This is a genomic window from Marisediminitalea alba, from assembly GCF_002993365.1.
GTDB classification, from domain to species: domain Bacteria; phylum Pseudomonadota; class Gammaproteobacteria; order Enterobacterales; family Alteromonadaceae; genus Alteromonas; species Alteromonas alba.
Window position 1 is genome coordinate 57,125 of the sequence record NZ_PVNP01000051.1, and the last position, 57,671, is coordinate 114,795.

Here is a 57,671-nt window from a genome sequence, read left to right on the forward strand (position 1 = left end):
TCATCAAAATTTCATCGGTAACGGTTTTGCCTAAATCCGCCCACTCCTTCAGCAACATGAGAGCTTCAGCTCCATTGTGACATTCAAGAATGTGCAATCCGAGTTGTTCAAGGGTATCGCGAATTTGTTTGCGGGCTGTTGATGAATCATCGACGATGAGCACTTTTCGTCCTTTCAGGTGATCGACAACCTCATGATCAAGGATTTCTTCGGAGATTGAGACATCATATTCAATGATTTCGGCCAGCACTTTTTCCACATCGATAATCTCGACTAACTCTCGTTTACCCTGAATATCAATCTGAGTGATGGCGGTAAGAAAGTTTGTCTTACCGATGGATTTAGGCGGAGGCTGAATATCCTCCCAGGATGTATTAACAATACTGACCACATCACCAATCATAAACCCCTGCACAGAACGGTTATATTCGGTAATAATAACATTACGGTCGGTATTGCCATTCTCGGTGCTCACCGGGCGCATTCTAATGGCCTGCCGTAAGTCAATCACGGGGATTGTCAGCCCGCGGTAAATCGTTACACCCCGCAGATTACCATGGGTTCCGGGCATCATATTCATCTTCGGCACCGTGATGACTTCCTTAACCTTAAACACGTTGATAGCGTAGGTATGACGGGTTCCTAACCTGAACAACAATAACTCGAGGCGGTTTTCACCTACCAGCTTAGTTCGCTGATCAACTGACGAAAGTATTTCACTCATGATAAATGGCCTAACGAATATCCTTTCTTAATGATAGATTTTTTTTAATCACTTTGCGCGGAAAATCCTTAGTAATCACACTGTTCAGAATTCAAACACCAAACATTCACACAGATTATTACGATAATGAGGATTATATATTTCTGTTATTGGGCTCGCCGCTCTAGGATGAAATGGAAGTCGATGACAACCCAAGGGTGTTATCAGCAAAAGATTCATTCTATTTTCGGGAAGGAGAGACAGTCATGTCAGAATACCAAAATGCAATCGATCAGGTTGCCACGCTTAAGAGTCAATACAACGGTACTTGGGATGCCATCAGTCCAGATTTTGCTGCACGTATGGTTGTTCAAAACCGCTTCAAAACCGGTTTAGACGTTGCTAAATATACGGCAAAAATTATGCGTCAGGACATGGCCGAGTACGATGCAGACTGTACTCAATACACGCAATCTTTAGGTTGCTGGCACGGGTTTGTTGGTCAGCAGAAAATGCTGTCTGTGAAGAAACATCAGGGCACTACCAGTAAGAGCTATCTTTATCTGTCTGGCTGGATGGTTGCCGCACTGCGTTCTGAGTTCGGCCCACTGCCGGATCAGTCAATGCACGAGAAAACCTCAGTTGCCTCATTAATCGAAGAACTGTACACCTTCCTGCGTCAGGCTGACGCTCGTGAACTGGGTGATCTGTTCAAGCAGTTAGATGCGGCTAAAGCAAACGGTGGTGATGTAGCCGCTATCCAGGCCCAAATTGACAACTACGAAACACACGTTGTGCCAATCATTGCCGACATCGACGCCGGTTTCGGTAACGAAGAAGCCACCTATCTGTTAGCGAAGAAAATGATCGAAGCGGGTGCGTGCTGTATCCAAATCGAAAACCAGGTATCTGATGCCAAGCAGTGTGGTCACCAGGACGGTAAAGTAACCGTTCCTCACGAAGACTTCCTGGCGAAAATCAACGCGGTTCGTTATGCCTTCTTAGAGCTGGGTGTAGACGACGGTGTAATTGTTGCCCGTACTGACTCATTAGGTGCTGGCCTGACGCAGAAGATCCCGGTATCTACCAGCGAAGGCGACCTGGCTTCTCAGTACAACGCGTTCCTGCAAACTACACCGGTTACTTCAGTAGACGAGCTGAACGAAGGTGACCTGGTACTGAAGCAAAACGGCGAACTGGTTAAGCCTGAGCGTCTGCCTAACGGCCTGTTCCGCTTCAAGCCTGACACTGGTGTAGCGCGTTGTGTACTCGACTGTATCACCAGTCTGCAAAACGGTGCTGACCTGCTGTGGATTGAAACTGAAAAACCACACGTACGTCAGATTGGCGACATGGTTGACCAAATCCGTGAGGTTATCCCGAATGCGAAGCTGGTTTACAACAACTCGCCGTCATTCAACTGGACACTGAGCTTCCGTCAACAGGTATTTGATGCCTGGACTGAAGCAGGTAAAGACGTATCAGCGTACGACCGCGCTAACCTGATGTCTGCAGAGTACGATGAAAGTGAATTAGCCGCCGAAGCGGATGCGAAGATCCAGAGCTTCCAGGCTGACGGTGCTCGTGAAGCAGGTATCTTCCACCACCTGATCACACTGCCTACTTACCACACTGCTGCGCTGTCTACTGACAACCTGGCGAAAGGTTACTTCGGTGAAGAAGGCATGCTGGCTTACGTGAAAGGCGTACAGCGTCAGGAAATCCGTCAGGGTCTGGCGTGCGTTAAGCACCAGGCGATGGCCGGCTCTGACTTAGGTGATACTCACAAAGAGTACTTCTCTGGTGAGCAGGCGCTTAAAGCAAGTGGTAAAGACAACACCATGAACCAGTTCGACTAATTCGACTCATTCCCAACTGAAACAAGTCGATTCATGTTAAGCCTCCTTCGGGAGGCTTTTTTTATCACCAAGCGAGCTTAAATATTGGTCGTTTTATCGGTTTTATTCACCATAATTATTTATTTTAAATCATTCACAAAACACATCCGCATTTCAAAAAATCAACATTAAGTATAAACATCAGTAACTTAACCTTAAACCGGCAATAAAGCACTACGACCAAAGGCCTATCTGACATCCACTCAGACTATGAGTATAATAGCGGCGTTTAATAAAACTAATACAGGCTATTACAGTTATGAATATTGCAAAGGTTGATTTGAATTTATTGGTGTATCTGGATGTCCTTTTGCGAGAAGGCAGTGTAACCCGCGCCGCAAATCAGCTTAGCATTACCCAGCCGGCAATGAGTAATGGCCTTAAACGCCTGCGTGATTTATTTAAAGATCCGCTGTTGGTGCGCACCAGTGATGGTATGACACCTACCAAGCGCGCACTTGAACTGCAACCGGTCATTCGCGATGTACTCAGTAAGCTGGAAAGCTCTATTCAGCCGGAAACCGACTTCAACCCGGCCACCAGTGCCCGCACATTTCGTATAATGACCAGTGACTATGCTGAATCTACTCTGCTACTGGAACTTCTTGGCAGGCTGGCCGACTGTGCACCCAATATCACGCTGGATTTAATTACCCCGAGCGACGTTACCTTCCACGATGTGGAACAGGGTAAAGTGGATATGGCCATAAACCGCTTTGACGAATTGCCGCTGTCATTCCACCAGAAAGTGATTTGGTACGATAACTTCGCCTGTGTAATGAATAAAAAGCATCCCCTCGCCAGCCATTATGATTTAGAAACCTATCTGAAAGCGCAACATATCTGGGTCAGCAAAACCGGCTTTGGTGTGGGTGTCGGCATCGACCCCAATGAAGTACAAAAACTGGGCTGGGTTGATGCGGAGCTCACCAAACTCGGCAAACAACGTGATATCCGGGTATTCACCCGTCACTATCATGCCGCTTTGCAAATTGCCAAACGCCAGAGCCTGATCGCTACACTGCCAAGCAAAGCCGCTAAGATATTTACCGATGATCCGGATATCGTACTGCGCGAACCGCCGTTTGATATCCCGCCCATTGCACTCAAAATGGCCTGGAGTGCCCTGCTCCATCATGATGCCGGGCATATCTGGCTGCGTCGCCTGATCGGTGATGTGGCGGCAGAAATGCAATAGCTCACCTGATACCCTATTTAAGCGGTTTACCGGCGCAATGCCGGTAAACCCTGCTCAGTCAGCGCGCCAAATATTCACGCTACTTATGACAGCAATAAAAACCATAAACTAAAAATTTACCTCGCATCCCTCTAGACTGGAGGCTACTAACCGTAGACAGGGGACTTCTATGCAGGATTATATTCAGCGCGGCCGAATGCAGGTTGCGAAGATTTTAGACAAGTTTATTAATGAGCAAGCATTACCTGGCTCCGGCGTTGAGGAAACTGGCTTCTGGCAGGGTTTCGAGGCCATTCTGGATGAATTTGTTGGTCAGAACAAAGCTTTGCTGAACACACGTGACGAGCTGCAAGCCAAAATTGATGATTATCATAAAGCAGGCAATTCACCTACCGGCGCGCAGTACAAAATGTTTTTACAGGAAATTGGCTATTTACAGCCTGAGCCTGAAGACTTCTCCATTGAAACTGACAACGTCGATGCCGAAATGGCCACTATGGCGGGTCCGCAGTTAGTGGTTCCCATTAACAATGCCCGCTATGCCCTGAATGCCGCGAATGCGCGCTGGGGCAGTTTGTATGATGCCCTGTATGGTACTGATGTGATCAGCACCGACGGCGGAGCTGAAATCAGCAAAACGTTTAATCCGGTACGTGGCGAGAAAGTCATTCAGACTGCCCGGGAATGGCTCGACACCATGCTGCCATTATCTACCGGCAGTCATCAGCAGGCCGTTGGCTACGCCATAGATGGCAATAACATAGCTGTAAAATTAGCTGACGGTGATGTTGCCACGTTGGCTGACAGCGCCCAGTGGCAAGGCTATCAGGGTTCTGCCGAAGCACCTACAGCATTGTTATTTGTGCACAATGGCTTACATTTTGAAATCCAGATAGATAATTCTCACCCGATCGGAAAGACAGATCCGGCGGGTGTTAAAGACATTCTGGTTGAAGCAGCCTTAACCACCATTATGGACTGTGAAGACTCTGTTGCCGCCGTAGATGCTGAAGATAAAACCCTGGTCTATTCAAACTGGCTCGGGCTGATGAAAGGCACGCTGAACATCGAGATGCAAAAAGGCGATAAAACCTTTGAGCGTAAAATGAATCCGGACCGGGAATACACTTCACCATCCGGCGCTAGTTTAACGTTGTCGGGCCGTAGTCTGATGTTTGTCCGTAATGTGGGGCATCTGATGACCAACGACGCCATTTTGTTCGACGGTGAGGAAGTACCAGAAGGCATTATGGATGGGGTAATCACCTCACTGATTGCTAAACATGACCTGTTAGGTAACAGCACCTTTAAGAATACCCGTACCGGCAGTATCTATATTGTTAAGCCTAAAATGCATGGCCCTGATGAGGTCGCCTTCAGCAACGCGCTGTTTGGCCGCATTGAGGAAGTGGTTGGGCTGGAACCCTTCACCCTTAAAATGGGTATTATGGACGAAGAGCGCCGCACCAGTGTAAACCTGAAAGCTTGTATTGCGGCGGCTAAACAGCGCACCGTGTTTATTAATACCGGCTTTTTAGACCGTACCGGCGACGAAATTCACACATCAATGCTGGCAGGCCCCTTTGCAGACAAAGCCAGCCTGAAAGCCATGAAATGGATCCAGGCCTACGAGAAAGCTAACGTAAGCACCGGCCTGGCCTGTGGCTTATCCGGCAAAGCTCAGATTGGTAAAGGCATGTGGCCGATACCGGATCAAATGGCGCAAATGATGGAAGCGAAAATTGGCCATCCTAAATCCGGTGCCAATACGGCCTGGGTGCCCTCGCCTACCGCCGCAACACTGCACGCACTTCACTACCATCAGGTAGACGTATTTGGTTTGCAAAAAGAACTCGCCAGTGAGCGCTTTGATGGTATTGATGACATTATTACCCTGCCATTACTCGAAGATCCATCGTCGCTGACAGAGCAACAAATCCAGCGCGAAGTGGACAATAACGTGCAGGGTATTCTGGGCTATGTTGTACGTTGGGTTCACCAGGGTGTTGGTTGCTCTAAAGTACCAGATATCAATGATGTCGGTTTAATGGAAGACCGTGCAACGCTGCGTATTTCCAGCCAACACCTGGCTAACTGGCTGGCTCACGGCATTATCTCTGAAGAGATGGTAAAAGCCTCGCTGGAACGCATGGCCAAACTGGTTGATGAACAAAATGCTAACGATCCACAATACATTGCAATGACCCCGGATACCGCTAATTCAATCGGCTTCCAGGCTGCCAGCGAACTTATCTTTAAAGGTAAAGAACAGCCTAGTGGTTACACTGAGCCCTTATTGCATCAAAAGCGTAAAGAAATGAAAGCGGCACTGCGCAACCGTTAAGCATTACTTATCTTCTTATGAGTAAAGCAGGCCTGAGGCCTGCTTTCTTTTTTTAAGCCGGCGGATAAGCGCTGGACTGGCTTATTTTATTCCTTAAAAAAGATTAAAAATCCAGCGTTATTAGTAAATTGGTATATGCTAATAACATCGGAAATTTTTAAAAGACGCTATGGCAACACAACAAATCGTGCCCATTTTTTCTGGTGGCGGTACCCGACTGCTTGCCCACATCGGTATTCTCAAAGCACTAGAGGAATTAGAAGTAAATTTTAATTCATTAGTCGGAATTTCCGGTGGCTCGATAGTGGCTTCGCTGCACAGTTATGGGATGACAAATAAAGCCCTGTACGATCTGGCTGTAAATACCGACTTCAGACAATTCCGTGACTTTTCAATCTTCAGGTTACTCCGCCATGGCGGCCTGTCATCCGGGATAAAATTTGAACAATGGATGGATCAGCAACTCGATGGCATGACATTTTCTGAAGCGCCCATCCCGCTCCATATTCTGGCCACCGACGTTAATGGCGGCGGACCAGTGATATTCAGCAAGGAAACCAGCCCGAATATGAAGGTTTCACATGCAGTGCGCTGCTCCATGTCTATTCCGCTTTTATTCAGTTACACCGTATATGAACAACACTTACTGGTGGATGGTGCGATATTATCTGAAGATGCGCTATTCAGGGACTGGCAGCAGGATGGAACCCCGAACATCTGTTTCCGACTCCGCAGTGAAGCCCGAGAACAGCCGTTTAATCCTAAACGGCGGTTTGTGTTACCGCAGTATATAGGCATGCTTATTCGCACTTTTATGACCGCGCTGTCACGCGAGTACGTTCACGCCGAGTACTGGCATAATACGCTGGTAATTAATACCGGTACAGCTTCCTCGGTAGACTTTGATATGTCTTACGAGGATAAACTGTGTTTATTTAAGCAAGGCTATGAAACAGCGATGAACTTCTTACCGGTCAAACTCAGCAAGCTCAATACATCTCAGCCGAGCGCCGGCTAAAACTTTCGGCCCGCCTCACACCTGATAATATTCACGATACCATTTAACGAATTCACCGATCCCATGTTCAATACCAATCGTTGGACGGTATCCGGTATCTTTCACCAGGCTTGCCACATCGGCATAAGTGTCGGGAACATCGCCTGGTTGCATGGGCAGTAATTCTTTATTGGCGGTCATTCCCAGCGCTTTCTCCAGAGTTTCGATGAAGTTAAGCAGGTTTACCGGGTTTTGCGCGCCAATATTATACACCCTCCAGGGCGCCTTACTGGTAGCCGGGTTGGGTGTCGTACCCTGCCAGTTTTCATCGGCCTGAGCGGGGCGGTCCAGCGTGCGGATAATGCCTTCTACGATATCATCGATGTAGGTGAAATCGCGGTGATGGTTACCGTAGTTGTATACCTGAATGGTTTCGCCGGCCAGTATGGCTTTAGTAAATTTAAACAGCGCCATATCCGGTCTTCCCCAGGGGCCATATACGGTGAAAAAGCGCAGGCCAGTAGTGGGCAATCCATACAGGTGGCTGTAGGTGTGAGCCATCAGTTCATTGGCTTTTTTGCTGGCCGCATAAAGACTTACCGGGTGATCAACATTGTGCTTCTCTGAAAATGGCATGGTTTCATTAGCGCCATATACTGAACTGGAAGATGCATAAACCAAATGCTCAACCTTATTATGCCGGCATCCCTCAAGTATATTCATAAAGCCAACCAGGTTGGCATCAACATAGGCATGAGGATTTTCGATGGAATAACGCACCCCGGCCTGGGCGGCAAGATGCACGACGCGGTCAAACTTTTCATTAGCAAAAAGTTCGGTACAAGTATCACGCTCCTCAACGCCCATTTTCTGAAAGCGAAAACTACCGGTGAATTCCGCAGACTCAAGCTGACTCAGGCGGCCATACTTAAGATTTATATCGTAATAGTCATTGATATTGTCGATGCCGACTACATCATCTCCACGTTGCGCCAGGTATCGGCTTACCGCTGAACCAATAAACCCGGCGGCACCGGTGACCAGAACTTTCATGTAATTCTCCGCTTGATAGTAAGTTTCGATTTAACGCTTGAATGCGGCGCCTAAATCGACCGGTTTCGCATCTGCCGTGGAGTCACCGCGAAGCCAGTTATGTATACCTAACCACAGTTTAATAGAAAAATGCTTAACGAGTACAGTAAACGGCATTTTAATACTGTGGCCGCGTACAAATACCATAAATCTCGCTAAACCCGAACGCACTGAGTGTAATGCAGGATGCGCTGGTATCAAAGCGTATTTATAGGTTCGTGTCAGTAGCTTTACTTTAATACGCTGAAACATTCCTTGTGGCTGGCCGATGGAATAAGTGGTTTTGAACCAGTGGTTTAGCAACGTCACTACCACCTTTAACTCTTTCTCGAAATGACTTGCAACGGCTAGCTGTTCAACCCGCAGCCAGAACGCATCACTATCATATTGCTGGGCCAGGCACTTTAAATCCACTATATCGCGGAAACCATACACGACTTCTTCATTTAGCATCAGGTGGATAATGCTATGCATAAACATTGCCGCGGGTTCAAGGGTATACAGCCCGCACTCCTGACGCCTCACTCCCAGCCAGAACTCCTCTAGCGGTGGCGCCTTGCCACTAACAGGCAAAAACAGATTGTGGTGCAGATCGAGCACCGTCCCTCGGGTAAGATGATAGAGAGGCGGAATTTCGTGAGCATATTCACGATAATATTTATCGTCGTAGTCAGTGATTATTTTGTGATACCAGAAGTTATCCAGCAGTACAGTCTCACTGGTTGCCAACGCCCCCTCTTTAACTAACAAATCAATATCCGAACATAACCGGCCCGGCGCATTATTGGTTGCCGCAACAATATAGGCTGCGCCTTTTAGGAAAACCGGCGTCACACCCTGGGCCATTAACACGTCATGGATTTCCTGCCCCTCATGGAACACCTGGTCATTTTGTCGTTGGGCATAAACCATGGCCGCGCTCAGATGAGCCTGAACCTGCCCGGGAATACTGTCCCAGGTCCCTGAGTCGCGTAAAACAAAGGCTAAATAAGCTTCAAGACGTGAAGTTTTCAGCACAAACAACATAGATTCCCACTCTTGAAGTGAGCGATGGGTAAGCTGCTCAGGCGAATTAATCGCCTGGACAAGGTCTTCAAAGCTGAATTTATGCGCCATGCCCGACCACCTCATCCAATAAAAACTCGTCCATAAAGTCCAGATTGCTATAGTGCACCTCAAACACCTTCACTTTATCAATTAAGCGCCAGACCGTGTCGAAGGCCTGATACCCTAACACATGATAATTAAAGGCATGTTGGCACAACTCTTCAAACACCTGCGATTTGGCGATAGTGTAATACCGCTCTTCTGACAAGCCGCCATCGTACTTAGGGAACACTATCCCGGCTATCTCGACAGACTCCAAGCGGGAATAGTCCGCCCAGGTCTGAAACTTAGCATGAGCTACATCGCCCTTCGCCGTATCACTGCAAACCTTTGTAATCGTTGCATCCGGTTGCCAGGATCTCACCAGTTCAATAGAACGGTTTTTGATACACGCCGGCCGATAAAGTGGCTCCGCGGTAAGAGAATCGGTATTGATGACTGCCATTTCATCCGAGTAGAGCTTCCAGCCGTTAATGGCTAACCAGCAGGATAAGGTACTTTTTCCCGAGCCGGGAAGTGCGGGAAATAAAACCGCTTGGTTATTTTTTACCAGTACCGCTGAATGCAGTAGCAAATGGTTGAAATCATGCGTGGCCAGGCACCAGTTAAGCCCCCACTCCAGCAATGCATAGGCCTGGGAAAAGGGTAAAGGTTTAAACGGGATCTGGGTATTACTTTCAAATACGATTTGCGGCCGGAAAAATTTACGGACAATGCTACCCGGAGCCAGGCTGACGGTGAAATCAGACATTTCTTTTGGCTGACAGTCACCGTAAATTTGCTTGAGTGCCTGGCTTATTGAAGATGGGTAGTTGTTTAATTTTGCCTGAAACAGGCCCATGTTAATAAAAAATGGCTTCACACGCGTACCAATAAACCCCGTGCTTCGAGCTCATTAACTGTGGCTAGCTGCCCATCATGAAAATGATCAATAAACTCATCGACTGACATTTCATCAGAGGGTTTAGCAAGATTAATGGCACGCTTTAAAGGTTGGTGTACAAAGAAGGTTTGGCATGTCCGGGCAGAAAAAAAAGCTAACCCGGACAAATCGCTAAAGTTTCGGCAATATACGCTGTCTTTGAGCCTAATTACCGCCAATTCCATGACTTACCTGACTTACCTTTATCCTTGTCTTTACCTCCAGAGCAAGCTTCGTCAAAAACGTCACTGAACCGGAATTCAAAGGTCGACTGGATAATCTGGCTGTGTCCATCCGTATAGCCCAGTTGAGAGTCAGTCATCTCCATACCGCCACTTTGCTTAATCTCAACCATTTTTGCCATCACGACTTGCGCGGTTTGCTGAGCAGCGACATGATCCAATGGTGAATTAACGCCATTGTACAAACCATAATAAACATTGAGGTACACAACAGCTGTATGCTTGAGAATATTTTTTCTGTTTGAAGGTAGGCCTGTACCTGACAAAGCAGCTAACAATGTAGGTGTTGTGTCATAAGCACTGTCCGAATCGTAGATGTATTTCGCAGCCGCTTCACTTAATGTAATCTCAGTATTTTCAATGAGGTCATTAACATGGGTTCTCATGGCTTCAATTCGAGCAGTTAACAAACATTCATCGTCGTCAGACAAACCGTATCTTAACTGAGGGAACACAGAAGCAGCAGACTTCGAATTATGTCCCGGCATCCAAGTATTACCCTGAATCCATGAGCCTGGTGAACGGCCACCCGCGGGCATTTGAACCGTACTACATTGGCCAGCCGAACCGCCGCCATTTTGTGACAGGTTCCCTGACATAACACCTGATACTGAACATGCACCCCATACTGATTTCATTGGAAGTGACGATACCGCCACACCAGCACCGGCTTTCTTTATAAACTGACGACGTTTTGTTACTGATGATTGATTTTGTTCAATACCCATACTGATAACCTTTGTCTTCCATTGAAAAGCTGCCTACGAACCATATGCAGACCAATTTTAAAGCATAATGAATAAATCGTGCCAATTATTTAACACTATGATCGTAAATACTTTTTATTATTGCAGGGTACTAATTACTGCCCTTTTGTAAAAATTACCGACAGTAACAATCAGACGCCCTCTCACCTAGAGCGCTATATTAGACTTTGCTGCGAGCTTTCGCAAATGTATAACCGGAATAGCGTATGAGATTCCAGACGGTTTGCTCAGTACAGACTCTTTGGTCTCGGCTACAAATACCTTGTTTATGACGCCAACCACTACGCCGGAGTCACTCAGATACATTGGGCTGCCACTATTTCCCGGGTAGGCAGTCGCATCCAACTGATAGATCAGAAATACCTTTTTTAATCTATCAAGCATATTAATAGAGAGCTGATCGGAACTGCGCGCCGGAATAGCATCAGGGGTTATCGCGGCAATCATGCCTCGATGGGTTGCAGGGTACAGCCCCAAAACAGCACCAATAGGAAACCCGGTGAAAGCAATGTGAGTGCCTTCTGGAACAAAGTCATCAGAAGCTACTTTCAGTGGAGTCAATTTAGTGTCTATTTTCAGAATGGCCAGATCATGAGCAGGGTCAATATCAACTACCTCAGCACGAAACGTTTTGGTATTTTTCGCGTTACCGGCATAAACAGAGCGGTACTGCACTACATCCGGATTCAGAGGCGTTGATACAACGTGATAGTTGGTGGCAATATAATGGCCATCGCCAATAACGAACCCCGTCCCTTGTAATTGATTCGCCGGCGAGTTCATCGGCGTTGTTATGCCTACCCCGACCACAGAAGGTTTCACTTGTTTTATCACCTCCACCATCGACTGATTCGCCTCAAGAGTGGTTGACAAAAAGATAAATAACAAAAACAGACAGATATTCTTCATTGCAACTCGCTTTTAAATCATTGACTATAACATCCTGTTAATCAGGGAACGATAATTGTGGATGCAGACACATTAAAATTTATTGTTAAACAACTTATCTCGCCAGTCGTTCTCTTTTTCGTTCTGTTGTTAGCCGCCATGGCTTGTCATTTTTCAAAAAAGTTATCCAGGTACACTTATCCGATATTTATTAGTGGTTGTACGTGGTTGTTGCTTGCCAGTCAGTATACATTCAGTAACTGGTTACTTGCACCACTGGAATATGCCTACCCCCCAGTAAAGAAATCAGATAAAGCCTGGCATCATGTGGAGTATATTTTCACTCCTGGGTGTTATTATTACGGTAAAAATTTACCTGAAGCCAGCAATTGGCATCAATGTTCATTAACCCGTTTAACTCAAACGGCCATAATGTCGGTTTACAAAAACAAACCGGTTATTGTTACCGGGGGTAACTTTTTAAGGGATAAAAACATTGCGTATGCAGAGAAAGCCAAAGGATTTCTGTCTAATCTGGTCACTTCTTCAGTTACTGCCCTGCCTGTTGGTCATAATACAGAGCAGGAACTACAAGCATTATTTCAGCTTACCGGAGATGTCCCTATTGCCATAGTGACTTCGGCTACACATATGCGCAGACTAGTTTATCAGGCCAGACAAATTGGGTTTAACCACCTTGTTCCGGTGCCGGTTGAGCATCTGAGTCCGCCAACATATGAAGTAACATTGAATATTCCATCTATTGCCAGCATCTATCATACGGAGAGAGCATTATATGAATACATTGGTTTACTTCATGAAACAGGAGACTGGCCGATAAAGTAACTTGGTAATTAGCCTAAATAGGGTTGAGTGTGTATTTTTAGTGCTATTATTAGGGAATATTAGGTGCAATGCATCTTAATGCGAAACATGATGCTTATAACAAGCCAGGACGAAAGAGGTAACGGTGTTTAAAAGTACGAGCGCGAAAATTTCCAAACTATGGCAGTCATATCAGCGCTTACGCGAGGCGACGGCTATCTCAAAGCATTTTTCCACCTTTTTAACGCCGGTGGTTGCGAACGCTGACGACCTAAAAAAAGAAGTCTACAAGATTCGTCACAATGTGTATTGTGAAGAGCTTGGCTTCGAACCTCTAAGACCTGATCAAATGGAAATGGATGAGTTTGATGCCTTTTCGCAGTATTGCCTTATTAAGCACATCGGGTCCGACGCCTTCGCAGGTACTGTCAGGTTAGTCACCCCTAGTGAGGAAGGACAGCTTTTGCCACTGGAGAAGTATTGTCTGCATTCAATATCTCATGACGAATTTACGCCAAGCCACTTTGACCGCCATGAAATCTGTGAAATATCACGTCTTGCCGTGCCAGCGCATTTCAGACGACGGGCCATGGATAAATTTGCCGGTGCTGCCACCGGTGCAATTAACGAGTCAACGTATTCAGAAGCTGAACTGCGTTGTTTTCCGTTTATTGCAATCGGGCTTTATCTTTCGGCGGCCTCATTAGCACTGACCCAGGGTATTCAGCATGCCTTTGTAATGATGGAGCCCCGTTTAGCCAGGAGTATGCGTTTTCTGGGTATTAAGTATATTAAGATTGGCCCTACCATTGATTATCACGGCCAGCGAGCGCCCTACTATATTAATGCAGAGATCTTGCTGCGTGATCTCGCTCCGAGCTTTAAATACATGCTTCGCGACATCCAGGTCCAGGTAAACAAACAGATGAAAGAGGATAGCTAGATATTTGCCTACGCCGTTCAATTTCACGTTAGTCGGAAGCGAACGGTCAACGAGCAAATACTAATGTCAAATAATTTTACACAAAGGATATGCCCCACTTAGCCAAAAACAGGCAAGCCACTGAAAAACATAAAAAATATTAATTTGGCACACCCCGTGCATTCCTCTTACTGTGGTAACTTTCTTAGTACAGAGGACAGTAATATGAATAAATTTTCCAAATTCACTAAAGCATTGTCTTTAACTGCGGTAATCGGTTTAGGATTCGCTGGTGTGTCTAACGCAGCAACAATTAATTTCAACAATGGTGTAGCGGCATCTGATGGTTCTGGACTGACCAGTCAGTATATCGACCCTGTCAACGGCGGTTTGCCAGATTATTTCATTGAAACTTTCGATTCAGCCACAGGTGTTCCAGGCTTTCCTGGCTCTACTGCTTACACTGATGCAGGCTTCGAGCAAGATTGCGCGGTAAACAGTGTTAACAATAGCCCATTTGGTATTTCAGTGAACGGCAACGCTGGTGAGATCGGTGTTCGTCAAGGCTCCGTTTCCGGTGTTGCGGCAGCGCCAGCAAACGATACTACTTGTTATGGCTACTTGTCTAACAACAATTCGGGTTCTGCTACAGTTGAATTTGATTACACAAATCTGCTCAACTACTTTACAGCACAAGCTGGTAATGGTGTTCAGTTAGGAATCACTTACTTAGGTTTCTACTGGGGTTCAGTAGATACTTACAACGATTTTGAGTTTTATTCTGGTGGTTCGTTAGTAACCGAGATTTCTGGTGTTGGCCTGCTTAACCAGTTCGGTGGCTCTTCAGGTAACCAAACTTCTCCAAACTCAAATACCTATGTTGAAATCGAGTTTTCTATTGCAGAACAATTTGATACGCTGGTGATCAACACTTCTGGCGTAGCTGGTGAGTTTGATAACATTGTTATCGGTCTGAGCTCTCGTGAAATTCCTGTTCCGGCTCCTACTGGACTTGCGCTGTTCGCTTTTGGCCTGGTTGCTCTTGGTCTGAGATCTCGTTTAAAGAAATAAACGAAAGAGAAAGTTACCGCTAAAAAAGTCGGCCATAGTGCCGACTTTTTTTACACTTGTAACCTGCATATAATTGACCACTTTTTAACCTAATGAATTTTTAAGCATTTTTTTATTGGTCTGAAAAATGCATCGTTCCGACTTTTGGTGACATTAATCAAGGAGCGACATTATGAAACGTTTTCCCTTAGTCACTAAATCCCTTTTATTCAGTGTCGTACTGGTTTTTAGTGTCTCTAATCAATCTACAGCAGCATCTATCAGCTTTGGAGGTGCAAGCGCCTCTGATGGTTCCGGGCTAACCAGCACCTTTATGGATCCCATAAACGGCGGGCTGTCAGACTACTTTATCGAAACATTTGATATCGCTACTGGCAACCCTCTCTATCCGGGCTCTACAGACTACACTGTATCCGGATTTGAAAATGAATGTGCTGTAAACAGTCTTAATAATGGTCCTATTGGTATTGACGTTACCGCTAATAGTTCAGAAATTGCCGTCCGCAAGGGTTCAGTAACCAATGTGGCAGCAGCACCGGCGAACGACACCACCTGTTATGGCTATGCAACTAATAATGGCCAGGGCACGGCGACCATCTCGTTTGACTATAACAACCTGCTTGATTACTACAGTTCACTGTATGGCTCCTCAACCCAATTAGGTATTACTTATTTAGGTTTTTACTGGGGCTCGGTGGATGTTTACAATGACTTCTATTTTTACTCCGGAGGGTCATTGGTTTCATCAATCACAGGGGCTGCATTACTCTCCCAGTTAGGCGGCAGTTCGGGAAATCAAACTAGCCCTGACTCCAATGCTTACGTTAATATCGCCTTTTCGATTGCAGAACAGTTTGACACCCTGGTAATCAATACCAGTGACATTGCCGGAGAGTTTGACAATATAGTCATAGGCCTGAGTACACGGGAGATACCAGTAAGTGCTCCCGGGGCAACACTTATTCTGCTATTTGGTACTGTAATGCTCGCAGTCCGCAGATCTCGAAAAAGCTAATTGGCCAAAGTCAATTCAACAAGAAAGCCGGCTAGATGTCGGCTTTTTTGTTTTTTCGCGCTATAGTTTGCTCATATAAATACACTTCAAAACAATCAGAACTTATATGGATATTCACAACCAATTATCGCTTATCTGCCAAACTGGGATCGCCAGACTGATAGCTTCAGAGGAGGCCGTAAGCCAATATGGTATCAACACATTTGGTAAACCACAGCAGTTTGCCGGGGCAATCCAGATACTGCAGGAGTCAGCGATTCCCCAGTTACTTTCACTGGCAAACTCAGCGGGCGTTAAACTCCACCCGGTTAGTACTAACAATAACTGGGGATATGGTTCAATTCTGGTAGACAAAGATCCTGTTTATCTCCTGGACCTGTCTGCACTGAACGCTATCACACCAACAAATAAGGAGTTGGGTCTCATTACTATCGGCCCTGGTGTCACCCAGCAACAGTTGCACGATTACCTTGTAGAAAATGACTGGCCCCACATGGTACCAGTTACCGGCGCAGGCCCTTCATGCAGCTTGCTCAGTAACGCTTTAGAAAGGGGTTACGGCATTACGCCTTACACAGACCATTTTTATGCTTGCAATGCAATTAAAGCCTATCTCCCTCATCCAGATTTGTGTGAACAAAAGCTATCTTCTGCGGTCTCGGCTTTGGACCAAAGTGGCAATGACTTCATAGATAAAACCTTCAAATGGGGATTAGGCCCGTATATTGACGGTTTATTTACTCAAAGTAACCTTGGCGTGGTTACAGAAATGACACTAAGACTGGCTAAGAAACCTTCATCATTTTGCGCCTTTTACATTCAGATTTTTGAGGGAGATAACTTTGCTGAGGCAGTTTCTTTTATCCGGGATTTACTAGAATCCCAGAGTGGCATGGTCGGCTCTATCAATTTGATGGACAAACGACGCCTGGTCTCTATGACCTGTGATAATCCAAACGTCGAAAACAATCCTATCGAGCCATTATCAGATGAACAGGTAAATAAGCTAGCTGATTCAAAGCGACTCCCTGAATGGATGATCGTTGGCTCGATATACGGTGAGCAACCAGTTGTCAATTTCGTAAAAAAATATATAAAGCAAAAGGGCAAAAAACTGGGACGAATTCTTTTTTCTGACTCTTTATTACTCAAGTTTGCTCATCAGTTCGTCCGATTGCCTTTGAATTTTGTTCCTGCCTTTAAAGATGTAAAAGGCCAGCTAACTTCCCTCAAGGAAGGCATCGATATCATGCTTGGTGAGCCAAACCAGGTGGCGCTGCCCCTTCCCTACTGGCGAAATAAATCCGCTAAAGGCGACAAATCACGCTCGCTGGATCCAGCCAGCGAAAACTGTGGTTTACTTTGGTACGCACCGCTCATCCCAATGGACCCTAATTCCTTAAAACAGTTTGTATCATTTGTACGCTCGACCATGCTGAAATATAAGCTAGACCCGTTAATTACCTTTACTAATTTAAAACACGATTGTATCGATTCGACGGTTCCTCTGGTATTTGATAAAAGTGACAGTAGTGAGGAAACCAGAGCACTCAACTGTTTACATGAGCTAATTACAGAGGGCTGTAAAAACGGGTTTGTTCCTTACCGGCTACCCATTCACGAACAACAACAAATCGATAAATCATCAGCGTATTGGCAAACCATTAAGGTGTTAAAGAACGCAATGGATCCCAATAACATTTTATCGCCTGGCAAATACGATTCACAGTAATCAGTCTTAAGAGGTATAGTCAGAGCCAAACCAAACTGGTATCTTTGCTTGCAGTATGAGGTATAAGCCATAAGGAATGGATGCAAATGAAACGGGCCACTGCACTACTTTGTGCATTAGTAATAACCGCTTGCTCACAGAAAACTGCAGAACAACAAATCGAAGATGCAAAACGTCTCGTCCTGGAAGGTGAAGAGATTGCAGCCATTGTAGAACTGAAAAATGCAGTTGTCACAGAACCCAATAATGCTGAAGCGCGATTTCAGTTAGGGCTACTGGAATTTCAGCAAGGGCTGTGGGAAGAAGCAGAAAAAGAGCTGCGTCGTTCACTTGAACTGGGATATAGCAAAGTACAGAACTACCCCTTGCTTATTAAGGCCATATTTTATCAGAATGACTTTTTACGGGTTCTTACCGAATTAGAAAATTCGCCTGAAATAAACGACACACGAGTCGTTAGCACTATTGCTTTATTTGAGTACCTATCCAAATTAAAGGCAGGAGAACAAAATCCTGTTATACCAACCAAGCGTCTTCAGCGTGAAGATTTATTGATTGCTCAGGCTTACCAAACCCTTGAATCAGGCAAACCGCAAGTTGCGAAAAATATCACAGAGCAATTTATCAGTCCGGAAATTGAGCCCTTTGAAAAGTTGATTCTTAAAGGCATGATCGAGTCACTGATGGGAAATCATGTTGAGGCCATTATTGCCAATACTAAAGCCCTTGAGATTTACCCGACCTATCATGTTGCCCGTTTTTTACTCGCCGAGCAGCTGATTGAAGATAAACAACTCAATCGTGCAAATGAAGAGATCGATAAACTTCTGGCACTAAATCCAAACAGTGGACATGCCAATTATCTAAAATCATTGGTTTATTTTTATCAAAACGAATACGAACAGGCTTATAATCTGGCCAACCTGGCTTTACAACATAAAGCCAAACCGGCGCTGGCCAGTTTTATTTCTGGTACCAGTGCCTATTATACAGGCCGACTCGAAAGCGCTTTAAGGTTATTGTCCACTGCCGCCACAACGCTTCCTCCAGCCCATCCTGTCCACCGAATGCTCGCACAGGTAAAACTGGAACTGGGTTATGTAGACGAAGTTGCCGGAAGTCTGGACGATCTAAATATTGAGCCTGGTCAGGGCGCTGAAATTTATAGCCTGGCAGCACTGCAAAAACTACAGCAGGGTGAAGACGCAGAAACCGAATCCCTGCTAAGTAAAGCAAAAGAACTAGACCCCAATAATCCTGTAGGGCTATTGCGAGAGGGTTACATTTTACTTGATGAAAATAAACCAGGCGCCGCAGACTCTCTGGCGCGAGCTCTTGAGCTAGCACCGGATCTCAGTGAAGCATGGATTCTGTTAGCTCAGGCAAAATATGAAGAAGACGGGCTGGAATCAGCGCTGGCCGTAGCCGACGATTGGGCGGAGCTGAATGAGCTCAACGGTGAGTTGCTAAGAGGTATTATTTACCTCCGCGACAATAACGAAAAGCAAGCTATAGCCCATTTTACCAACCTGGTTAAAAGGGATCCTGATAACGCAGGAGCCATCCGTTACCTGATGATTGGGGAAGCTCGCTGGGATAACTTTGATAAAGCCATTGAATATGGCGAGAAGTTACTCGACCTGGCGCCCAACAATCTACAAAACCTAATCGACGTTGTGAACATTAAAATTGCGATAGGTCAGGAAGAAGAATTGGAAAACTTTCTAAAACAACGGATTGCTAAATTTCCGGAATCAGATGCTGCCAGTTCAGCTTTAGCTCTTATTTACTCTCGCGCCAAACAGCCAGAAAAAGCGATTAATTTACTGAAAGGGATAGCAGAGCCGCAAAGTTTTGGTGTGTACCAGGCGCTGGGCGACGCATATGTTTCTGTAAAAAACTTCGACAAAGCGATCGAAACCTATCGCGACTGGACACAGAAATTTCCCACCGATAGCAATAGTTGGTATCGATTGATTGCAACTTACCAAATGGTAAATAATTTCGACGGCGCATTAGAAGCTACACAAAATGCACGCCGATATTTACCCAGAGACGAGCGACTGATTCTTGTTGAGGCTCACCTCGCTGCATCTACAGGCAGGTTTGCCCAATCCAAACGGGCCATTGAACTACTATCTGAAGACAGCAGCGAACTGGTAAACCTGACTCATACAAGAGGGTTGCTTGCATTAAACGAAAAACGTTTCAGCGATGCCGTTTCACTACTTTCTGCTTACTACGAAACCAATCCGGGTTTTGCAGTTGCCCGCTTGCTGGCACTGGCGCATGCGGGTTTGGGACAGCCCAATAAAGGTCTTGAATACCTGCAAACAGAAGCTGCGAAAGAAAATGACACACTGGTGTTTAAACTGATTAGTGCAGAGTATGCCTCTTCCTACGGGATGTATGATGCATCAATTGAGCTATACAATCAGGTTTTAGCCCAAAAGCCGGACGACTTTGCATCACTCAACAACCTGGCTTCAGTTTATACCCAGGCTGGCGACTTAACTAAAGCCGCTGAGATCGCCAAACGGGTTATTGAAATTGCTCCCGACTCACCCTATGCACTGGATACCTATGGATACGTATTACTCAAACAAGGTAAGGTACAGGAAGGCCAGGCATTCGTTGAACGAGCTCTAGGCAAAGATCCCAATAACAAAGAAATACAGTTACATAACGTTGAAGCCCTGATCCTTAATAACGAATTAACCCAGGCGCGCTCAATGTTGTCACGGATACGCCCTGCTACGCCGTTACAGCTATCCTTACATAAGGAACTGAAAAGCCGTCTAGACGCGCAGAAATAGCCCTGGCGTTTTTTACAGTGCTGACTCTTGACGTAAGGGATAACTACACGCTGGATGAGGTGAGCTCAACACTCACCTCACTGGAAAATGCGATCCCATCGGTACCATTATTTCTGAGTCTATTCTGGCTCAGGCCCTGGCTCGAACAGTGCAAAAAGCGCCCCTTGTGGTTAACCTGTAGGGATAACGATCGGGTTGTGGGCAGCATCTTTTTATCTACCTCCGGCTACCGCTTACCAAAAGAACCCTTCGGCTCAGGCTGGTTTAATAAAACCGGTGAAGCTAAGCAGGATCAAATCTGGATAGAGTACAACGACATACTGGCACTCCCTGAGTACCGGCAGGAAGCTATCAGATGCTTACTGGATTGGTGCCAAACCCAGTCGCCGCAGAAGTGGATCCTCGAAATAACCGATAAACCGGCAGAGTGGCTGCAGCACCCGGCGTTTAGCGCTGAGGTGATGGATATCCCCGCATTTCGGATTAAACTCACAGACGTATTCTCCGATTACAATGCTTTTCTGTCTCAATGTTCCAGTAACAGCCGTAGCCGAATCCGCAGAGCAATGAAGTATATGCAGCAGCATTACGGTGAGCTCTCCCTGTGTTCACTTGGTTCACAACCAGATGCCGTGACATTGTCTAATATGATGTCACTTCATCGCCGCAAATGGGGAAAGACCAGCGAAGGCAGTGGTTTTGATAACCCCTACTTTGTTAACTTCCATAAAACGCTCATGGCCAATGAACAACAGCATGCTTGTCATTGTGAAGTGCTGGCATTTTATGCTGGCGATCTTTGCCTTGGCTACACCTATAACCTGCTGAATCACGACACAGTCTATTTTTACTTATCTGCTATTGAATATGCCGAAGAAAGCAACCGGTTTCAGCCGGGGCTGATAATGCATACCCTGGCAATCGCCTATTTTGCCGGCGAAGGGTTTAAAACTTATGATTTTATGGGCGGCGACAGTCAGTACAAACGGTCATTATCTAATGAGGAATATTCCTTAACTGCCGTTCACCTGTTCAAAAAAACCTGGCTTACGCGATTGTTAAGTATAATAAAAACCATTGTTCGCTGGTTTCGCTAATAATAGCCGGACAATACGTGTAATCAGAGATTAATGTTTGCTCTGCGGCGCTATTTAACGGTACAGTTACACTCAGGTTGACTCCCCATTAACGACAATAACTACAAATACCGACACATGCTGGAATCTCACTATTTTTCGCTACAAACGCCTGCTAATGACAACAGTTCAGGGGCATTATTTTCTGTCGGTGTACCATTTCCCCAAGGCCGTTTTTTCGCTCTTCAGCAATTGATCTGCTGTCGTGATGATGGAGAAGAAGTCAGCGCTGCCGTCGTGCCCAAAGCATTCTGGCCGGATAACTCCCTGAAATGGGTTCAGATACATGGCGAAACTAGCAATCAGGGTCTGGACAAAACCGGCTTTACAGTTTGTGAAGCCCCGCAGAACACCAGCCTTTGTAAGCAGCAATCACCTGACATCACTAAAACACAGAACAAAGTCGAAGTTCATTGCGCAGACACCACTTGGCTAATACACACAGACCAACTGTTCTCCGGCACCCTCACTGTTGCCGGAAAGCTATTTCAGTTTGGCGTGGAATCTCAGTTCAGGGCGCCCTATGATACCTTACAAACCAATTTAACAAACTGGCATATCACCCCGGCATACGATAACAATCGCAGCGGCGAAGCGGCTTTTATAGAGCTAACGCTACATTATCAGCTTATCGGCCAGTCGCCAGTTACCCTGCCTCTTGAATTTAATGTAGCGCTAAAATACTTTACCCACTTCGGCTACTGTGAATTACATAGCACGCTGCTGAATCCAAATCCGGCCGAACATGCCGGAGGCACCTGGGACCTCGGTGAACAACAAAGCCTGCTAATAGAAGAGCTTGCCTTTCTCATTAAAGCTGAATCAGTTACATCACACCTCAGTGAAGAGAGTGTATCAGTTACCGGTGAGGAGCCCATTCATACCCATAGCATCCTATGGCAGCGTTCCAGCAATGGTAAACACTGGGACAGCCCGGTACATGTTAATCATGAACGTAAGCTCAGCATATCAAACCCATTAAGTGTTATCGACGTTAATGGCGAAAAGTCCGAACAACCGGTTAGACTTGCACCTACCGGCAGCCTGAAACAGGATGAAACCTGCTTACGCATCGAGCCGCAAAAGTTCTGGCAGAATTTTCCTACAGCCTTCACTGCCAACTCAGCTCAATTATGCTGGCACTGGTTTAAAGCCGAAGCCAACCTCCCGGTTGAATTACAACCCGGAGAGCAGAAATCCCATTGTTGCGAACTGGCTTTTAGTGACAAGTCAGATAGCTATGTTAAAGCGAATGCCCGCCTCAACCCTGAGTGGATATCACACTGCGATGTCATCCCCTGGTTCTCTGAATCTCTGACTTCGGATCCGCTACAGTCTCTGATAAACCTGGGACAGAATGGCGAACAGAATTTTTTCGCCAAGCGGGAGCGTATCGATGAATATGGCTGGCGAAACTTTGGCGATCTCTATGCAGATCACGAAACCGCAGAACATCAGGGTGATGAACTGTTTCCTTCCCATTACAACAATCAGTACGACCCGTTGTACGGCTTTTTAAAGCAATGGCTGTTGAGTGGTGATGAAAAGTGGAAGGAACTCGCAGACGACCTGGCCAGGCACATTATCGACATTGACATTTACCACTGCGACCAAGACAAGCCGGAATACAACAATGGTTTATTCTGGCATACCGACCATTACCTGCCCGCTGAAACGGCCACACACCGTACTTATTCCAGACATCATAAGAGTGATGCTTATCAGGACCATGCCGGCGGCGGTGGACCAGGGGGCCAGCACTGCTATACCAGCGGCCTGCAGTTGTATTATTTCCTTACTGGTTGCCTGCAGGCTAAAAAAGCTGTGCTCGGGTTAGCCAACTGGATAACTCAGGTTTACGAGAGTGATGGCACGCTTTTCGGCTTACTGTTGCAATTCAAAAATCGACACCGAAAGGATTTAAAGCAGTTTACTACAGGTCATTATCCGCTGGACAGGGGCACTGCCAATTACATGGTTGCCCTGCTCGACAGCTATGAACTTACAGGCAATACCCACTTACTTGAAAAAGTGGCGTATATCATCCGCCACACTGTCTCTCCTGATGATGATATCGATGGCGAAAGAGACCTGACCAACGTCGAAGAATGTTGGTTTTACACGGTATTCTTTCAAGCCCTGTGCCGGTACCTCAGGGTGCAACAATGCGTCGCAAAAAACAGTGATTTTAATTACGTCAAAGCGTGTCTGCTGCACTACGCAGACTGGATGGCCGATAACGAATATCCGTACCTGGAAAAGCCTGACATTCTGGAATATCCCAACCAGACATGGAGTGCACAGGACCTTCGCAAAGTGCATGTTTTAACCGTTGCTGCTACCTATGCAGACCCCGACCAGGCCAACCGCTTTATGCAAAAGAGTAAAGCGCTGAAGGAGTATATCGTCACAGCGCTGTCTGACAGTAAAGAGCGCGAATATACGCGAATCCTGGCTCTCGTAATGCAAAATTATGGCGTGGATACCGTGCTGGCATCATCCACTTCCAGCCAGGCTAAACAGACTACTGCCAGCACGCCGGTAACCAAAGATCAACAAAGAGCAGGCTGGCAAGCAGAGCTGCTGCGGGTTATAAAACAGTTCTCACCACAATATGAGTGGCAACAATTGCAAAAGCGTATTCCTAAATTACGCAGAAATCGGTGGCATTAAACATGGATAGCGTGTCGTTTATAATCCCCCACAAGGGGCGTGAGAACATGTTGATTGAAACCATTGGTTCAATCGCCGCATTGGAATACCCCCAAGAACAGCTTGAAATCGTGCTGGTGTCGCAGAATCCTGCCGTCTCTGAAGATGTTAAACAGGCTGCAGGCAACATAACACTACAAGTTATTGAAAGTACGCCGGACAACACTATTTCGACCTCACGAAATATCGGTGCCAGGCAGGCTAAAGGCAACTACTTTGCTTTTCTCGATGCCGACATTGCCCTGTCGGCTAACTGGTTGAGTACGTGTTTACAGCTACTGCAAAGCCGCCCGGGCACTAAGCTGGTAAGTGCCATGCAATTGCCATCTGCAACGCCCACGCCTCTGGAGCACATTCGGGTTGCGCTGAGCAATGCAGACCTCGATTGTACGGTGAGCTTTTTACCCGGTCGAAATTTGCTGCTAAGCAAAGAAACCTTTTATCAGGCCGGCCAGTTTCCGGACGATTTGGTGACCTGCGAAGACTACTATTTTACCGACAAGGTTAACCAGTTGGGTGAGCTGTATTACACGAGTCAGGCGCAGTATGTGCACATTGGCGAGGACAAGCAGCTTGCCGCCATGTTCAGTAAGGAAATCTGGCGCGGTCAGTCAAATCTTGCCTCCACCAGGGATCGCCGCATCCCGCTCAGGGAATGGCCAAGCTTTATCGTACCGGTTGCAATACCAGGATTGCTTATATGCGCCCTGTTACTGACTATCGCAGGCTATAGCGAGTTAAGCCTGATGGCTCTCGGTCTGGCTGTGTTGCCGGTCATCCTTTACAGCCTGCGCTTGTTCAAACTGGTCGCCGGCACAACCTCCTTCTGGCAGGTTTTAAAATTTTACAGTGTTTATTTCCCGGCCCGGGCCATTGGCACCGTTGGCGGTATTATAAAAACCATCGGAACTTCTTCACATGGCAAATAAAAAAATAAAAATTCTGCAATTTATCTGTTCAACGGGTTTTTATGGTGCTGAACGCTGGGTGCTGGCTTTGGCCAGCCATTTACCCAAAGATAAAACCGTCTCGCTGCTGGCTACCACATTGGAAGATAACTCCCAGGATCTTGAACTGGTGCGACAGTTTAAAGAACGGTGCGGAGACACTTTCGAGCTACCCATGAAGCATAAATTCGATTTCTCAGTGGTTGATAAGCTGGCCGAACTCATTAAGCGTGAAGACATCGATATTATCCACACCCATGGTTATAAGTCGGATATTCTTGGTGTCTGGGCTGCCCGAAAGGCCGGAATTCCCTGTGTAGTAACGCCACACGGCTTTGAGAATGCCAAGGATATTAAACTGCGCATGTTTATCTGGCTGGGTTGCCAGGCGATGAAATACGGTGATGCGATAGTTCCTTTATCCCGCCAGTTGCTTGCCGACATGCAACGACTGGGAGTGAAAGCAGAAAAAACGCACTATATCCAAAATGGCGTGGATTTGTCTGAAGTTGAGACAGTGCGCACCGACGATAACATCCCTGCCAGCACCGAAAAACTCCGCGTAGGCTTTATTGGTCAAATGATTAGCCGCAAAAATATCGATGACATTCTGACCATATTTGATGACCTGCATCAGGAAGGAATGAATATTGAACTGCTGTTCCTGGGTGATGGTGACGATCGTGCCCGACTGGAGCAAATCGCTGCTACTTTGCCAAGCAAAAGCGATATTCATTTTCTCGGTTTTCGCGACGACCGGCTGGCGCTGCTGAAAACCTTCGATTTGTTTGTCATGACTTCCACTCTTGAAGGGGTGCCCCGCTGCCTCATGGAAGCCTGTGCCATGGGTACCCCCGTAGCGGCCTATCAGATTCCTGGGATTGACCAGCTCATCACCCACCAGCAAACCGGTTTACTCGCGCCGCTTGGCGAGCGTGAAACCCTTAAAGGCTACTGGCGGGAGATGTTATCTGATACTATCAGAGCAAACGAATACGGCTTACAGGCAAAAGCCTATGTAGAAGAACACTTCTCGGCGCAACGCATGGCCAATGAGTATATGGTTCTTTTTGAGGACTTACTGAGCTAAGGAAATGGCATGGTAAACCAGCTTTCACCCAATACTACACTGTTTGTATTGACTATCGATACCGAAGAAGAATGGCATTGGGATGGTCCCTTTCCGCAACACAACTGTCAGGTCGAGAATATTCAGCGTATTCCTGAATTTCAGCAGTTTTGCGAAAACCTCGGCGTCAGGCCAACCTACTTTGTGGACTATGCTGTGGCTGATAATCAGCAGGCTGTAGACGCGATACAACAAGCCAGGCAGCACAACCAGTGTGAAATAGGCGCCCACCTGCACCCGTGGTGTAATCCGCCCTACTTTGGTAAAACCGGTGAGGCTGAATCTCACGTTGTAAATTTGCCGCTTGAGCAAATTGAAGCCAAACTGGATGCCCTTATAGAGTTGCTGGTTAAGCGCTTCAACATCCATCCGCGTTCGTTTCGAACCGGCCGTTGGGGGATTGACAGCAAAGTCTTGAAGCTTCTGGCCGACCGGGGATTTCGCGTCGACAGCAGTGTATATCCCTATTACCGAAATGAGTTTTTCACCTGCGAAGGGTCACCACTAACCCCTTACTGGCCAGATTTTAACGATCCCCTCAAAGCCGGCAACCAGCGTCAGATAATGGAGCTACCAGTCACCGCAGGCTTTAATCGTCAGAATTACGAAACCGTGGATAAAATTCATCGCCTGGGCGAATCTGCGCCGCTAAAAATGCTCCATACCATTGGTTTAATGTGGCATACACGAATATTACGCAAACTTTATTTAAGCCCTGAGTTAAATGACAGCGAGAACCTTTGTTTGCTGGCGGACTCTGCATTGGGGCGTGGTCATAACGTCATGCATATGTACTTGCACAGTTCCAGCCTGATTGATGGTGTTACCGGATTATTTGATGAAAAAAACTCTCTTGAGGTAATTTGTCAGCGGATTAAAACCACTGTAGAACACCTTAAAAAGTCGGGCCCTGTGCAGTTTTGTACCATCACAGAAGCCTGTGAAATACTGAATGTGAGAAATCCGGAGGAAGCCGTTCTTTTATGAACATCAGACGGGCAACACCCACCGATGCAGCAGCCTGGGATAACTATGTTGCACAGCATGCTGAAGCAACGCCATACCATAAATTTGGCTGGGGCATAGCCTGTGAACAGGCATATCAACAGTCAATGCACTACCTGCTGGCCGAAGATACTAACGGCAACTTAATCGGTGTACTGCCGGCCATCGATTTTAAACGCCCGCTTAAGGCCGGGCATCTGGTCGCCCTGCCTTTTTGTGATACCGGCTTTGCGCTGGCAGACAGCCAGGATATAAAAACAGCTCTGCTATCGCATCTTAATGAGCAAAGTGATTACCGCGATTTACGTCAGGAACCAGCGGATACCAACACCCTGAGTCCCGGCCAGAAAGTGATTTTACGCTTACCATTGCCAGACAGCAGTGAAGCATTATTGAGCCAGTTTAAGTCCAAGTTACGCAGTCAGATCCGTAAAGCCGAAAAGAACGGCCTGACCATGAAAATGGCAGATAACTTTACTCAACATAAAGCGTTACTAGGCGACTTTTACGACGTGTATAAACAGAATATGCGCCAGCTAGCCTCACCGGTTCACTCCCGCAGGTGGTTTGAACGTATTTTAGCCAATTACGATGATGGCGCCCGGGTTTGTGTTGTTTACACCGGAGATTTAGCCATCGGCGCAGGCATTGTGTTAATCAACGGGCAAATGGCTGCCATTCCCTGGGCGTCGACTTTGAGTCAGCATAACCGGCTGGCGCCAAATATGTTACTTTATTGGTCACTACTGGCTAACGTCACCGATAACGGCCAGCGGATGTTTGATTTTGGCCGCTCCTCTTTTGGTGAAGGTACTTATAAATTTAAAACTCAATGGGGCGCTGTGCCCTATGCGTTGCACTGGCATGACGGTGCAACACCTGAGCTAGCGGCAGCAGTTGAAACGGGTCCTCCGGGTACAGTAAGGCAGTTAGCGGAAACAATCTGGCCCCGACTTCCGTTGGGATTAACAGTTTCTATGGGGTCGGCTATACGACGCTATATCAGTTTATAAGGCAGGATTTTTATGTGCGGGATTGCTGGCTTCAGCCGCTATCAGTTTGAATCGGGTGATGAGTCCCTTTTGTCAGGCATGGGTCAGGCCATTTATCACCGGGGGCCGGATGCGGGCGGTACTTATCTGGATGCCGGAGTGGGTTTGTGCCATCGCCGCCTGAGTATTCTGGATTTATCCGCAGCGGGCAACCAACCGATGTTCAGCCCGGACCGCCGTTACGTAATTGTGTTTAATGGTGAAATTTACAATTTCCTCGATATTCGCGCATCGTTGGAAGCACAAGGCCATCAGTTTACGACCCATACCGATACCGAAGTTATCCTGACCCTCTATGCACTGGAGGGCCCGGATTGTCTTGATAAGCTCAATGGCATGTTTGCGCTGGCTATCTGGGATACCGTTGAGCAAACCGTCTTTCTTGCCCGCGACAGAATTGGTAAAAAGCCACTTTATTACACTCACCAGCAAGGCAAATTCGCTTTTGCCTCCGAAATAAAAGCGTTACTACCTTTACCTTTTATCAGCAAGTCCATCCGCGACGACGCGGTATACGACTTTTTTGCTTACCAGTACGTCCCGGACCCAAAAACGATTTTCACCGATATTCAAAAATGTCCTCCCGGTCATTATATGCTGTTTAAAGGGGGCGAACTGACTATCAAGCGCTACTGGGACGTTGATTTTAGTCGCACCAGCAACAATTCCGAAGAAGCTCTCACAAATCAGTTGAGAGAGCTTACCGCGCACTGTACTAAACAGCGGATGATAGCAGATGTACCACTCGGCGCTTTTCTTAGTGGTGGTGTCGATTCCAGTGGCGTAGTTGCCATGATGGCAAATCAATCTGAGTCGCCGGTGAAAACCTGCTCTATCGGTTTTGATGAAGAGCGCTTCAATGAAACAGAATTTGCCAAGGCAGTGGCTGACCAGTATCACACCGAACATCACGAATTTATTGTTCATGACAATGTCAGCGACAACCTTGAGCATATTGTCAGCTTTTTTGACGAACCCTTCGCAGACCCGTCGTTAGTGCCAACCTATTTTGTGTCTAAGCTGGCCCGTCAGGAGGTCACGGTTGCTATTGCCGGTGATGGTGGCGACGAAGTGTTTGCCGGCTATGAGAAATACAGTGTCGACGCAGTAGAGAATAATCTACGCAATAAAGTGCCGGGCTGGATACGCAAGAATGTATTGCCCGGGCTGGCAAACCTGCTCAGTGCAGGCTCATCGATTACGGTGTTGCGTAAGGCTAAATCCCTGTGTGACAGCTTATCCTGCGATCCGGCGATGGGTTTTTACCTGTCCAATGCACAAATCGACCAGCGCCACTGGCAACAGCTGGTAGCCCCGGATTTTGCCAATCGTTTGGGCGATTACCACCCCAGCCAAATAACCCTGGACGCTTATGCCAGAGCCAACGGACCGGATCACCTGGCCAAAATACTCTATACCGACCTTACGACGTTTTTGCCCGGCGGTATTCTGGTCAAGGTCGATCGCATGAGCATGGCCAATTCACTGGAAGTTCGCGCTCCAATTTTAGACCGCGAAGTCATAGAATTTGCAGCCACGGTTCCGTCCGCCTTCAAATTTAAAGACGGCGAGAAAAAACATATCCTCAAAGAAGCTTTTAAACCGCTGTTACCAGACGACATTCTGTACCGTAAAAAAATGGGCTTTTCAGTACCGCTGGACAGCTGGCTCAGAAATGAAATTAAAGCCATCGCCGAAAGCTACATCCTGAAAGACAACAACGGCCTGTGCCGGTACTTTAAACCGGCAGTAATCCGTCAGTTCTGGCAGCAGCATCAAAATGGCAGTTACCAACATGGTACCCTGCTATGGAGTATGCTGATGTTTGAAATGTGGTATCAGCGCTATATTGAAAGTGAGGCAGAGGCTGCGTGAGCGCAAGTATGAGGGTAATGCATATCACCTATGATATGCGTATTGGCGGTACCGAGATGGTCATTAAAAACCTGATAGAAGGTTTTGCTGCGACCTCAATTGAAATGTCTATATTCTGTATCGAGAATCCTTTAGGCCCCTGGGGGGAAGTGCTTAAACAAAACGGCATTCAAATTACCACGCATCCCCGCCAGCCTGGTTTTGACAAAGCGCTGATTAAAGCCATTCGGGCCCATATTCGCCAACACAAAATCGATATTATACACTGCCATCAGTACACCCCTTGGGTCTACGGTGTAATTGCTGCAGCAGGTCTTAAAACTAAGGTTATATTTACCGAACACGGCCGCTTCTACCCCGATTTTGGCACCTGGAAGCGTAAGTTAGTCAACCCTGTACTCCAGAGCCTGACAGACAGCATGACGGCCATTTCCGCCGCCACCAAGCAAGCGTTGGTCACCCACGAAAACCTAAACGAAAAAAAGATATCGGTAATCTACAATGGCATTCAGGCGCTGTTGCCGGCTGAGCAGTCATCACTGGACGCCTTGCGCGAGCAGTTAAAGATTCAGCCAGACACAATTGTGTTGGGCACCATTGCTCGTTTTGACCCCATTAAGAATCACCTGATGATGTTAAGCGCTTTCAAGGACTGCCTGGATACCGGATTAAATGCCGTATTGGTGATAGTGGGCGATGGCGAGATGCGCTCAGCTATTGAGCAACGAATCGCCGAGCTGGGTATTGCCGATGCGGTCAGACTTACCGGCTATCAGCCACAGCCATCGCAATATCTCTCTCTTATGGACATTTTTCTTCTGTCTTCCTTCAGCGAGGGAACTTCCATGACGCTGCTGGAAGCAATGTCTATCGGCAAACCCTGCGTCGTCACTGACGCCGGGGGTAATAAAGAAGTAATTGCCCACAATGAAAACGGCCTGGTGGTGGGCAATGACGATCAGACGGCCTTTGCCCTCGCGATTCAACAAATTGTCAGTGATAGAGCGCTGTATGATAAATTTGCCAGCGCGGCAAAAAGCCGGTTTGCCACACGCTTTAGCGTAACGTCTATGTGTGATGCGTTTAACAGCATCTACCAACGGCTAGCCTCGTAAACGACGAACAGTAAAACGGTCATTATTATGCCAAACCAATCTCCCACATCGGCAAACAAGCCAAGTAAGAAGCGCTTCTGGCGCAAAGGGCGGATCATCAAATACAGTGTAATTCTTATCCTGCTAGCGTTAATTTTTTCGTTTTCGCCATTGGTTATCCCCACTAGTAACCTGACGCCAAGCCAGGCTGCACAGGCGCGCTCAGGTGCCGCAAAGATTTTAAAGCCGTTAATGTCATCCCGGGAAGACGTCAGTATTTCGGTAACAGCCGACCACCTTGAAGCCATATCAAATGCGGTCAGTTATACCGTGCCGGCGGTGCAGTTACGTTTAAACAGCAGCAGCTATGGCATTCTTATCGCCTCTTCCCTGACCACTATCCCTGGTGTGGTGTATGTTAACTTCAGTTGCTGGCTGATGCCTGATTTCAATGGCACTATGACATTTTCGCAGTGTAAGCTGGGCAGCCTCCCGGTTCCCGGTAAACTTATTGAATACTTCGCGAAGGGCCTCGCCCGACTGCTTTTCGGTGAAGAAGCACTGACCACCCTGAATAATATTTTATCCAATACGCAGCTGGAAAATAACCAGGTCGTGGTACGTTTCAAAAAGCCCGGTAACCTTAAAGCAGCGGTTGAGCAACGACTCACTGACACCTTTAAGATGGTTCAGGATTTACGGCAGATCAATGGCGTAGAAACCGAGACCATTCAAACTTATCTGGACTACATTCAATCACATTCAGAGCGCACTGCAACGACAGCAGAGATGATCGGAAAAACCTTCTTGCTGGCAAAAACCCGTTCGGCATCTGAAGATCCCACCGACGAGAACTTCGCGGCCTTGTGGGCACTGGCGATGTCTTTTGGCGCTCCGGACTTTGCGCGAATTGTTGCTATGCCTGTGGATTACTCATTAATGCAGCCGAAAAAATATGTCCTGCGAGGTAGGATGGACCTTCGGCTGCACTTTTTTTACTCAGTAGCATTGCGGCTGGCCAGCGAAAAGCAAATGAGTATTAACATAGGCAAACTCAAAGAAGTGATGGACTCTGCCAAAGGCGGCTCAGGATACAGTTTCCGGGATCTTACTGCGGATAAAGCTGGTGTTGAACTGGCCGATTTCGCCATCTCCAGTGACTCCAACGCTCGCCGTGTGCAGGAAGTTTTAGCCGGTATCGACAGTGAAAGTCAGTTTATCCCGTTACTCCACGACCTGCCAGAGGGACTGAGTGAAGAAACCTTTGCCAGTGTATTTGGCAGTGAATCAGATCCAAGATATCAGGAAATGGAAGCGCGGATAGATAACCGCATTCAGGCTTTGCCCGTTTACGCCAATGATACGTCGCAACGCCAACAAGCGATTACGACTGCCACCTATGACAGACCTGTTAAAGCCGGTCAGATTACCCAAAGCGGTAACTGGTTTCAGGTAGATACGCACACCCATACCAGGTTTTCAGATGGTCGTTTCAGCATTACGCAGTTGGCAGAAAATGCCAGTAAATTTGGCTGTGACGCCGTTGCTATTACCGACCACGGCGATCATAACCTGAAAGGGGTATTTTCTGCAGAATACTGGCAGGATTTCGCCAATGCTTCGTCTCAGTTCAGTGATTTAACCCTGATTGCCGGTCTGGAGTGGAATATTCCACCGTTTGCCGGCCGCGAGCATATGACCTTACTGTTTCCTGAATCGGTGAACCATGACCGGCTTATCAGCCTGTTCAGAGACCGTTATGATCATTATGGCAAAACTAAATCCACTACTATTGATGAAAGTCAGGCATTGGAATGGTTGAATAGCCAGTTTAAAAGCAGCGAGACGCCGCCGGTTGTTATGTATAACCATCCCAGCCGCAAAGATTTAGAACCCGGCGAAAATGCTCATGACATGCAGAAATGGCGATCACAGACTCCTTACGTTATCGGCTTTTCCGGTGCGCCGGGCCATCAGAAAAAGCGTGGTGAAGATAACGGGTCCTATAATAATCGGTTTAAAACCCGCCATGGCTGGGATCCTGCCGTGGCTATTCCAGGCAATGATTGGGACACCCTGCTGCAGGCCGGCTTACAAACCTTTGCCGCTCGCGCACCATCCGATTTCCATAATACCCGTATGGACTACTGGCCATGCGAGTTTTCGACCACGCACGTCTACGCCAGCAGTCGCCGCACCAACGATCTACTTAACGGATTCGCCAGCGGTATTTACTGGGCCCAGCATGGTAAATTTGTCGCCTCATTGAGTGCGCAGGTACAAAATGACAACGGGCAGACACTCGCTCAGGCTGGAAACGTGATCGACAGTCCTCGTTTACCACTCACCGCCAAACTTAGCGTGACGCTGAATGAGAAAGACTGGCAGGGCTTTAAAACGTCACTGGACGAGGTTACGGCAGTGATAGTGACTGAGAATGGCGTGCAAACAGAAGTATTTTTCCCTGATTCACAGCGCCGGGAACATAGCTTTGAGATACGCCTGCCTGCCAATGCTAACATTACGGCGGTGCGTTGGTTTGGACGCAGCATTCAACCTGAGCAGCATCACTATCAGTTCTTTACCAACCCGGTGATGATCCACTGGCAGTAAACCTTGGTTAAAACCGGCTCACCGTCGTCCGGTTTTACGCCACATTACCATTGCGATGAGCAGCAGAGTAACAGGGAAAGCCCACTTGACCACATAAGCAACCTTCTCAAAGTAATATTTTTTGGTAATAAAGTGCGACGTGCCGTTCCAGTATTTGAACCCGTCTTTAATCAGGTTACCGGCAATCATAAGCTCACCATCATTCACTCGTCCTAATTGCTGTTGGTAAGCGCTAATCAGCGCCTGTGGGTTTTGCTCATAAAACATGATGCCCTGCTCCAGCACAACGCCAAAGTCAGCATCCAGTAGGAGTGGCTCACCATCAAAATAGGCTTCTACCATTACATGGCCAGGCACAGTAATAATCTTGTTGGCAATGCCCTGTTCATCAAGCAAGCCTGACAGCGTCATAGAAGCGTCACCACAAATACCAATACCACGTTCAATACTGCGATAAGGGTTTGCGTAATGGTAGCGCTGATACTCCGGAATGCTGGTCACAACGCCCATCAGATGGAGGATATAGTTTTCCCATACGGGCACGCGCTGGTGAAACAAATCGGGATCAAAAGCCTCCCACTCCACATGGGCTATACCGCCGGCTAGGTCGAGGGTCAGGCGCTTGGCATATTGTTTATCCGTTTCACCTGGCAAACGAAAGATTGCCTGCTCTAACTCAGGCGGTGTAAGGCTAAGATCCTGTTCACCAAACCTAAGGACTTCAGGTGTCAGCCCATCAGGCCTTAAATCCTGGGTAAAACCATAGAGATTCAGAGCTAGCAAGGCCAGGCCAAACAACCCCAAAACCGCTGCAAGCCATCTCGTTAGTTTATTTGTCGTTGTCATTCTATTCTCTGGACCAGTTTTTTAAGCCTGAATACTGATATTACCAAACTCGCTCTTTTACGCACTACCCACCATACGCCGGCATTTTTGCCAGGCAGGCATCATTAATTTAACTGTGTAGGCAAAACAATAGACCCTGCTTTGTAGCACTAAAATCAACATAAGCTGCATCATACCGAATAAAGCGGCCGTGATTAATGAATGCCCGGCCAGCGTCCAGAATGAATCAACGGTAGGTATTACCAAAAATGCCAGATGTCCGCTAAGTGATATTGTCAGAACAGACGGCACTAACGGAGCTACCAGCGCAAAGTACGCATGCTTGCCAACAAAAGCCCATATTACGATGGTGAAGAATAACACCACAGAAAAGACATCAAGCGCCACCTTATATTCCGCCAACTGGTTAACGCTGGTGAAATCAACTGTTGCAAACATTATCGCCTGGGCGATTGTGGAATATATGGAATAACCAAACAATAACCTCGTACGATCCTTTAACATCACGATTTGGCTGAGGATATTGTTAAGCGTCATCACAATGGTAAAGAAAGCAAATATTGCCAGCAAGTCCGAATACTCAACCCACTTTTGCCCCAGAATTAATTCCACGACATAAGCGGCATGGGCGTTCATTAGATAAATGATGGGCGCGGTGATCATCGACATGAAAAACAGTACAACCTGTAACTGCTTTTCAAAATAATTGGGATTGTTCTTGAATTGAGAGAACTGAGTCAGCAACGGACCACTGGCCGGATTGATAAACATCGTGGTAGGAATGTTAGCGTAGTAACGCATTGAGTTATATCCACCAACGATGGCCTTGTCAAAGGTGACTGTAACAAACATTGCGTCCAGTTGACTTCTGAAAAAATTAAGTATCGACTGAGGCAACACCCATTTTGAAAACTCCCACTGTGGACGAATATTTTTTAACGAGAATCTTGGCATCTTTGGCGCGATGACATAGCCTGATAAAAGTTGACTGACCGTTACCATGAACTGGCCCAGTACCAGCGCCCAATAGGTTTCATAGATAACCGCAATGCCAATTGTAATCCCAGTTGTTACAAACCGGGATATGATTTGCCATTTAGTGATAGCCCCCAGCTCTTGCTTTTTAATTTTATAAATCAGTCCCGGGCTGCCCAACTGGGCGATAAATGACTGTAAACTAAGCACCAGAATAACCGGCATCAAGCGAGGATCGTCATAATATTGGGCAATGGGATAACTGGAGAGTGCAAGTAATACAGCCAGACTACCTTTCAATATGAAGTTAAGTGTCCAATTGGTATAAACCAAATCGTCACTCAATTCTTCCCGGCTTAACAGGTAACTGTCTCCGCCAGTACTTGAAATAACATCTATAAAATTAAGGAACAACAGTGCAATAGCAACAAGACCATAGTCTTCGGGAGTCAGGATCCGAGCCAGAATAATCAGGCTTACAACACCAACCATGCGCCGCGTCACCTGTGTCAGGACAGACAATGCGCTGGCTATAATTCCGGAGCGGGCAGTTAGCATAGGGTAATAACTCGAACTAGGAACTCAATTAAACTAAAAAGAAAGCTAGGAATCAGAAGGTTAGGCTGAATTTCGTTTTTTATTCAATAAGCGTGTCAGGCGCTTTCTCACCATCCGCTTTTTAATCGGCCCCAGGTGCTTTGCCAACTGGTCGAAATCAGCTTCAATTTGTTCATTAATAGGGGTCATATCCCGTGGCCATTGTTCGCAAGGCAGTTGGTCAAGAAACACTTCCTGAATCTTACCTAGCTCATACCGGGCTATTCGGTTTTTATACAGGCGGATGTCGCTGAGCTTAAACACCGACAACTTTTCAAAGTCATATCCTACTCCCTCTAACCAAGTCGTTCTGTTAGGTAAGTTTTTCTTACCGAAAGCCAAATTGGTATTCGCAGCTTTTGTCAAAAACGAATCAATCCAATTCAATCCAATCGGCAGGTAAAACGGTTTTTCCCGAATCCGCTTTATGTAAGACCACTTCATGCCATAAAGATTACCAAAGAAACAAGCGCGTTCAATTACCAGGCTGCGATAAAAGTCCAGATTTCTGCCACTAAGGGGCATTCCCGCGATAATAACGGTTTGCTCCGGCGAGGCATGAAGTTTTTCCGCCATTTTGGGAAAACAGTCTGATGAGAAACGTACATCAGCATCTACGAAGAAATGCACTGCAACTTCATCTGCCAGTTCATGTACGTAGGTATTCCACGCATTACATTTATCGCCGAGCTCAATTTCATGGACTGTTAGCTCATTAAAATTGAGTTTTTGCTTTACCGCGTTAGCCACACTTACAGTGTTGTCAGTGCAACCATTGGCGATAACATAAAAGCGATGCAAATATTCATCGGTACTATTAAAGACACTTGTTATAGAAGTTTCAATATTATCCTGCTCGTTATAAGCGAACATGACTATATTGTATTTAAGTCCATTCATGCCGTGACCTTCTGAGTGTTACTGGCATCATCTTCACTGAGGTCTGCCATACGGATCCCCTCAATACCGGTGTTATTCTCTACCGCATTCTTAACCATGTAATAGTTAGCCGTGATTAGAATTAATAAAAAATAAAACGGTTCAAAGATAATTAAATCAAGGAAAAACGCCCCGACAAAGAAGCCAACTAAGCCTCCCATACAAGATAAATTTATGTAGTCGAACGTAGAGTTATCTTCGGCAAATCGTTTGACAAACTTGTATTGCTTATATGAAACCCAAAAGAAAGAAAGATAAATCAAACCGGCAATTAGTCCCGTATTTGCGGAAAAGTTAATTAGCGTATTGTGCGCTACATGAGGCGATTTACCCGGATAAAGTTGCTGTGATGCATATTGAAATCTCTGTGGCCCCGCTCCGAGCAGAGGATATTCGAAGGCTATACCTATGCCAACAGACCAGGAAACCAGACGAGGATTCAACGGCTCATCACCACTACTCGAAGACTGGGCCTGGCTAACGGTACTGGAAGTACGCTGCACCAGCATCCCCCCCTGATAAACCAGCATAGCGACAAACCCAATTGCCATAACCAGGTTAAGTGATTTGGACTTTACCACCAAAGCGAAAAACAACGTCACAGAGGCGGCGCTTAACAATGCACCACGAGAAGCGAAAAGAATCAAAGCATGCCAGATAAAAGGAATTGTCATAATCAAAGCATACTTGAGCCACTTTTGTTTGAAATAACGGATCCCAAACATAACAAAAGCAAGACCGCTGGTTAACACGATAGACGTAACGTTGCCGTCTTTATAGGGACTACGCCGCGGCCCCAATAAGCGCCCGCCCTCGAACTGTGACCAATTGCCACTTAAATAGTGGTCGTTTGCCCAGTAGGCATAATAGACCGTAATGAATATAAACATGAAACCGAAAAACTTGATCGTGTTTTCCTGGTTGATCAGCGGCAATACAAAAAAGTACATAATAGCGATGGTTGTAAATATATCCACCACCAGATCGCCGCTTACCAGTGAAAAGTAACTTTCATAAGGCGTCAACGCATTGGAGAGATGAAATATTATGGTGAGTGCAACCACACCTTTGAATTGACCTGACTTGTACACATCCCAGCGAATATTCCCATTCAAAACATGCCACGCCCAGGCAATAATGGTAATACCGGCCGACACCTTAAAAGCTGAGAAGTCTTCGAAAGCCCAAAACCAAATATACTGCGGTTGCATTACAGAAACGATGGAATAAACCAGCGCTGCAACCCAGGGTGCATTGAATATCATAAAAAAGCTGACAATCAGTGCTAAATAAAGCGCAATTTTTACCATACCACAACCTGAAACACGGTGAGGGCTCTGTGTTCACTTAGCTAAAATGCTTAGTAATTCTCAGCAGTCCATTAAATATATTGCCAAACAGGATACGGCAAGTCCCGTTTAAATCCCGTTACATATTCAACCTCAGACAGAGTCAAGTAGCAACGAATTATTAGGGTAGAACGCGAATTTTAAGTATTACGCCCTACATGAACGTATTATCACGTATATTTTCATGTAAAAATCATAGTCTTTACGTTTAATAATAGAGTGTTACACTACCCGCTCATAATTTGAGTTGACAAAAAATGATTACTTCTCCCCCTCACTTTATTGGTATTGGTGCGCAGCGGTCGGGTACGAGCTGGATGTTTGAGTGCTTTCTTGAGCACCCCGAAATATTTATGCCGCAAAAAGAAATGCAGTTTTTTAATAAACGGCCTTTAAGTGAGCTAGACAGTTATCTGGCGAAATTTACCGAGCAGGCAAAGGTGTGTGGTGAAATAACACCAGATTATTTGTCCTCCCGGACGGCCATCGATGGCATATCTAAAGCTTGTCCGAATGCTAAATTAATCATTATTTTGCGAAACCCGGTTGAGCGTACAAGGAGCTCTTATTCTTTATATAAAGAGAGGAATGTCACCGATATCACCTCGCTTGATGATGTGTTCACCAGTGAATCCGTTATATTTACCAAGAGCTTGTATGGTGAACAGGTAGAATACTTGTTTAGTCGGTTTAATCCTGACAATATCAAAGTCGTATTTTTTGATCGTATCAAAACCGAACCATTAAAGCTCATTCAGGAAGTTTTCGCTTTCATTGGCGTGGATCCTTCCTTTACCCCCCAAAGTGCTACTCGAAATTTTAATGCATCTTCAGTTGGCTTTGGCAGCAAAAAAGTCGCCAGAAGGCTGACTCTAATTCAAAATTACCTGCATAAACGAGCCTGGGGAAGGTCTATCCTGAACATAAAAAAAACCGCTTGGTTTAAAGCCTACAAGCATCGACTGGTCACTAAAAACCAGCCCTCGGCTAACGAAAATGCCAAATACTACCCGTACTTTGCTGAAGACATAGCCAAACTTGAAAAGCAAATTGGAACCAAAGTCCCTGATAGCTGGAAGTACGGCAATCTGTGACAACTTTATTGGGGTAACTCAAAAAGCCCCCTGCTGAGCCTGACAAAAATCGCTAAATCATGGTTTGCTTTTTATCGGTGCTTCGCCAACCAATATAAGATTGTAAGCTCTCAAGTAAGGCTTTCACCCTCTTATTTAGCCCTATCGGCTTTTCGCTAGCCTCAATTGAGCGAATGCCAAATTGTGTGAGAAAACTTTTTGATAATGGCAGTCCGTATTTACCCGGATTTTGTGCGGAGTGATTTTCGCCGGTATTAAGAATCCACGCCACGGCAGGAACTAACAGCTCCTGCACCTGCAGGCCTTTAGAACGAAAAGTGTGAAGTTGATGACGATGATTACCAAGTATCTGCTTTAGAAAGAAGGAGTCGACGGCTTCATAGATTGTCTCCTTATTCAAACCCTGCCTATACTCCAGATGGGATAAGCCGGAAAGTTTCATGAGCACAGCAAAGCTGTAGATGTAAACCGAACCGCAGTAGCGACAAAGGCCAAACTTTTTCAAAAAAGTCTTCTCTGCCAAATTTACTACATACCCTGAATTTGCATAGAACAAATCACTGGCTGAAGACTTATATACGTGTTCAATAGTATCAATATTAAACCAATCATCACCGTCTATTACATAGACATAATCGGGCGAATAACGTTTGGCGTAAAGCAATCCAATCGAAATTTTACACCCTTTATCATCTTTCACTAAATCTAAAGGAACCTGAGCCCCCTTATTCATGTCGGGTGGCGGAAAATCTACCGCGACAAATTCAGTATTATTAAAAGTTTCAGGGGCAGGGGGAACTTCATTGCAAACAACAATAATTTTGAAAGGTCGGTCTGTTTGTTGAGCATTTAAAGACTCGATGGTGTTATTTAGAAAAGTCAGAATACTGCCATAATCATTTGACGAAGCCGGATGACGAATTGGACACACAAATACGAACATATTCACACCTTCATTAATAACAACGCAACACCGCCTTTGAGCATTTACGTAGGGCTGTTTTTGGCAGAGTCATCATAACCATCGGTTATTTCCTTTTTAATTTTCTAAGCATTTTAAATGAAAACAACGGGTTGCCCACCAGCAGTGCTGTCATTAAGCGTAACTGCTCAGCCAATTTAAAATTACGCTGTAAGTTAGAATCCGCCGCCTTTCCCCCATGCTGAATACAGGTTGCGGACGTTAGGTGCTCACAGGCTATCGCGGTTACTTTAAGCTCCAGTAACCTAGGCTCAAATTGATCGTAGGGTTTGGAACCATACCATCCCCCGGAAAACAGCCACCTACCAACATGATACACACCGGATTCGTTAAAAAAATGCTTCAACATTTCAAAGCTATTCGTTTCGCGAAAAGCACCTTCTGCCTGTTTAAAAACTTTATTACACCCCGCAACGAATAAACCACTGGCAGGCTCATTCAAATAAAATAGGGCCGATCTGACAAAATGGTTATGAGAAACCCCCATTACCGCAGACTGGTAGGGTAAATTAACCGTTTCTCCCAATTGAATTGGCGTTTCACACATAGAATAACGCTCAATTTGACCCAGGAAGTTGATGATTTTCCAATAAAACAACTTAAAATGACTAAAAACGGTGTCGTTAAACAATATGAAAGACTTAGCACCGTGCTCCTCAACGATGTACTCTATACCTTCCACCCACGCAGAAAACTCTCCGTATTTATTAGAGCCGGATATTTGCCGAACTTTTGGAGATAAGCAAGTAAACTGATGTATTTCAGCGTTAAGTGCCCCGGATGAATTGTCAACCAAAAGAATGCCTTGCACACCACTTCTGAGTAATATTTCCAGAAGCGCCTCCAGTTGCTGATAGTTTCTGATCGCTCTTTCCTGTGAGTAGAGACAAAAGACTACCCAGGTATTCTGAAAATTTGCGGGATTCAAATCAATTTCCTGCAGAACGGATGAAAAAGTTAAGTGTCTTTTATATCACTATCATATGGCTTAGCCAATTTATTATCCCTAAAAGCAGGTTGATTAAATAAACAGGCTGGTTTAATTATGGCGTGTAACTTTATTGCAACAAAACTCCCCAAATAACGCTAAAAAAACCGATGCTTATTTTTTTGTTGTCTGCAACAATGGCTCTTCGTTGGTGACAAGCCTAAACTAATAGACTAGAGGGATATTCACAATGCGGGTCGGCATTTTCGTTGAAGTAGTCAAAGCGCAATTCCATACCGGGATATCCAGATATGTAAAAAAATTAGTCGAAACGCTTGTCAGCCAGAACCACCCTGATACTACCTACTACCTTTACTACCAGCGTCAGCCCGGGGAGCAGAAGTTAGACTGGCTAACCGCTCATAAACAGGTCAAACACCGTCCGCTGTGGACGCCGGTAAACCTGCTTAGCGAACATCCCAGTGTCTGGTGGAAATATTACCTGCCGCTGGTTATGAAACTAGACGGCATAGACGTTTTTCACGGCCCCAATCACTCAGTGCCAGTGAGCGGTAAAGTACCAACAGTCCTGACCATTCATGATATCGCCTATTTTTACATGAAGGTGCATGGCGAAGGTCTCGACAGAATGCTTAAACGAACCACACTTGAAAATATAGCCAGGGCTACTCATATTGTGGCTGTGTCTGAGTCTACTGCTAATGACATTATCAGGGAGGGCGCAGCAGCAGAAAAAACTTCGGTGATCTATCAGGGCTATGAACCAAACCCAGGAGAGGCGAGTGAATCCAGTACTATCCTGAACCACCCTATCGCTTCCCTTACCCCATATTTACTGTTTATAGGTACCGTTCAGCCTCGCAAAAACGTTGAATACCTGATTGATGAATTTGCCAGAGTCAGTTCAAAAATACCGCATAGGCTGATTATCGCCGGCGCACCCGCTGAATCACAACATACAGTAGAGCAAAAAATTGCTGAATACGGGCTAGATGATAGGGTCTTACTGACTGGCTTTATCTCTGATGAAGAGCGTCACACCTTGTATAAGCATGCCGACCTATTCCTGTACCCAAGCCTTTATGAAGGTTTTGGCCTGGTTATCCTTGAAGCAATGTCCTATGGTGTGCCGGTTATCACTGGCAACAACAGCTCTCTGCCTGAGGCGGCAGGCGATGCTGGAATCAAAGTAGACATAGAAACTCAGGGCGCATTGGGTGAGGCGATCCTGCTGCTGATAAATGACTCACATTTAAGACAAAAGCTGATAGAAAAAGGACTCACTCACTGCCATTCATTTGGCTGGGAGGACTCCGCCAGACAGATGATGACACTGTATCGTCAACTCGCCCGGTCTTAGCCTTTAGCAAACACCGAGCGGGCGTTTTTTGCCGCATTGTCCCAGTCAAAGGCCTCAACTGAATGTTTACGACCTGCTATACCATAGGCTTCACAGCGAGCCGGGTCTTGTATAAATGAAGTGATAACGTCGGCCAGAACACTTACGTTGGTGGCATCGACAATTTCACCGGTTTTACCGGCAAGCAGCGTTTCTTTAGTGCCGCCTGAATCACCGGCAATGACCGGCTTTGCACAGGCCTGCGCTTCGACAAGTACCATACCAAAACCTTCAATGTCCTGCCCCTCTGTTCGGTTGGGCAGAATAAACACATCACATTGCTGATAGCATTTAATCATGGTTTCATCGTCACAATCCGTTAGCATTTGAACGTGATCCTGTAACCCCAGCGACTCAATCAAGTGCTCCAGATGAGCACGGCTCTCACCATGCCCGATGATTACATAGTGAGCCTGTGGGCAGCGCTTTAAAATCTCCGGCATGGCTTCAATCATTTTGTCCTGGCCTTTACGAGCCTGCAATCGACCAACCGTCAGAATGACACTTTTCCCATCCCACCCCATGGAGGAGAGAAAATCCTCATCTTTATTTTCAACCGGATAAAACTTGTTTGTGTCAGCGCCCGGATGCATTACTGTGACTTTATGATTCACACTGTCATCCACGCGACTAACAATATTGGCACTGTTGTGGCTGTTGCAGATTATCTTATCGGCACTGCGCATCACCAGTTTGGTCAGGCTGTTTAATTCGCGGGATAAAGCGCTGGCTTCCAGATCTTCACCGTGCACGTAGCACAGGTAAGGTATGCCCAGAGTTTTCTTCAGTATCCATGCCATCAGCCCCTCAGGCAGGACTCGGCCACAATGGATATAGCTGATGTCCTGCTCTTTCACTAATCGCCTGAGCGATCTGAACGACTGCCAGTAATATTTTAAGCCTTGCAGATTAGCTACGCCCCATTGTGGACTGTAAAGCGGCAGACGATGAATAGCCATTGGCGCGTTGGAATCAAATACCTCAGAATTGGCCATCTCGTCGGCCGCAACAATGTAATCGCTGCCTAAACGTGAATAGAGTTCCCAGAACCAACGACCACTGCCTCCGGATGCAGGCGGAAAGTTCTGAGTTAGTACCAGCGTCTTCAATTGTTACTCCGAAAAATGATTGAAATACCAACTCTTTGCAGAATAGCGTTGGCTCGGGAAAGTGTAAATAAGCATTTGCTTCGCAAGGGCATTTATAAACCGCTTGCGACGCAAACGGCAATCGTTCAGATACTGCCTGTGTCAGAAATCTTATTCACATGCCGTTATGGCTTTTTATTCACCAGAAAGCATAATACACTAATCAAAACATATGCCTATAACAACTAAACGAGATCACTCTTGCACTGTTTGTACCTTGCCCAGCGGATACCTTTTCCGCCAAATAAAGGAGAGAAACTACGCTCTTTCCACCAGATAAACTTTTTGCGCAGTAATGGCATAGAAGTAACTGTAGCTGCCCCTTACGAACAATCGGACGAACTCGATTACTTCAAAAGACTGGAGCAAGAATATGGCTGCCACACGCTTAGTCAAGCGCTTAGTCACAAACTGCTTCGTTATATGAGTGGTATCGCCGGTAACACCTCTTTGAGTGAAGCGCATTTTTACAGTAGCGGATTACAGAAACAAATAGATGATTTACTAGAGCGGCAAAATATTGATGCCATTGTTTGTACTGCTTCCAGTATGGCGAATTATGTTTTCCGTTCCACGGCATTAGCAAAAAAAGCCAGGCGGCCCCGCCTTATCATGGATTTTATGGACATGGATTCTCACAAGTGGCTTCAGTATTCACGCAACACCAAACCGCCAATGCGTTGGGTTTATCAGCGGGAAGCCAGTTTAGTCAGACGCCTTGAAAATCGGGTTGGAGAACAGTTTGATGCTTGCTTTTTTGTTGCCGAACCAGAAACTAATTTGTACAAACAGCAAGCGGGAAATCCTGCAGCCGAGGTGTTATCTATTGGCAATGGCATTGACCCGGCTGAATTTTATCCGGCGACTCAAGCAACTGAGGTAAAAACACCACATTTGTTGTTTGCCGGTGTAATGGACTACACGCCTAACGTAGATGCTATGTTGTGGTTTTATAACGAGGTCTGGCCGAGCGTGTTAACCTATTGGCCCGATGCTACGCTGACTATTGCCGGCATGAACCCAACCCCGGCTATCGCCAGGTTGCAAGGCGTAGACAATGTAAGAGTCACTGGATTTGTTGAAGACATTTTACCTTACTTCCATGAGAGCAACATATTTGTTGCGCCATTTCGGATAGCCCGCGGCATTCAGAACAAAATCCTGCAGGCCTTTGCGTGCGGCTTACCGGTGGTCAGTACCTCGATGGGAGCTGAAGGTATAAAGTGCACGCCGGGGCAAAATATTGAGGTCGGTGACGAGCCAAATGATATGTTTAATGCCATCAAACGATTAATGGCAGCCCCTCACCACTACCAGACTGTTCGCAATAGTGCCCTGGCAACTATCAACGAACACTATTCCTGGGACGGCATTCTGACCCCTTTGTTACAACTGCTCGACAACGATAAGGCGACGCCTCAATGAAAGCCTTTGTCAAAATGCTCTTACGGCTATTGTTCGTGATCCTTTCTCTGCCCTTTTATCTGTTATTTAAGCTACAAAGTGCATTAATGGGTGCCGATCAGGCGACTACCAGTTGGTCACAGTTAATGAGTTTGTGGCCGGGAATATTGGGCGTCTATTTAAGAGCTGCGTTCTACTCACTCATCTTTAAGCACACCAGTCAGGAACTGGTTATCGGTTTCGGTACCTTATTCTCCCAACACGACACACAAATCGGCCCAGGTACCTATATCGGGCCACAATGCAATATAGGCAAATGCGCCATAGGAAAAAACTGCTTATTAGGCAGCGCCGTGCATATTATGAGCGGCAAAGGACAGCATAATTTCTCTGACCCGGACACCCCCTTACGTGAACAAGGTGGCGTTTTTACTCAGGTGACTATTGGCGAGGATAGCTGGCTGGGTAACGGGGCGTTGGTGATGGCCGACGTCGGTAAAAAGTGTGTGATTGGTGCAGGGAGTGTAGTTATCAACCCGGTACCAGATTATGCCATTGTGGGCGGTAATCCGGCTAAAGTGCTCGGCAGCCGCAAGCCTGCCGGGAAGTCATAGTATGCAACGCATAGTCCGCCTGGCTTTTCTAACGCTATTCGCTTCTTTATGCCAGGCTGATGATTTACCTATCTCTCAGCAATATCAATATACCGTTAAAGTTGATACCGAACAGGGGCTTTACAAAGCTGTCAAACAAGCCAACCAGCGAGGCAATACACTTATTCTTATTGCCGATGGTATCTATCAGCTCAGTTCGACCCTCAATATTACTGGCAATCATGTTGCATTGAAGTCAGCATCAGGCGATCCCGCCACCACTATTCTGCGTGGCGCGGGAATGGCCCCATCAAAACGGGTTAAAAATCTTATCAGGGTAACCGGACACCACTTTAGATTTTCAGGCTTAACCGCGGAATCAGCCCCTCATCATATTATCCAGATCGTAGGCGAAGCTAATGCCGACCATGCCGTGATTGAGCACTGTGTGTTACAGAATGCCTATGAACAGCTTCTCAAAGTTAGTCATCGGGCCAATAGCCAGGTTGCGGCAGACCACGGGATTATTCGTCATTGCACTTTCGGATACACTGAGGGCATAGGGCCACAGTATTACATTGGTGGCGTGGACTTACACCTTGGTCAGCACTGGCGAATCGAGTCCAACCAGTTTTTTGGCATAGCCAGCCCCGCAGACAAAGTGGCTGAGCATGCTATTCACTTGTGGAATAACAGTGCTCACAATCAGGTAGTCAACAATATTATAATCAACAGCGACCGCGGTATTGGTTTTGGCATGGGAGGCAGAGGTAATCAGGGCGGGTTAATTACCGGCAACATAGTTTATCACGCCGATAATAATCACCCTTATGCCGATGCCGGCATAATTCTTGAGTCTTCCCCTGGCACCATGGTTAAGCAAAACCGGGTGATCCAGCATCACGGCTACCCCAATGCCATTGAATACCGATTTGAAGCTACTCAGGGCGTTTTGATTGCCGAAAACGGCACGAATAAAAAAATCCGCAAGCGAAATAGCGGAAGTGCCGAATTAAATGATAATTATCGCTTAGCCGAACTGTCGCCGGCCCTGAAAAGAACCATCATAAAACGCTTCCCCGCGCATTATCAACAACAGGTGTTTGATACGCTTTACCCGATTAGGGATTAAAGTAAATAGTCCAGAGATGGTGTTAGTGCTATCACGTCGTATTGCTGTGCTGGAAACTGGTTAAAAAAAGGTTGCTGTCTGTCAACTTTCTGTTGGGCAAACTTCGGTACAAACCAATTCACTTCGAGTATCGACTCAATTTCGCCAAACATATCTTCGGGCGTTTGCCCCTGAGAAGCCAGTACCTCAGGATGTATCTCCAGCAAAAGCACTGCGCCAGAGGCACGCTGAATGTTTGCCAATGATCCTTTTACGGCGGGGATCTCCTGGCCTTCCACATCAATTTTGAGCACCAGTATATCTGCCAGGGTAACAACATTGTCAGCCAGATAACTATCGAGGGAGGTTACCCTGGTATCTCCTGTGGAACCCGGCATAATATGGCCCTCATGGTCGCCAGTTTGGCTATTATCAGTGGTAAAACTCACCATGCCGTCAAAGTCAGAAACCGCCTGATTTACCGCCCTAGCCGGGACTTCCAGAGCAGCCAGGTTATGACAAAGCATGGCATAAGAGCCTGGATTAGGTTCGAAGGCCACAATATTCTGCAACCCGGCACAGTTTCTCGATACCAATGCACTCACAGTGCCTATATCAGCCCCTAGGTCAAAAAAAGAAAAGGGACCCAGCTTGTTGAGCAGATTGCAAAACGGACCAAATTCGTCCATATAGTAATTATCCGGTCCACCCTCAAGCCAAAAGCACCACTCATCAACCGGCAGAACAAAGCTGGCCTGGTCGAAGTTATAACACACATAGCTATCTGAATAGTGCTTACACATCCATCGATAAAAAGCGTACTTGCCTTTAACATCGTGCCGTTGGCTCCAAACCACTAAACGGTTTAACCAGCCAGGCAGGGCCTGCAGACTGCCTACGCGTTTGGACACAGTTAGTTACCGGCCAGACGCGATTGCTGCGTGAGTTCGGGGTATGACTGAGACACTTTGTCAATGAACCACTTTTGCTGCGCTTGCAGAAAGCGCCGTTCAACTTCCATGGACATAATTACAACTGCGCCATGGGCAGGCTCCCCGCCGAGCGTGCTGAAGATTTGCTGTAGTTTGGTTTGTTGCTTACCTGCTAATGTTTGATCACTTAACACATACCAGCTGGCTATCAGCCGCAATTTACCGGCAGGTGAAGAAACTAGCTCCAAAGCAAATGGGTTCTCATTTGAAATAGGTAGATCTATGACTTCTACCCGGGTCCAACGGTCCTGATCATAAAGACGATTTAACGAACTTACCAATTCACCGTCCCCTGCAGCATAGAATGCCTGGTAGACAGTAATGGGGAAAACATAAGGCGTGGTGAGTTGCTGATACTGCTCAACTGTGGGCGAGCGAAATTTAGCCTTCCACGCTAACCAGTAAACTTCGTCTTCGCTTAGCGGTTTGACCTGCGGGTCATTTGCAAACTCAAACTGCTGTACTTGCTTTTCTGGATTAGCGCTAGCGATAAACTGATACCAGCCAGCTGCTACGCATAATATCGCGCCAACAGCAATTAAGCCGCTAGTTGCTGCACTTATTGGTGCTCTGGGCTGCATAGTAAGCTCTTTGTCATCGCCTTGCGCCGGCACTTTCTCACGCAGTAACTCACCAATGCCGATTAAACATATAATAACAAAAGCAAAGAAAAACCAACCATAGATCAGGTGATCCGCACCTACAGCATATTTCATGTCAGATAAGTGTGCGATCAGTATAATGCCGTAAACCCGGACAATATTTGCTGCAATGGGAAAAATAACAGACAGCAAAACAAAAACAAAACGACGCTTTGCGCTATACATGTTGAGATAGGCATACAAGCAACCTATCACTAGGGAGGCAATGAAAAAGCTGATCCCTGAGCAAGCCTCCGCCACCAGAAAACGCCCTTTGGGGATTTCAATATACAGACCACTGCGAAAAACCGGGATACCTGAAAGCTCCAGTAGATCCACTGAAAAAGTGGCAGCGATTTGCTGTAAGTAAGGAACCAATTCTTCCCCAACCGGAATACAGAAGAGTATAAACACTAATGGGAATAAAATTTGCCAGGCTGCTTTGTTACCTAGCACCATCCATATAAGTAACGGTAACAAGCCAAACATAGCGGCATGCATAAACAGTTGCACGTCCCCGGCCAAGCCGATGCCATAAAGCACGATAGCCGGTAGAATTAATACCATCACCCAGTAGTTGGGCTTTACTGGCTGTGCCAGCAGCGCCTTGCGTTTGAGATAAATAAGGAAAAAAGTACCGGGGATGACGAATAAACAATGATTAAATATATCGGAGTTGTACCAAATGGAAACAGCAGTAACCAACCCCTGATGAAATACCGCTGCCCAACCCAGTAAGACCAGAATCACGGGGACCATTGCGGCGGTGAAGGCCTTGTTTATTTCCTTATTGCTGTTACCTGCGACTGCTTGCTCCTGCATGATTTACCACCGCGATATTATTTAAGTTCGTAAGCGTCTTGCATTGTACCCCAGCGATAGTCAGCCAAGAGTTGTTTTAGTTTGCCTTCCATTTTACTCAAATTAATGTAATGGCGAACCTTGGACTTCAGAGGCGCCTCGTTAATTCGAGGCTGGTCGGGGTCGATTTCCCATGGATGAAAATAAAAACTATAGGGTGCAGACTCTGTCTGCATAAACCGTTCAATTCGCTTTCTGGACAGCCAATAAGGGTACAAACGAAAATAACCACCGCCGCCGATGCCTACGTTTTTACCTTTCTTGATAATCGTCGGCACCGGAATTTCTGTAATGCCTTCAGGTCTTTGGTGCTTGAAGCGTGGCCAGTCGGGAACACCGTAAAGATCGTGCACTACCGGATAAGTACTTGAAGAGTAGGTAAAACCAAGTTCTACCAGGACTTCATAAACCCATTGGTTGGAATCGTTCACAGAAAAACTAGGTGCTCTGTAGCCTTTTATCGCAACGCCGCCAGCATCTTCTAAAATCGTCTTACTGGTCTGTACATCTTCAACAAAGGCTTGCCGGTCCATAGTCGTCGCACGCCTGTGGTTTAAGCCATGACTCGCCAGCTCATGCCCTTCATCAACAATCCGCTTAATCAGGTTCGGGCAGCGCTTTCCCACCCAACCGAGGGTAAAGAAAGTCGACTTAACATTATTTTCGGCGAAAATATCCAGTAGTCTGTTGGTGTTATCCTCGACTCTCAGAGGAATATCCGGCCAGTCATCAGGCGTAAAAACCGACTCAAAGGCGGACACCTGGAAATAATCTTCCACATCTACTGTCATTGCATTTAAGCGAGAGTCTGCAACACTCACAACTAACGCCCTTTTCCGAACAAAACAATCTCAACAGTTCTTATCAAAATTAGGATATCCAACAGCAGACTTTGGTGTTTTACGTAATATAAATCAAATTTAAGCTTTTCCATGGAGTCTTCAACACTTGCCCCATAAGGATAATTAAGCTGCGCCCAGCCGGCTAAGCCGGGCTTAACGTTGTGGCGTTGGTTGTAATATGGCACTTCTTTGACCAGTTGCTCAACAAACTCCGGGCGCTCCGGACGTGGTCCGATGAAAGACATTTCGCCTTTGAATACGTTGATCAATTGAGGTAATTCGTCGATTCGGTATTTACGGATAAAAGCACCAATGCGGGTAACCCGATTGTCGTTCTTGGTTGCCCACTTTGCCCCGTCTTTTTCGGCATCGGGCCGCATACTGCGAAACTTGATAATTTTAAATAACCGCCCGTTTTGCCCAACACGCTCCTGTTTATAGAACACTGAGGTTTTCGTTCTGCGTCCATCATCAAGGTAGATGATCATCGCTGTAATAAGCATAAAGGGCCAGGTAAAGAACAAAACAAACAACGCAAGCACTGCGTTCATCGAATAGTCAAGCGCATCACGCAGATAGTTTTGCGAATGGAAACCGTTGGAATAGATGACCCAGCTCGGGTACATGAGGTTTACCGCAATCTGGCCGGTTTCCCGTTCCATAAAATCCAGCAAATCCGTGACTTCGATACCGCGTAAACGGCAATCGAACAGAATTTCTATTGGCAATGTACCCCGTCGTTGGTCGCAGGCGATTACAATTTCTTCAATGTCATTTTCAACCACAAAATTACGCAGACTTTCATCTACTTTAACGTGGATGATCTTTTCATTTTTTATCCCGTCTTCCCGGTTATCTCCCGGCACGGGCACAAAACCAAGTAGTTCGAAACCCAAACGGTCGACATCACGTCGCATCCGCTTTTCTATAATCGATGCCCGTTCTCCGGCTCCGAGTACAACCAAACGAACACGACCGAGTCCCAACAAACCAAGACGATTAGTAAAATATCGGAAAAAAACCAGCGCGATAATATTCAGACATATTGCGGTGGGCAGATAGTAAGAGTGCATGTCCAGCGAGGCAAACAGAGTGCCGGTGAGAATTTCGACAATAAAATAGCTCAGGCCCAAGCTCACAAAGATACGCCGGATAATCCCCCTGAAGGTCTCTCGGAGCTTTGCTTCATAAAGACCCACAGACAATGAGCAAAGCAGCACTGAAAGCGTGATCAGAAAGATATTAATTGTCAGATTTTCGATATCAGGTTCAGCAATCAGGTTTAGCTGAACCAAAATAAAGCTGGTAATGTAACCCACATACGAAACAAGCAAAGCTTCTGTGATAACCAACGCGTTAGAACGCTTATTCTGTCTGTTTTTTGCAACTGCCATATTGTCTTTTACCAGCCTGTTATTGACGTAATTTCCGCTGTCGGGATTTATGATATGACATTTTTTTTGAATGAGATAGACTAATTGCTCACTATCGCATTATATTAGTGACTAAATTTTAACAACAGACTCAAAAAGTCTGATAAGTTGAGACGTCACCCGTCAATTAATTTGTTAAGTACAGGATAGAAAAGCATGGAAAAGGTAAATACCAGGTTATTACTCGCTGCGGCTGCACTGGGAACTTTACTGACCGGATGTAGTGGAACCAGCAGTCTACCCCAGGCTACCACGCGTCCCTCACTCACCACGGATGTTAATGACTACAAATATCTGATTGGCCCGGGTGATAATGTGTCAATTTTTGTTTGGCGTAACCCTGAAATCTCAGGAAGCTTCGTGGTTCGTCCCGATGGTAAGGTTACTACTGCGCTGGTTGAAGATCTGGATGTTTCAGGTCGTACCCCAACAATGCTGGCAAGAGAAATCGAAGAAAAATTATCGACTTACATCAACAACCCTCGAGTTACCGTGAGCGTAAACGGTTTTTCAGGTCCGTTAAGCGAACAGGTTCGCGTAATCGGTGAAGCGACCAACCCAACAGCAATTAACTACACAGAGCATATGACGCTGCTGGATTTAATGATCGCTGTGGGTGGTTTGACCGAATTCGCTGACGGCAACGATGCAAAGCTTATTCGAGTTGTGGATGGGCGCCAAAGTACATACAAAATCGCCATTGACGACTTAATTCGCGATGGCGATATTTCTAAAAATGTGGATATGTTACCTGGTGATATCGTTATTATTCCAGAAGCATGGTTCTAGAAATCAGAATCGTAATCACTGTGTCTAATTAGCGGTAAACGGACGAAATCATGCAGGAACTGCAACAAACTATTGAGATGGTCCTCGATTATATTCGTGGGATTTGGTTAAAAAAGCGCTACATTATGCTTTGCTCGTGGCTAATCTGCCCTATCGGATTTGGCTATGTGGCAATGATGCCCGATGTTTATAAGTCTCAAGCTGTTGTCTTTGTTGACACCCGCTCGATGCTTCAACCTTTGTTGAGTGGTTTAGCAATACAAACCAATCCTCAGCAAGAAATTGCGATGATGGCACAGACGCTGTTAAGTCGCTCCAACATCGAGATTATCGCCAGGGAGTCCGACCTCGACATTACAGTAAATACTGCTGAGGGCTACACCAATCTGATTAATACGCTTAGCAAAAATATCAGGCTGGACAGAACTGGCAGAAATAATATTTATAATATTTCCTACTCTAACCGCAATCCAGAACTTGCTAAACGTGTGGTTCAGGAAACACTGGATTTGTTCGTTGAGGGAAGCTTAGGTAACAACCGTAGGGATACCGATACTGCCAGTCGCTTTCTGGATGAGCAGATTTCAGAATATGAAACCCGCCTAATCGAAGCTGAACAACGCCTTGCTGATTTCCAGCGTCGCTACAATGATATATTACCGGTTTCGGGCTCATTCTACTCGACACTCCAGGGAGCAAACAGCAATCTGGAAAGCACTCGATTGCAAATCAGAGAATTACAGCAACAAGTTTCATCGCTTAAAAGCCAAATGACTTCAGGTCGGGCTACTGATGGATTTGATGTTCGTCAGGGCGATAACACGCCGGTGATTACAACCCGCTACGATAACAGAATCAAATCTCTGGAAGAGAAGATCGATCAGTTGAAGTTGCGATTTACCGATAAGCATCCCGATGTGATTGAAGCTAAGAGCTTGTTAGCTTCGCTCGAACAATCGCGCCAGGATGAACTGAAAGCTTACTTTAGCGAAACAGCCGAAGACGGAGACGATACAAACTTAAGTCCGCTTGCCACAGAATTAAAGCTTGAGATTAGCCGTCTCGAAGGTCAAATCGCGTCGCTGCGAGTCAGGGAGAGTGATTTTGAAGCTAAAATTCAGGAACTAAGAAACAAAATTGATCTGGTCCCGCAAATTGAAGCGGAGTCCACTGCTCTGAATCGTGATTACGGTATTACTAAGCAGAAATATGAAGAATTGTTACGTAGAAAAGAAGCGGCAGAGCTTTCACGTCGCGCCGATGTATCATCCGAAGAGTTGCAGTTTAGAATTATCGAACCACCGTTGGTGCCAGATACACCTACGGGGCCTAAACGACTCGTGTATTATACAGGTATTCTTGTTCTTGGTTTCGGTATGGGTGTTGCACTAGCATTCGCTATCAGTCAAATCAGGCCAGTGCTGGTCCGTGGCAGACAATTAACAGCCCTTACATCGTTCCCGGTTTTAGGTGCGGTGACGCATTTAAACCTGAAGCAGATCCAACGTAGAAACCGTTTACGAGTGTTCCTGTTTATCTTATCCTCCGGGGCAATTGTAACCATGTATGCTATCCTGCTGGCAGCAGAAGTAGCGCATGTTAACCTGGTAGAGAGGTTCCTATAATGGCTAATAACACAATAGAAAAAGCCTTGCAGCGCCAAAGAGAAGCTGCAGCCAGGCAGGCCGCTCAGCAAGCAGAGAGTGCTCAGGAAGACAAGAAATCATCTACCATTGAGCGTACCCTGGAAAAACAACAGGCGGCAAAAACTGATCTGCCTGTTGAAACACCAGTAACAGAGGGACAGGTCAAAACCAAGCCAACACCAGCAAAGTCAAAGCCTGGGGCTGCAGTTAATGCGGATAATGAGGCGTTGCGCCTGACCATAGACCTCGAAGAACTTGATGAAAGAGGCTTTGTTTCTGTCAGCAATGCTCGAAAATTAATTAACGAAGAATACCGGGAAATTAAGCGTAAGTTGCTAAGAAATGCTTTTGGCGCACTGTCGAAGACACTCAATAACAGCAACATCATTATGGTGAGCAGCGCGCGCCCATCAGAAGGTAAAACCTTTACAGCAATTAACTTAGCGTTAAGCTTTGCCGCAGAACAGGATAAAACCGTTCTATTAGTAGATGCTGATGTTCTTAAGCCAAATGTTACCAGAACCTTGAGGGTAAATCCCGGCGAAGGCCTTATGGAATATCTGTTGGATGAAAACAAGGATATCTCTGATGTGCTCTATCGTACTAACGTAGATAAACTGAGAATTATCCCTGCTGGTCAAACGCATCATTTGTCTACTGAGTTATTAGCCAGCGAACGAATGAACGAGACGATTGATGAGTTTTCCAATCGTTATCCTGATCGTATTGTCATTATCGATACCCCACCATTAATTGGTATTAATGAATCAGCAGTACTGGCGAGTTTTGCCGGTCAGGCGGTTATAGTTACTGAGGAGGGCCGAACCAAGTTAAACGATATTAATAATATCGTCGACAGGCTCAACCCTGATATGGCGGTGGGTTTCGTGGTTAACAAAGCTGTTAACGAAAGCGCCGATAATGGTAATTACTATGGCTACTACTACGGTAGTGGTCCCTCTGAATAGACAGCGATAAAGGACAGCTTGTGGAAAGGATTAATACATTTCGCCCGGCATTTATCGCGACAGCTGTGGCGGTAGCGTTTAGTGCTAACGTATATGCTGACATCCAATTTCGGGGTGCCGTAGATGCATCTCTGGTAAATCAATCTTTTGACACAGAGAGTGAAAATAGCCGCTACGAAGATAGAAACGCGTTACAGATTTCTCCTACTCTAACCGGGATTTATACCAGCAAAAAGGCCAGTGCTACCGTGTCCGCTACTCACCTTTATCAACGTTTCGAACTTGATGAAGGCAGTAGTTCGACTAATTTCACGGAATTCAACTATGCTGGCAATCTCAGTGTCATTGATAACGTATTTCAGATTTTCGGCAGCGGCTCTCAAGGATATCAGTCCTATCGTCCGGAAACTTACATTTCCTCCGATTATCTCCTAAATTCGGATGACTTGACCAAGATAACCACGCACAGTGCTGGAGCCAGGTTGAACGTACCTCGCGGTGACATTTGGGGTTTAAGCGTAACCGGCCAGTATATGGAAACGAAGTCTGATAACACACTTGAAGAAGTAGAAGGCGACAGTACTTCCCCCTTTAATCAGTTTATTGACTCTAAGGGCGTTTCGGCAAATGCTTCATTGGTGAATGGCGATTGGTTCAGAAACGCTTACTGGCGTGCTAATGCAACCTATCGTAAAACCGATCGGCAGGACCGAGGAGAATTTGAATCGTTATTCGTAAATGCTGAAGTTGGTTATAACCTTTACTATGATTTTGGGCTCTTGCTCACAGCTACCCACGAAGAAAATGACATTGCAGGTGAATTGCAGAACTTCTTTGCTCGTTTCAACAATCAGTTTTCAAAGTTTAATACTTACGGGGTCGGTTTAAACTATCGTCCCGCTGAAGGCCGCTTTTTCAATGTTACGCTCAATAAGATATCCACTGAAGGTGAAGACGATGGAAAAACCTTTGTAGGAATATCTACTAGTTGGCAATTTTCGCCGCGCACCAGTGTTCAGGCTCAGTATAATCGCCGCTATTATGGCGAAGCTGCGACATTTAGCCTCAACCACGGCACCAAACGAATACGTACATCAATCTCCTACCAGGAGCGAACCACAACATTTTCAACTATGATGTTCGATGTTGCCGATGCCGGAACTTTTGTTTGTCCCGCGGGTTCAGTCGATATTCTCGACTGTTTCCAGCCTGATACCCTGAATTACGAATTACAGCCAGGGGAACAGGTAGTTCAATTTAGCCAGTTAATCACGGAATTAACCGACCAGGTTATCTTACGTCGCCAGCTTGGTAGTAGTATTGGTTATCAACGGCGAAACTTAAAGCTATCATTGGATGGCAGATATATCGATACGGAATACAGTATTGACAACCGTCAGCAAATCCAGAAATTAATCGGATTGAACGCAAACCTTGAGGTTGGCTCAAGAACTTCCATTTATAGTCGTTTTCAGTTTTCACAGATTAACAATACAATCGACGACGCTGGGCGCGATACTGATGCAAGCATGTACTCCATCGGCATTCGCAACAGATTGTCGAGAAGCTTATCTGTGGGTGCTGATGTACGTTATTTGGATAATGAAAATACCAGCGGGATAGGCAGAGATGTGTTTGATTTCAATGAAACTCGCATATCACTTACCATGACCTACAACTTCCAAAGTAACAGACAGTAAAGAATCCACCTTCTAAAGAAGGTGGCTTTGCGTTAACCCCCTAAAAGGGGGCCTTCTATTCAAGGGCTAGCTGAGCTTGCTCTTGTCTTTCAACCTTCTCTTGGTGACGAACATACCGTCTTATGATCTCTTCGTTTATCCCAACTGAGTCAACGAAGTAGCCTCTTTGCCAAAAGTGGTTGCCCCACATCTTATTCTTTCTCAAATGCGGATATTTGCTAAATAGCTTCAATGCTATTTTTCCTTTTAAAGCTCCCATTAAATTCGATATGGATAACTTTGGAGGAATTTTTACTACCAGATGGACATGG

At 46.1% G+C, this 57,671-nt stretch carries 46 protein-coding genes (2 of these 46 running past the window's edge); 28 read left to right on the plus strand and 18 right to left on the minus strand.

The window, feature by feature from the left end; all coding sequences use genetic code 11:
• Nucleotides 1-724: the 5' portion of a chemotaxis protein CheV gene (locus tag C6Y40_RS06480; RefSeq protein ID WP_170308422.1), read on the minus strand. The gene continues 224 nt to the left of window position 1, outside the view; only the first 724 of its 948 coding nucleotides appear in the window; it begins with the start codon at nucleotides 722-724; the stop codon falls past the left edge of the window.
• Between the two features lie 245 nt (nucleotides 725-969).
• Between C6Y40_RS06480 and C6Y40_RS06485 the strand changes: the two genes are divergently transcribed.
• From C6Y40_RS06485 to C6Y40_RS06500, 4 genes are all read left to right on the plus strand, one after another.
• Nucleotides 970-2,562, plus strand: a complete 1,593-nt coding sequence (locus C6Y40_RS06485; protein ID WP_105933879.1) for an isocitrate lyase — start codon at nucleotides 970-972, stop codon at nucleotides 2,560-2,562.
• 298 nt (nucleotides 2,563-2,860) lie between these two features.
• Entirely contained in the window at nucleotides 2,861-3,799 is a 939-nt protein-coding gene (locus C6Y40_RS06490) for a LysR family transcriptional regulator (RefSeq protein WP_105933880.1), read from the plus strand.
• Between the two features lie 169 nt (nucleotides 3,800-3,968).
• Complete coding sequence (locus C6Y40_RS06495; RefSeq protein WP_105933881.1) at nucleotides 3,969-6,143, plus strand: malate synthase G; 2,175 nt, start codon at nucleotides 3,969-3,971, stop codon at nucleotides 6,141-6,143.
• A 169-nt stretch (nucleotides 6,144-6,312) separates the two neighbouring features.
• Nucleotides 6,313-7,161, plus strand: coding sequence for a patatin-like phospholipase family protein (locus C6Y40_RS06500; RefSeq protein ID WP_105933882.1), 849 nt, complete (start codon nucleotides 6,313-6,315; stop codon nucleotides 7,159-7,161).
• A gap of 15 nt (nucleotides 7,162-7,176) precedes the next feature.
• Here C6Y40_RS06500 and C6Y40_RS06505 read toward each other — a convergent pair whose 3' ends face one another.
• From C6Y40_RS06505 to C6Y40_RS06530, 5 genes are all read right to left on the minus strand, one after another.
• The gene (locus C6Y40_RS06505; protein ID WP_105933883.1) at nucleotides 7,177-8,193 is read right to left on the minus strand and encodes an NAD-dependent epimerase; all 1,017 of its coding nucleotides are present in this window, start codon (nucleotides 8,191-8,193) and stop codon (nucleotides 7,177-7,179) included.
• Between the two features lie 30 nt (nucleotides 8,194-8,223).
• Nucleotides 8,224-9,348 carry a nucleotidyltransferase domain-containing protein gene (locus C6Y40_RS06510; RefSeq protein WP_170308423.1) on the minus strand — a complete coding sequence of 375 codons (1,125 nt, stop codon included), beginning with the start codon at nucleotides 9,346-9,348 and terminating at the stop codon, nucleotides 8,224-8,226.
• Nucleotides 9,338-10,201, minus strand: coding sequence for an HprK-related kinase A (locus C6Y40_RS06515; protein ID WP_240621863.1), 864 nt, complete (start codon nucleotides 10,199-10,201; stop codon nucleotides 9,338-9,340). Before C6Y40_RS06515 ends, C6Y40_RS06510 begins: the two co-directional genes overlap by 11 nt.
• Nucleotides 10,202-10,430: 229 nt before the next feature.
• Nucleotides 10,431-11,231 carry a hypothetical protein gene (locus C6Y40_RS06525; protein ID WP_105933886.1) on the minus strand — a complete coding sequence of 267 codons (801 nt, stop codon included), beginning with the start codon at nucleotides 11,229-11,231 and terminating at the stop codon, nucleotides 10,431-10,433.
• Nucleotides 11,232-11,417: 186 nt separating this feature from the next.
• The gene (locus tag C6Y40_RS06530) at nucleotides 11,418-12,179 is read right to left on the minus strand and encodes a S1 family peptidase (protein WP_170308424.1); all 762 of its coding nucleotides are present in this window, start codon (nucleotides 12,177-12,179) and stop codon (nucleotides 11,418-11,420) included.
• 57 nt (nucleotides 12,180-12,236) lie between these two features.
• Between C6Y40_RS06530 and C6Y40_RS06535 the strand changes: the two genes are divergently transcribed.
• From C6Y40_RS06535 to C6Y40_RS06605, 15 genes are all read left to right on the plus strand, one after another.
• A complete protein-coding gene (locus C6Y40_RS06535; RefSeq protein ID WP_105933887.1) occupies nucleotides 12,237-13,004 on the plus strand; it encodes a YdcF family protein in 768 nt (255 codons plus the stop codon).
• A 124-nt stretch (nucleotides 13,005-13,128) separates the two neighbouring features.
• On the plus strand, nucleotides 13,129-13,926 hold the full coding sequence (locus tag C6Y40_RS06540) for a PEP-CTERM/exosortase system-associated acyltransferase (RefSeq protein WP_105933888.1): 798 nt from the start codon (nucleotides 13,129-13,131) through the stop codon (nucleotides 13,924-13,926).
• Nucleotides 13,927-14,130: 204 nt separating this feature from the next.
• Nucleotides 14,131-14,976: an Npun_F0296 family exosortase-dependent surface protein gene (locus C6Y40_RS06545; RefSeq protein ID WP_105933889.1), complete on the plus strand. Its 846-nt coding sequence runs from the start codon at nucleotides 14,131-14,133 to the stop codon at nucleotides 14,974-14,976.
• A 172-nt stretch (nucleotides 14,977-15,148) separates the two neighbouring features.
• Nucleotides 15,149-15,991 (plus strand): Npun_F0296 family exosortase-dependent surface protein, encoded by an 843-nt coding sequence (locus tag C6Y40_RS06550; RefSeq protein ID WP_105933890.1) that lies wholly within the window; start codon nucleotides 15,149-15,151, stop codon nucleotides 15,989-15,991.
• Between the two features lie 106 nt (nucleotides 15,992-16,097).
• Nucleotides 16,098-17,723 (plus strand): FAD-binding protein, encoded by a 1,626-nt coding sequence (locus C6Y40_RS06555; RefSeq protein WP_105933891.1) that lies wholly within the window; start codon nucleotides 16,098-16,100, stop codon nucleotides 17,721-17,723.
• Nucleotides 17,724-17,809: 86 nt separating this feature from the next.
• A complete protein-coding gene (gene prsT, locus C6Y40_RS06560) occupies nucleotides 17,810-20,539 on the plus strand; it encodes an XrtA/PEP-CTERM system TPR-repeat protein PrsT (RefSeq protein WP_170308425.1) in 2,730 nt (909 codons plus the stop codon).
• A gap of 17 nt (nucleotides 20,540-20,556) precedes the next feature.
• Complete coding sequence (locus C6Y40_RS06565) at nucleotides 20,557-21,636, plus strand: GNAT family N-acetyltransferase (protein WP_105933893.1); 1,080 nt, start codon at nucleotides 20,557-20,559, stop codon at nucleotides 21,634-21,636.
• A 117-nt stretch (nucleotides 21,637-21,753) separates the two neighbouring features.
• Nucleotides 21,754-24,348: an RIFT barrel domain-containing protein gene (locus C6Y40_RS06570; protein WP_105933894.1), complete on the plus strand. Its 2,595-nt coding sequence runs from the start codon at nucleotides 21,754-21,756 to the stop codon at nucleotides 24,346-24,348.
• A gap of 2 nt (nucleotides 24,349-24,350) precedes the next feature.
• Nucleotides 24,351-25,316: a glycosyltransferase family 2 protein gene (locus C6Y40_RS06575; RefSeq protein WP_105933895.1), complete on the plus strand. Its 966-nt coding sequence runs from the start codon at nucleotides 24,351-24,353 to the stop codon at nucleotides 25,314-25,316.
• Complete coding sequence (locus C6Y40_RS06580; RefSeq protein WP_105933896.1) at nucleotides 25,306-26,424, plus strand: glycosyltransferase; 1,119 nt, start codon at nucleotides 25,306-25,308, stop codon at nucleotides 26,422-26,424. The genes C6Y40_RS06575 and C6Y40_RS06580 overlap by 11 nt, the downstream gene beginning before the upstream one ends.
• Nucleotides 26,425-26,433: 9 nt before the next feature.
• Nucleotides 26,434-27,450, plus strand: a complete 1,017-nt coding sequence (locus tag C6Y40_RS06585) for a polysaccharide deacetylase family protein (protein WP_105933897.1) — start codon at nucleotides 26,434-26,436, stop codon at nucleotides 27,448-27,450.
• Nucleotides 27,447-28,481: a GNAT family N-acetyltransferase gene (locus C6Y40_RS06590; protein ID WP_105933898.1), complete on the plus strand. Its 1,035-nt coding sequence runs from the start codon at nucleotides 27,447-27,449 to the stop codon at nucleotides 28,479-28,481. Before C6Y40_RS06585 ends, C6Y40_RS06590 begins: the two co-directional genes overlap by 4 nt.
• 12 nt (nucleotides 28,482-28,493) lie before the next feature.
• A complete protein-coding gene (asnB, locus tag C6Y40_RS06595; protein ID WP_105933899.1) occupies nucleotides 28,494-30,395 on the plus strand; it encodes an asparagine synthase (glutamine-hydrolyzing) in 1,902 nt (633 codons plus the stop codon).
• Nucleotides 30,396-30,412: 17 nt separating this feature from the next.
• The gene (locus tag C6Y40_RS06600; protein WP_338065253.1) at nucleotides 30,413-31,510 is read left to right on the plus strand and encodes a glycosyltransferase family 4 protein; all 1,098 of its coding nucleotides are present in this window, start codon (nucleotides 30,413-30,415) and stop codon (nucleotides 31,508-31,510) included.
• Nucleotides 31,511-31,537: 27 nt separating this feature from the next.
• Nucleotides 31,538-34,102, plus strand: coding sequence for a PHP domain-containing protein (locus tag C6Y40_RS06605; RefSeq protein WP_105933900.1), 2,565 nt, complete (start codon nucleotides 31,538-31,540; stop codon nucleotides 34,100-34,102).
• Nucleotides 34,103-34,120: 18 nt separating this feature from the next.
• Here C6Y40_RS06605 and C6Y40_RS06610 read toward each other — a convergent pair whose 3' ends face one another.
• The 4 genes from C6Y40_RS06610 to C6Y40_RS06625 are packed head-to-tail and all read right to left on the minus strand — an operon-like array spanning nucleotide 34,121 to nucleotide 38,769.
• Complete coding sequence (locus C6Y40_RS06610) at nucleotides 34,121-34,948, minus strand: hypothetical protein (RefSeq protein WP_146129515.1); 828 nt, start codon at nucleotides 34,946-34,948, stop codon at nucleotides 34,121-34,123.
• Between the two features lie 57 nt (nucleotides 34,949-35,005).
• Nucleotides 35,006-36,481, minus strand: a complete 1,476-nt coding sequence (locus C6Y40_RS06615) for an oligosaccharide flippase family protein (RefSeq protein ID WP_105933902.1) — start codon at nucleotides 36,479-36,481, stop codon at nucleotides 35,006-35,008.
• A 60-nt stretch (nucleotides 36,482-36,541) separates the two neighbouring features.
• Nucleotides 36,542-37,420 carry a glycosyltransferase family A protein gene (locus C6Y40_RS06620; protein ID WP_105933903.1) on the minus strand — a complete coding sequence of 293 codons (879 nt, stop codon included), beginning with the start codon at nucleotides 37,418-37,420 and terminating at the stop codon, nucleotides 36,542-36,544.
• Entirely contained in the window at nucleotides 37,417-38,769 is a 1,353-nt protein-coding gene (locus tag C6Y40_RS06625; protein WP_105933904.1) for an O-antigen ligase family protein, read from the minus strand. Before C6Y40_RS06625 ends, C6Y40_RS06620 begins: the two co-directional genes overlap by 4 nt.
• Nucleotides 38,770-39,065: 296 nt before the next feature.
• Here C6Y40_RS06625 and C6Y40_RS06630 point away from each other — a divergent pair, with 296 nt between their 5' ends.
• Complete coding sequence (locus tag C6Y40_RS06630) at nucleotides 39,066-39,902, plus strand: sulfotransferase family protein (protein ID WP_105933905.1); 837 nt, start codon at nucleotides 39,066-39,068, stop codon at nucleotides 39,900-39,902.
• Between the two features lie 52 nt (nucleotides 39,903-39,954).
• Here the strand turns inward: C6Y40_RS06630 and C6Y40_RS06635 are convergent, their stop codons facing one another.
• Together C6Y40_RS06635 and C6Y40_RS06640 are read right to left on the minus strand one after the other, a co-directional pair.
• Nucleotides 39,955-40,845, minus strand: coding sequence for a hypothetical protein (locus tag C6Y40_RS06635; protein ID WP_105933906.1), 891 nt, complete (start codon nucleotides 40,843-40,845; stop codon nucleotides 39,955-39,957).
• Nucleotides 40,846-40,930: 85 nt separating this feature from the next.
• A complete protein-coding gene (locus C6Y40_RS06640; protein WP_105933907.1) occupies nucleotides 40,931-41,812 on the minus strand; it encodes a hypothetical protein in 882 nt (293 codons plus the stop codon).
• Between the two features lie 250 nt (nucleotides 41,813-42,062).
• Here C6Y40_RS06640 and C6Y40_RS06645 point away from each other — a divergent pair, with 250 nt between their 5' ends.
• A complete protein-coding gene (locus C6Y40_RS06645) occupies nucleotides 42,063-43,193 on the plus strand; it encodes a glycosyltransferase family 4 protein (RefSeq protein WP_105933908.1) in 1,131 nt (376 codons plus the stop codon).
• Here the strand turns inward: C6Y40_RS06645 and C6Y40_RS06650 are convergent.
• Complete coding sequence (locus C6Y40_RS06650; RefSeq protein WP_105933909.1) at nucleotides 43,190-44,341, minus strand: glycosyltransferase family 4 protein; 1,152 nt, start codon at nucleotides 44,339-44,341, stop codon at nucleotides 43,190-43,192. The two genes, C6Y40_RS06645 and C6Y40_RS06650, sit on opposite strands and share 4 nt — an antisense overlap.
• A gap of 249 nt (nucleotides 44,342-44,590) precedes the next feature.
• On the opposite strand from C6Y40_RS06650, the gene C6Y40_RS06655 reads away from it, so the two are divergent.
• The 3 genes from C6Y40_RS06655 to C6Y40_RS06665 are packed head-to-tail and all read left to right on the plus strand — an operon-like array spanning nucleotide 44,591 to nucleotide 47,509.
• Nucleotides 44,591-45,805 (plus strand): TIGR03087 family PEP-CTERM/XrtA system glycosyltransferase, encoded by a 1,215-nt coding sequence (locus C6Y40_RS06655; RefSeq protein WP_240621866.1) that lies wholly within the window; start codon nucleotides 44,591-44,593, stop codon nucleotides 45,803-45,805.
• Nucleotides 45,802-46,398 carry an acyltransferase gene (locus tag C6Y40_RS06660; RefSeq protein ID WP_105933911.1) on the plus strand — a complete coding sequence of 199 codons (597 nt, stop codon included), beginning with the start codon at nucleotides 45,802-45,804 and terminating at the stop codon, nucleotides 46,396-46,398. The genes C6Y40_RS06655 and C6Y40_RS06660 overlap by 4 nt, the downstream gene beginning before the upstream one ends.
• Nucleotide 46,399: 1 nt before the next feature.
• Complete coding sequence (locus C6Y40_RS06665; RefSeq protein WP_105933912.1) at nucleotides 46,400-47,509, plus strand: right-handed parallel beta-helix repeat-containing protein; 1,110 nt, start codon at nucleotides 46,400-46,402, stop codon at nucleotides 47,507-47,509.
• Here the strand turns inward: C6Y40_RS06665 and C6Y40_RS06670 are convergent.
• The 4 genes from C6Y40_RS06670 to C6Y40_RS06685 are packed head-to-tail and all read right to left on the minus strand — an operon-like array spanning nucleotide 47,506 to nucleotide 52,218.
• Nucleotides 47,506-48,399, minus strand: coding sequence for an FkbM family methyltransferase (locus tag C6Y40_RS06670; protein ID WP_105933913.1), 894 nt, complete (start codon nucleotides 48,397-48,399; stop codon nucleotides 47,506-47,508). The two genes, C6Y40_RS06665 and C6Y40_RS06670, sit on opposite strands and share 4 nt — an antisense overlap.
• A gap of 2 nt (nucleotides 48,400-48,401) precedes the next feature.
• Nucleotides 48,402-49,943 carry an exosortase A gene (gene xrtA / locus C6Y40_RS06675; protein WP_105933914.1) on the minus strand — a complete coding sequence of 514 codons (1,542 nt, stop codon included), beginning with the start codon at nucleotides 49,941-49,943 and terminating at the stop codon, nucleotides 48,402-48,404.
• 17 nt (nucleotides 49,944-49,960) lie between these two features.
• Entirely contained in the window at nucleotides 49,961-50,773 is an 813-nt protein-coding gene (locus C6Y40_RS06680) for an XrtA system polysaccharide deacetylase (protein WP_105933924.1), read from the minus strand.
• Between the two features lie 32 nt (nucleotides 50,774-50,805).
• Complete coding sequence (locus tag C6Y40_RS06685) at nucleotides 50,806-52,218, minus strand: TIGR03013 family XrtA/PEP-CTERM system glycosyltransferase (RefSeq protein WP_105933915.1); 1,413 nt, start codon at nucleotides 52,216-52,218, stop codon at nucleotides 50,806-50,808.
• Nucleotides 52,219-52,413: 195 nt separating this feature from the next.
• Here C6Y40_RS06685 and C6Y40_RS06690 point away from each other — a divergent pair, with 195 nt between their 5' ends.
• The 4 genes from C6Y40_RS06690 to C6Y40_RS06705 are packed head-to-tail and all read left to right on the plus strand — an operon-like array spanning nucleotide 52,414 to nucleotide 57,360.
• Nucleotides 52,414-53,046 carry an XrtA/PEP-CTERM system exopolysaccharide export protein gene (locus tag C6Y40_RS06690; RefSeq protein ID WP_105933916.1) on the plus strand — a complete coding sequence of 211 codons (633 nt, stop codon included), beginning with the start codon at nucleotides 52,414-52,416 and terminating at the stop codon, nucleotides 53,044-53,046.
• A 50-nt stretch (nucleotides 53,047-53,096) separates the two neighbouring features.
• Nucleotides 53,097-54,671 carry an XrtA system polysaccharide chain length determinant gene (locus C6Y40_RS06695; protein WP_105933917.1) on the plus strand — a complete coding sequence of 525 codons (1,575 nt, stop codon included), beginning with the start codon at nucleotides 53,097-53,099 and terminating at the stop codon, nucleotides 54,669-54,671.
• Nucleotides 54,671-55,660 carry an XrtA-associated tyrosine autokinase gene (locus tag C6Y40_RS06700; RefSeq protein WP_105933918.1) on the plus strand — a complete coding sequence of 330 codons (990 nt, stop codon included), beginning with the start codon at nucleotides 54,671-54,673 and terminating at the stop codon, nucleotides 55,658-55,660. The genes C6Y40_RS06695 and C6Y40_RS06700 overlap by 1 nt, the downstream gene beginning before the upstream one ends.
• A gap of 20 nt (nucleotides 55,661-55,680) precedes the next feature.
• On the plus strand, nucleotides 55,681-57,360 hold the full coding sequence (locus tag C6Y40_RS06705) for a porin family protein (RefSeq protein WP_105933919.1): 1,680 nt from the start codon (nucleotides 55,681-55,683) through the stop codon (nucleotides 57,358-57,360).
• Between the two features lie 55 nt (nucleotides 57,361-57,415).
• Here the strand turns inward: C6Y40_RS06705 and tnpA are convergent, their stop codons facing one another.
• Nucleotides 57,416-57,671, minus strand: the 3' portion of a protein-coding gene (gene tnpA, locus C6Y40_RS06710) for an IS200/IS605 family transposase (protein WP_105933925.1). The gene runs 179 nt beyond the window's last position; 256 of the gene's 435 nt are visible here — the last part of the coding sequence; its start codon lies off the right edge, out of view — the gene reads right to left on this strand; it ends in the stop codon at nucleotides 57,416-57,418.

Bases quoted from the DNA above. Each gene is read 5' to 3' on its own strand.
- C6Y40_RS06485 (WP_105933879.1), top strand. From the start codon at position 970: ATGTCAGAATACCAAAATGCAATCGATCAGGTTGCCACGCTTAAGAGT.
- C6Y40_RS06490 (WP_105933880.1), top strand. From the start codon at position 2,861: ATGAATATTGCAAAGGTTGATTTGAATTTATTGGTGTATCTGGATGTC.
- C6Y40_RS06495 (WP_105933881.1), top strand. From the start codon at position 3,969: ATGCAGGATTATATTCAGCGCGGCCGAATGCAGGTTGCGAAGATTTTA.
- C6Y40_RS06500 (WP_105933882.1), top strand. From the start codon at position 6,313: ATGGCAACACAACAAATCGTGCCCATTTTTTCTGGTGGCGGTACCCGA.
- C6Y40_RS06505 (WP_105933883.1), bottom strand. From the start codon at position 8,193: ATGAAAGTTCTGGTCACCGGTGCCGCCGGGTTTATTGGTTCAGCGGTA.
- C6Y40_RS06510 (WP_170308423.1), bottom strand. From the start codon at position 9,348: ATGGCGCATAAATTCAGCTTTGAAGACCTTGTCCAGGCGATTAATTCG.
- C6Y40_RS06525 (WP_105933886.1), bottom strand. From the start codon at position 11,231: ATGGGTATTGAACAAAATCAATCATCAGTAACAAAACGTCGTCAGTTT.
- C6Y40_RS06530 (WP_170308424.1), bottom strand. From the start codon at position 12,179: ATGAAGAATATCTGTCTGTTTTTGTTATTTATCTTTTTGTCAACCACT.
- C6Y40_RS06545 (WP_105933889.1), top strand. From the start codon at position 14,131: ATGAATAAATTTTCCAAATTCACTAAAGCATTGTCTTTAACTGCGGTA.
- C6Y40_RS06550 (WP_105933890.1), top strand. From the start codon at position 15,149: ATGAAACGTTTTCCCTTAGTCACTAAATCCCTTTTATTCAGTGTCGTA.
- C6Y40_RS06555 (WP_105933891.1), top strand. From the start codon at position 16,098: ATGGATATTCACAACCAATTATCGCTTATCTGCCAAACTGGGATCGCC.
- prsT (WP_170308425.1), top strand. From the start codon at position 17,810: ATGAAACGGGCCACTGCACTACTTTGTGCATTAGTAATAACCGCTTGC.
- C6Y40_RS06570 (WP_105933894.1), top strand. From the start codon at position 21,754: ATGCTGGAATCTCACTATTTTTCGCTACAAACGCCTGCTAATGACAAC.
- C6Y40_RS06575 (WP_105933895.1), top strand. From the start codon at position 24,351: ATGGATAGCGTGTCGTTTATAATCCCCCACAAGGGGCGTGAGAACATG.
- C6Y40_RS06580 (WP_105933896.1), top strand. From the start codon at position 25,306: ATGGCAAATAAAAAAATAAAAATTCTGCAATTTATCTGTTCAACGGGT.
- C6Y40_RS06585 (WP_105933897.1), top strand. From the start codon at position 26,434: ATGGTAAACCAGCTTTCACCCAATACTACACTGTTTGTATTGACTATC.
- C6Y40_RS06590 (WP_105933898.1), top strand. From the start codon at position 27,447: ATGAACATCAGACGGGCAACACCCACCGATGCAGCAGCCTGGGATAAC.
- asnB (WP_105933899.1), top strand. From the start codon at position 28,494: ATGTGCGGGATTGCTGGCTTCAGCCGCTATCAGTTTGAATCGGGTGAT.
- C6Y40_RS06600 (WP_338065253.1), top strand. From the start codon at position 30,413: ATGCATATCACCTATGATATGCGTATTGGCGGTACCGAGATGGTCATT.
- C6Y40_RS06605 (WP_105933900.1), top strand. From the start codon at position 31,538: ATGCCAAACCAATCTCCCACATCGGCAAACAAGCCAAGTAAGAAGCGC.
- C6Y40_RS06610 (WP_146129515.1), bottom strand. From the start codon at position 34,948: ATGACAACGACAAATAAACTAACGAGATGGCTTGCAGCGGTTTTGGGG.
- C6Y40_RS06615 (WP_105933902.1), bottom strand. From the start codon at position 36,481: ATGCTAACTGCCCGCTCCGGAATTATAGCCAGCGCATTGTCTGTCCTG.
- C6Y40_RS06620 (WP_105933903.1), bottom strand. From the start codon at position 37,420: ATGAATGGACTTAAATACAATATAGTCATGTTCGCTTATAACGAGCAG.
- C6Y40_RS06625 (WP_105933904.1), bottom strand. From the start codon at position 38,769: ATGGTAAAAATTGCGCTTTATTTAGCACTGATTGTCAGCTTTTTTATG.
- C6Y40_RS06630 (WP_105933905.1), top strand. From the start codon at position 39,066: ATGATTACTTCTCCCCCTCACTTTATTGGTATTGGTGCGCAGCGGTCG.
- C6Y40_RS06635 (WP_105933906.1), bottom strand. From the start codon at position 40,845: ATGTTCGTATTTGTGTGTCCAATTCGTCATCCGGCTTCGTCAAATGAT.
- C6Y40_RS06645 (WP_105933908.1), top strand. From the start codon at position 42,063: ATGCGGGTCGGCATTTTCGTTGAAGTAGTCAAAGCGCAATTCCATACC.
- C6Y40_RS06660 (WP_105933911.1), top strand. From the start codon at position 45,802: ATGAAAGCCTTTGTCAAAATGCTCTTACGGCTATTGTTCGTGATCCTT.
- C6Y40_RS06665 (WP_105933912.1), top strand. From the start codon at position 46,400: ATGCAACGCATAGTCCGCCTGGCTTTTCTAACGCTATTCGCTTCTTTA.
- xrtA (WP_105933914.1), bottom strand. From the start codon at position 49,943: ATGCAGGAGCAAGCAGTCGCAGGTAACAGCAATAAGGAAATAAACAAG.
- C6Y40_RS06680 (WP_105933924.1), bottom strand. From the start codon at position 50,773: ATGACAGTAGATGTGGAAGATTATTTCCAGGTGTCCGCCTTTGAGTCG.
- C6Y40_RS06685 (WP_105933915.1), bottom strand. From the start codon at position 52,218: ATGGCAGTTGCAAAAAACAGACAGAATAAGCGTTCTAACGCGTTGGTT.
- C6Y40_RS06690 (WP_105933916.1), top strand. From the start codon at position 52,414: ATGGAAAAGGTAAATACCAGGTTATTACTCGCTGCGGCTGCACTGGGA.
- C6Y40_RS06695 (WP_105933917.1), top strand. From the start codon at position 53,097: ATGCAGGAACTGCAACAAACTATTGAGATGGTCCTCGATTATATTCGT.
- C6Y40_RS06700 (WP_105933918.1), top strand. From the start codon at position 54,671: ATGGCTAATAACACAATAGAAAAAGCCTTGCAGCGCCAAAGAGAAGCT.